Source organism: Acetobacterium tundrae (assembly GCF_008086615.1).
Taxonomy (GTDB): domain Bacteria; phylum Bacillota; class Clostridia; order Eubacteriales; family Eubacteriaceae; genus Acetobacterium; species Acetobacterium tundrae.
Genome location: NZ_RXYB01000003.1, coordinates 230,686 through 288,356, shown reverse-complemented (window position 1 = coordinate 288,356; position 57,671 = coordinate 230,686). Strand labels below are relative to the sequence as shown.

Here is a 57,671-nt window from a genome sequence, read left to right as displayed (position 1 = left end):
CCCAGCAAAAAAAGTTGTAAAATAGTAGGTTCCCTTCTCAACTATTTTTTCTCCTTTGTCTGTTAGCTTGAGATCAACAATCCTTTTATCCTTTGAATTTGTACTGCGATCAATATATCCCTTACTGCTTAAACCTTTAACCAATTCAGTAACAGTAGGTGATGTTACTGACATTCGATTACTGATTTCTGATATACTGGTAATATAATTAACATCACAAGAAATATCTTTGAGACATAACAAAACACGTATTTCGCTTTGTTTTAATCCCAATAATGGTTGCTTTTTTCGTTCAGCTCTAGACAAGTTTTCAAATACAGCTATTAGTTTTTTTATTTCAATATATGGCGATGATAATAGTCCCGCCAAGATTACGAAAAAGTGGTGTGGTTGCGGTAACCACACCAAGCTGTGAGGCTGGGGCTGAATTTTGTGCTGCTGTTGTGAAGACAGTCATCCTAAAACCAAGACCTGCTCCGAAAATAATCAGGCTCACCGCAGCCATGGTTACGCTGCCCATATTAGCCATCACAATCATGCTGGCACTCATAATACCTAAACCCACTACGGCGAATAATCTGTAATTGCATGATTTTGATAACCAGCTTCCAACTAGTGTACTGAAGATAATCATCATAATTGACATGGGAATATTAAATAAACCGGATGTCGTTGCTGATAAGCCTTGTACCCTTTGAATGTAGAATGGCATATAGGACATTGCTCCCATCAACGCGATCATAACAACCGTTTTTTTTTACTTGTTAATTGATTCATAAAATAAGGTTCCTCTTTCTTTTTGTCAAAATTGTTGGCAACCAAATTAATTAGATTACCAACCTAACGAGTTATAGCCTAAACCGAGTCGTCAACACCTATTAAGAAATATTTAATTTAAAATTGAATCACAATGGGAGGGGCTATCGTGTTTTCGCGAAGGGAATCTGCATAATAAAACGTCTGGGATCAGTGAAAAAGTCGAAAATATTAGTTTGTACAAATCGTTTAAAAGATTTTTCATACCCAGATTGCTTACCGACTGTCCCCACGTGCAGCGGTTCAAACCAAAGGTCAAGTAACCTCGGGGATGTCGAACGAAAAGCCCCCCCGTCTAGATAAGACAAACTACTTTGATTAAAATGGGATTTCGGGTATAATTATCCCCAAAAGCACAAGTTACTCTGTGGATTCGAAGAATAGGAGCATAACAATTGAAAAAGCTGATTTTAGTAACATCACCGCCAGCAAGTGGAAAAACCTATGTCGCAAAGAAACTTGCAGAGGCATTAAGTCAGGTGGTTTACCTGGATAAGGATACACTCATACCCCTTTCAAAACAGATTTTTATCGTAGCTGGGGAAGAATATAACCGGAGTTCTGATTTTTTTGAGAAAAATATTCGTGATTATGAATACGAAACAATTGTCGCTCTTGCTTTAGAAGCCCTGGATTACGACAATACGGTATTGATTAATGCGCCATTCACAAAAGAAGTAAGGGATATCAATTATATCCGTGAATTGAAAGCAAAACTAATAAAAAAGAAGGCATCTTTAGTTGTTGTCTGGGTAGAAACGGCAATAGAAGTGACCCGCCAAAGAATGATTGCAAGAAATTCTGAACGGGATACCTGGAAACTTTCCCATTGGGAGGACTATCTCGCAGAGAGCAATTTCGATATTCCCACTGCCTTGGACAATCCGCATGTAAAAGATGATTTGCTTATTTTTAAAAACTCAACGGATGAAGAATTTAAAAAATCGTTAAATGAGATTTTATCAATACTTGAATAGAAATAAGGTCGTTTGATGATCGAATAAAGTAAAGGCGGTTTTAAGTGAAACAGAAAATTGCAGCATCCATTTCTCTGATTATCGCGCATTTTTGATTATGCCAATAAACCTAATTATCGGCATAAGTGTTCTGTTTTTTTCTGGACTTATTGGCTGGTCAAGAGTTGAATTAAAAAGACATACGCCAAAAGAAGTCTACACGGGAGCCATCATCGGATTTACGATTGGACTGTTAATGATCGTGACTGAAGGAGCTATTTAGTCTCAATCAAATACTTCAGCTTTATGTCCGCATATCAAATGAAAATTGAGAAGGAAGGCAAGTATGGAAAATTACACAAACAAAGAATTGAAAGAAGCACTTGTGGAAGTAACATCAACGATTAAGGAATGAACAAAGGCAGACCAGACAGTGAAGATTTAAGGAAAGCAGAGGAATTTGCGTTGAGTTTAGAATAAGTATTGATCATAAAAAGGCAAAAAAGGTGATGAAAGATTACCTGGAAACTGTTATCGAAAAAGCGAAAATAAATACCACCACTCAAACTGGCAGCTATTGCAGTCAATATAAAAAGAATAGCGGCCACCATGACCGCTAAATCTTCCTGTTTCTGTGAACGATTTGTCGAATTTAGAATTAATTTCTTTTTCTGAAAATAATTCACTCGAATTTTGAGAACTCAGCTAAAAAAACATGTTTTTTTCACTGGGGCCAGGCCTCGGATGGCGTAATAGGATTAGGCGAGGGGTGTTGTTTAGTGAGCGCGGATTGTTGAAAAGATTTAACTACTCAATATAAACCCAATTTCGATACAAAGAATTTGACTATTTAAAGAAATGCCAACGATTTTACCCTTCATTTTCATCAATAATGTTTTTACGATATAAAGTCCTAAACCGGTGCCACTGCTTTTTCTGGATTTATCCGCGGTATAAAAGCGGTCAAACAAATGATCAATATCATCTTGGGATAGATTCGGCGCAGGATTACGGATTGACAGGATTGCGTAGGCATCTTCTTTTGTCAAAACAATGTCGGCTTTTTCCTTGGCATAAAGTATTGTATTGTTAAGCAAGTTCTGCACAATCCGGGTACAGGCAACGTGATCGCCGGATATCCAAATTGGATAATCAGGAAGGTTTACCTGAAGACTAATTCCGTGCTTCTGAAACAGCTCGTATTGTCCCACTAAAACATCGGTTACCAATATATTTAGGTCGAATTTTTCTTCATTAAGCAGCGTTTCATTAACATCCAATACAGACAGTTCGTAAAGACTGTTTATCATAGCTTTTAACGCATGCGCTTTGTCATCCACAGTTTTTAGATAATCTTCACGCTTTTCCACTGGACATTCAGGATTCCGAGACAATTGCAAATAGCCTAAAATAGAGGTCAATGGAGTTCGTAAGTCATGACTGAGGTTTGCAATGGAATCTTTTAGTTGAAGATCATTGCGCCGCACTTCAATTCGGAGACTTTTTTGCAGATTTAAATTGCGATTGATGGCGGCGGCAAGTTTGTTTAAATCGTTGTCAATCAATGAAACCGTAACTTTTTTCTCGGTACTGCCGCTTGTGCGATCATGCAGTTGTGTTGTGATCTTGCGAAGCTGCTGTTTGATGCGAAAAAGGCGGACGCCGAACATAACCGTTGCGATACATACCGTAATTAAAATCCAAATCATTCAACCACCGCCTTCTTTTATAACATCTTATTTTAGTTCACATCTGCGGAATACGCAATAACCACCACCTAAAAATACCGTTGCCCAGCCGACCGCCACAGCTATTGCCGCTAACCCTTCCCTTAAAGTCAGGTAAGGTCTCAGTACATGTCGGATCAAATAGGCCGGATGAAAAAGCAAGGCAACCCCGGGTGTATTCGTATAAGCAGTTCCAGGTACTAGATTGGCTGTCTGCAATAACCCTGCCATGAACCAGCAAATAATCAACAGAAAGAGTGCAGAAACGGCTATTGACTTTGCGGTATCTCGGAATAACATCACAAAAAAAATGCAAATTGAAATAAGCGAAAAATTCAGCAGTAAAAGCATTGCAATTGTTCGTATAAAATACGGGATAGATTGAGTGGAAGGCAATGGAAGGGAGAAGGAACAGCGTATGCAGCCAAGCAGCAGCGCCAATAGAATTGCCAAGTTTGGCACGATAAAGCCTACAATGCACCGACTTGTATAAATAGCTGCCCGGCTGTGTCCAGCGGAAATCTCGTGATCAATGACTCGGTTGGAAAACTGCTGACCAAAAAGCATCGCTGTAAATGCACCGGTAATAATCAAAAATGGTAAGATGCCATCCGCTGCTGTAGTCATAAAGATCCCCTGTATGTTATGCGGAATATCCGGTACCATGGGATCGTATCCCAAGTAATCAGGACCAAACATAATGAGTCCAAAGGCACATGGAATAATCAAGGTTAGCCAAAAAATCAAATTGTGCCGCAGTTCATACCATTCATATTTTAATAAATTGCTCATTTCTCTCCTCCTCAACGCAGTTCCGCCTGGCGGAATACTAATGCAGATATCACAAATAAAACAGCGCTCCAAATGCTTCCCAACAGCATTCCATATACAGGGTGAACGGTGCCGTTTGTAACGAGAGCCAACATACCAATAGGCAGAAAGTGTGCATATTGAATGGCGTATTTACCATTTAGCAGCATAATCATAATAAAAAACAGAATTATTGGAATACCAATAGTTCGGCCAACGTCCCGGAAACAGACCGCCGCAAGCATAGATATCATACCAATGGCGCAGTTGAGTAACACGAATGCTATAAACACAAAAAGTAGATAAAATTCCATTCCAGCAGTAAAAGGGATACCCCAGCCATTTTTTAACGTGCAGTATATAATACCCAGCAGCGGAAATATCAGAATAAGACCATTTAATGCTAATAAAAAAACAATGGTTTTAGCCAAAAGTACCTGTATACGACTTCTTCCCGCCGTTATCTCATGATATAAGGTGCCATCTTCAAAATCTCTACCGACAAACAGTCCACCGTAAATACTTGCCATCATAATTGTTATCACTTCTTTTTGCATAATATTTTTCAAAAAAGAGTAACCCGACAGACTGAATTGCTGACCGCCGGATAAGATAATCAAATTGACAAGCACGATGACGGCCAGCAGTATCCAGTAAATCTTATCGCGGACGAGTTTATACCATTCAACATGTAAAAGCTTACCCATATTTAGTCGCCCTCAATTCTGTGCAGAAAATAATCTTCAAGACTGTCTCCGGCAAGGCTGAGACCGGTTACCAAAAGTCCTGCTTGTGAAAGCACACGTGCCACATCTTCCATGTTGTCCAGATTGTCATACAATCGTATGACGCCATCCGGCATAACCTGAAAGTGCGTAGTATGTAATGCGCTTTCCAACACAGTTGTTGTTTTAGTAGTATCATTTGTTTTTATGGCGATATGCCGTTTGCATTTTTCATCCAGTTCTTGTTGTGTTAATTCCTCCAGTACATGGCCCTGATGCAATAGGATATATTGTGTTGCCGTTTGATACAGTTCACTGAGAACATGACTGGAAACAAGCAACGTGATCCCACGCTCCCGATTCAGCCGTTTCATCAGTTCCCGTATTTCAACAATACCGGATGGATCAAGGCCGTTAATCGGTTCGTCTAAGATTAAAAATTCCGGATCATTCAACAAAGCCATCGCAATGCCAAGTCGCTGACGCATTCCAAGGGAAAAATGGCGCACGGCCTTTTTCCCGGTATCTGTCAAGCCAACCAGTTTCAATGTTTCCTGGATACATTCCTTGTCCGGAATTCCGCGTTGAATGCGCTGAGCCTCCAAATTCTGTTGAGCCGTCATGTTTTTATAAAGTGCGGGCGTTTCCACCATACACCCAATACGGGCACGCTGTTTCTGCAATTCCTTTGCTCCGGATTTTCCAAACAGTGTCATTTTCCCATCGGTGGGAAAGGAAAGACCGGTGATCAATCGAATCATTGTGGTTTTCCCCGCACCGTTTTCACCAATAAAACCATAAATTTCACCACGTCGCAGAGTTAGATTTACGCAATCAAGTGCCATGGTTCCTTTATACTTTTTTGTAAGATCTTTTGCTTCAAATATAGATTCTTCCATTAATTTCATCTCCTTTATATTCTATTATAAAATGCAATTCGTAATTATTTCTAAGGAGAATCATAAGAGTTTCTAAAGAAATTGCCTGTTCCCATGGATCACGAAAACAGGCAATTTTATTTAGATTCGATCAGTTTGTATCCGATTCCCCAAACCGTTTCGATAAACTCCTGGTCGGGGCAGACAGATTTCAGTTTGCGTCTTAGATTACTAATGTGGGTATTAATTGCGTTGTCATCATAGCTATATGGTTCATCCCACACACTCGTAAACAGGTTGGCTTTCGTGAATAGTTTCTGGGGATTTTCCATGAGCAATCTGAGAATTTTCATTTCCGTTCCAGTCAGAGAAATTGGCTTTCCAGATAGGTTACATACATTCGTTTCCGTATCAAAAACCAAAGGACCCACGGTAAGGTGTGAAGAGCTAAAACCTTGACTGCGTCGCAAATTGCTTTCGACTCTTGCCAACACCTCATTGTTGTCGAACGGTTTTGTAATGTAATCGTCCGCGCCGGTTCGGAGCATATCGACCTTTACCGTCATTTCATCCTTGGCAGAGATGATAATAACCGGCACCTTGGAGAATCGACGAAGGTTTGCGAGTAATTCTTCACCCGGAATTTCAGGAAGCATTAAATCCAGCAGCACCATATCAAAGCTTCTATTTTTCAGCGTTTCATAAGCGGGTTTGCCAGAATATTCAGATACACAGTGATACTGATTTTCACTTAGAATATTACACAATAGACGATTGATTTCATTATCATCTTCGATCACTAAAATATCCGTCATGTTATTACCTCCCAGCTTTTTTTAATGATACAATTCTCTAACAAACGGCAGTTCCTTTTGTTGAGTCAATTCATTATAATCCTATTGCTCTTTTTTTTCCAGTAGACGTTTGATGGTCACACTGACATGTTGCCTTGTTTTTCAGAGACTTATGTGCGCGTGGTCAAGATGCTTTTTCAAAGTGTCAGTGGCGGCGATAAAAAAAGGGCGCATCGGCTCTTGAATTTATATGTTGAACAGGGTGAATCTTTTATATTTTTGCGTTTCGGACAATTTGAAGAATCCATGGTATAATCGTCTTAATATTGAAAGAGGTGTGCGCAATTATGAATAAGATGCAAATAATTATGGAAACAAGATTCTTAGATATAGCAAGGGCAATAGAAGAGTATACTGAGTCCGGAAACAAAGATGTTTTTATTTGCAATGTTGATAAAAAAAATGAGATAGATAGGGATCTTAGAATAATATGCGCAGGAATCCTTGGACTAAAAAATGTAATAATCAATAGAAGTGGCAATAATTCTTGGTACGCTGAAGCTATTTATGAAAATCAAGAAGGTGTAATGATTAAAAAGGTTGGATTCTTGGATAAAGAAAATTTTAAAATAGTTGAAGAAGGATCAGGTCCTTCAGTAGTAAATTATACTAAGAATCTAACAGTTAAAGAAAATAAAAAGATCTATGAATTATTAACAACGTTGCCATTAAAGAGAACGAGAAAATTAAAACGTTTGAAAGAAGACTATGAAAAAAATAAAAATCAAATATAAATTGGCAAGCTGTTATAAAATGAAACAGAACATATAATCCAAAGCTAAACAATCAAATCCTTTGTCAGAGTTAGTCAAAGGATTATAAAAAGATGAAAATGATTAATATTTAAAAGTGGACACAGAGTATGTAACATAAAAAACACCCGTGAGTTAAAATCATGGGTGTTTTAAAATTATGGAACACAAGGGGGCAGGTGTAATCATTGCGGATTTTCATTTAAACTCCTTGTCATTTTGGAATAAAGGTTTTAACATATTGTAACATGTTAATGACAAATGTGTTTCGCTGAATTTTAAGGGTCGTTAAGGGAGGTTGTGCCAAACCCTTTCTAGATAGATATCATAAAAGTCCCGTCCCCACTGTGTAGGGAACTAAGTGCATACGAAAAAAGATGTTTTCATTTAAGGCGTTGAAATGCAAATAAAAATAAATTATAATCATTTTAAGGCAAAAAGTAAGGAGTGATTATTCGGAAAACAGAGCAGGAAGAAAAATAAAGGTTGGAGTGGTCAAGCAGAATACTCGGGTTTTATTCCGGCAATCAACCTGTAACTTTTTTAAGACGTTAGGGTATCGAATTCACCTGATTAAGATTGAAAAGTCGTGTCATTAAACGAAGGAGAGGAACAATAGATGGACACAGTTGAGCGTTTTATCAAAGCACAGGAAGAAAACTATGAGCAGGCACTAACAGAAATTAAAAATGGCCGCAAGCGCAGCCATTGGATGTGGTATATTTTTCCCCAGCTTAAAGGGTTGGGCAGGAGTGAAACCGCCAGGTATTATGGAATAGCGAATTGGCAGGAAGCCAAGGCGTATATGGTGCATCCTGTTCTGGGTTCGCGTTTGCTGGCGATTTCCGGGGAATTGTTGAAACTTGAGTCGAGTGACGCCAATGCGATATTTGGCCGACCTGATGGTTTGAAATTGAAATCGTCAATGTCCCTGTTTTATCTGGTCGATGGTAATCCGACATTTAAGGCGGTGCTGGATAAATTTTTTGGTGGTGAGATGGATGAAGTCACCGCCGATCAATTAGATAAAGGAGAGATAACCGATGAAGCTGAATGATTTTGAGAAGTATATCGACGAAACGATCTTGGATCGGGGATACGATTATTATGATGAGGGAAGAATCAGCGAAATTATCAAACAGGGAGATCAGGACTATCTTTTTACCGTAGCGGGAACCGAAGTCTATCAGGTGACTATCAAACTTGATGATCAGGGCGAAATTACGCAAACGGGTTGTGATTGCCCCTATGATTTTGGGCCAATCTGCAAACATCAGGTGGCGGCATTTTATGTGCTGTTTGATATTGTCAGCAACAAAAAAAATCAATGGCCAGAGATCGAAACAGCAAACAAACAGCCAGCGCTTAAAGGTGTACTGGATACCCTCACAAAAGAACAACTGACCCAAATTATCATCGGGATGGCGGATAAGGATGAAACGCTGAAAAACACCCTGATGATGAGATATTCAAAGGGAAATCCGCAACAGGAACTACAAAAATGCAAAAGGTTGATGGAATCGATTGTCAGAAAGTACCAGGGCCGAAGTGGCTATATTGAATATCAGGAAGCTGATGAATTTGCTGCTGAAATGGAAGAATTGCTGGAAGCGGCAAACGATACCGAAGATTGCTGCCTATCAATGGATATTGCATCGATGCTGTTGATTGAGGCGGTTGAAGCGTTTCAATACGCCGATGATTCAGATGGCAGCATCGGTCAATTAGTCTCAGCGGGCATCGACACCATCGGAACAATTGTTACTGATTATGCAGATCTTGACATTGAATTAAAAGGAGAAATGCTTGAGAAGTTACTCAAACTATCTGATGAGAGCGGTTTTGATGGGTGGGAGGATTTCAGAATCGATCTGCTTCAAATCGGGATCAAATTTGCCGATGTTGAAAGCCTGAGAAACAAGCTACAGCAGAAGATTGAAGCGACGATCGGTAAGCTCTCTGATGATCCATATAAGCAATACACGGTTGAAGCATTGCTGCGGATCGAGTTGGAAATAAAAAGTCGGTATGGTACGAAAGCTGAGGTCGATGAATTTATCAGACAGAATCTTAATTATTCATCATTTAGAGAAGCGCTGATTGATAAATGCATTAAAGAAAAAGATTTCCAGCGTGTGATTGAGCTGGCTTTGGAAGGCGAAAAAAAGGATCAGGACCATGCTGGTTTAGTCGTCCGATGGAAAAAGATCAGATATACGGCTTATAAGCAGCTCTCCCATAAGAAAGAACAGCAACAGCTGGCTAAAGAACTGTTTTTGGACGGAAATTTTGAGTATTATCAGGAACTAAAAGCATTAAATACCGGGAATGAAACCGCACTTTATCAGAGTTTAAAGCAGGAATTAAAAGCGCTCAAAAACTGGCGTGGCCGAGAGTTGTATCGAACGCTGATTGTCGATGCTAAAGATTTGGATGCGATCATGGACTTCGTCAGAGAAAATCCCCAAAGTATTGAAACCTATGCCGGGATGCTTAAGGAAAAGTTTAAAGATGAAGTCATTGAAATTTATCAAGCTTATATCAAAGGAGCCGCCGGAGCTGCCCGAAACAGACGCGACTATCAGGGCGTTTGCAGAATCATCAAGCAGTACAATAAGATTGCTGGTAAAAAAAATCAGGACACGATCATTCAGGAGCTGGTTGCTTTTTATAAAAAAAAGCCAGCCTTTGTCGATGAACTGAGTAAAGTTGGACGATAATGCAGTAAAGTAAAGGCTTTGATTAGGTTGCTGGAATCAAAGTTAAAATGAATGCTTAGTGGCCAAATTTTATAAGTGCATAGGTAAAGGAGAAATTTGAGTTAATTAAATAACTAAATAACTAAATAACTAAAATAGCAAGAGAAAGGATATAAATAATGAAAATATGTATATTGTCAGGTAATCCTAAAAAAGATGGGTTATGTCAGTCGGTAATTGATGCGGCAAAGCTGGGTGCCACCGATGGCGGCGCCGAGGTAGATGAAATAAAATTGTGCGATTTCAAACTAATCCGCTGCCAAGTCTGCGGTGACGGTTGGGGTCCCTGTCGCGATGAAAATTTCTGTAAGTTTGGTAAGGATGGTTTTGATGAAATTGTCGCTCGGATCGAATCAAGTGATGCGATCATTTTTGCTTCACCGGTCTATTGGGGCGAAACCTCCGAAACCTTCAAAAGCTTTATTGATCGACTTCGACGATGCGAATTTAATGGACAAAAAGTATTGCGTAATAAGCAAGTTTTAATGATTGCTTCAGCCGGGGGAACCGGAAATGGGCTGTTGACCAGTCTTGAACAGATGGATCGCTTCTGCCGTCATACCGGTATGGTTATTTTTGACTATATTGGCGTGAATCGCTGGAATAATGATTATAAAAAGGTAACTGCGAAAGCCGCTGCTTATGCAATGGCAAGTGGCAGAAAAACAGAGAAATAAATGAAAAGCGTCCTATTGGTAATAGATTATCAGAAAGATTTTGTAGATGGAAGCCTAGGCTTTCCCCAGTCGGTTAGTCTTGAGGATTCGATTGCACAAAAAATATTGGCGTATCGGTCAAATGGACAGGAAATTGTGTTTACCTATGATACGCATACGGCAGACTATTTGAACACCCAGGAAGGAAGAAATTTACCAGTTGTTCATTGCATCAAAGGAACAGCAGGGTGGCAGCTTTATGGAAAGGTGGCTGAGCTTCGGCGAGATAGCGATACCTGCATTGAAAAGATCGCATTTGGATCGATGGAGCTTGCCAATTATCTGGCTGCGAACCAGTATGACCAGATTGAGTTGGTGGGTGTTGTTTCAAATATTTGTCTGATCTCGGATGCTGTGCTGGCAAAGGCGGCTTTGCCGGAAGCGGAAATTATTGTTGATGCTAGTTGCGTCGCCAGCAATGAAAAACGTCTTAACGAGGCGGCATTGGATGTGATGGCAAGCATGCAGATCCGAATTATCAATCGAATATAAAGCGGGCAAGAACAAAAATCTCCGTGGCACGGACCTTTCCTGTTAAAACCTTTCATATTTGGTTTTTCGGCTGTCGTATATGACACGGTATTATGCAAGATCTACGACATATTCTAAGCGATTTCGGCCATTATCTTTAGCCATATAGAGGGCTTGGTCGGCATGTTTATAGGCATACATAAAATCACCATGATTCTCCAGCAAGGTCGCTCCAAGGCTAACGGTAATGTGGATTTGATAATTCTTGATATAAAAGGGTGTTTTGGCAATACACTGTCGGATTTGTTCGCCAATTTCGATGCTTTTTGACAGTGACATACCAGGCAGAAGAATAATGAATTCCTCGCCGCCCCATCTGGCAGCATCGCCTTGGGAGCCGACTTCATTTTTAAGAATCTGTGCCAATTGCTTCAAGATCTGGTCACCGACCAGATGTCCGTATTGATCATTAACCCGTTTGAAAAAATCGATATCCAATAATAGAATACAGCTTTCCTTGCCTGGCAACTGGTTTTTCTCCAGTTCTATATCTACATACTGAAGCCATTTCCAGCGATTTATTAAACCCGTCAAATTGTCGTAATAGGCGATCTCTTCCAATTTATGCTGTTGTTCGGTAATTTTTCGTTGTTGTAGAATGGCACTCCGTTCCGAATGCCAGTATAACAGGGCGATACACAAGCCGATGGCAACAAAGGTGAGACCATTTAATTGATTGGTTGCCAAAATGGCAGGCTCTATTTGAAAAATTGCCATTAAAACAAAAAAAGCAACCAATGCAATAGAATATTGAATAATTGCTGCAGTAGGCCTTTTGATGATAAACAACGCCAATACGGTACAAACCACTAAAAAAGGGTTGATATTGGTGGTGACATACTGATCGACTGACACCAGTGAAAGCAAATCCGTATTGAAAAAACTATCCGGGGTGTGCTTGATAATGATTGGTTCACCAGGAAAGGGAGCTACTTGCGGATTGATTTTGACACCCTCAGTGGCGGCGATAAAAAAGGCGCATCGGCCCTTAGATTTACATGTTGAACATGAAAGATGGGGTGATCTTTTTTTCTAAAATAGGCTAAAACATTTTTGGCATTGAGCACAGTTTTGACTGAATGTTTATTTCAAAATTCCATGTAAAAACATTTGATGGAGGGCATTAATTTCTTCATGATAGCTTTCCGGAGGAAGATCGATGGTGTTAACCGCAGAAATATATTTAAGGATTAGCGGCGTCGGAAGAGCAGGGTCAATGTAGCCTTCGCTTTTTCCAGCTTCGATAAAGCGAAGATATAGATCGTTTAATAATTCGCTAATGCCATCGGATAGAAGTTTTATAAAGCTTTTATCGGCCAGGGCAGATTCAGTGAGATAGGTAGTGAGCGAAGCATTGATATCTGCTGTGCATAGTGAAAGTGCGGTATTTAGCTTATCAAGATAAGGCAGATCGGTTGCAAGGAGTGCGGAGGCCTTGTCGATGATATCTTGGATAATAGCTTTTGCGCATTCAATGACAAGTGCATCTTTGCTGCCGAAGTAATTGTAAATCGACACCTGGGATACGTGAGCAATAGCGGCAATTTCTTTAATACTTGAATTTGCAAATCCTTTTTCCTGAAATAGTTCCTTGGCAGCTGAAATAATAGCTGCCTTTTTTTTGTTTGTTCTGGTTTCGTATTTATTTGGATAGGGCTCCATCGTTAAAACTCCTTTTTGTTATTCTTAATATTATTATAGAACATGTTTTGAAATATAAATAGATTTATTTCAAATAATATTGACAACATAAGTTTGATGATATATCATTGTTTTGAAATCAATACTAAAATATTTCAAAACATAGGAGCGGACATATGAAAAGTGTAATTTATTATTTTAGTGGAACCGGAAATAATTTGGCAATTGCCAAACAGCTTGCCAAAGAATTAGGAGAAACCACGGTATTGCCAATGAGTGATTTGATGCAGAACAAGATGATTTCGGATGAATATGAGTGGGTAGGATTTACGGCACCAAGTTATTTTTCACATGTTCCACCTTATGTAGAAGAATGTATGAAGGATGTTAGCTACAATGAAAAACAAAAAGTTTTTTTGATTGCCGGATGTGGAGGAAACCGAGGACTTGCGATTCAAGACATGCGAAAACAGGTATATAACAGCAAAAAAGAAGTCGATTTGGAATACATGGTAATGCTTTCGGGGAGCTATATTCTTTCTTATGGTTCATTTCCAATGTGGTACCAGAAATTTTTCATAAAGCAATCATATAAAAAAATTCATAAAATGGCACTGGATATTAAAAATGGTCGGAAAAGAAAACCGCTCGGAAAGGGAATTTTCTACAAAACAAAATATGAAGCAGCGGTGCAGCACTCAATCGCAAATTATGCGATGATCGGAAAACAGTTTAAGGTAAGCGATAAATGTAGTGCTTGTGAGGCTTGTTTAAAGATCTGCCCGGTAGGGAACATTTCGTTGACGGATGGGAAAATAACCTTTGGAGATCATTGTAATCAATGTATGGGGTGTATTCAGTGGTGTCAGAATCAGGCCATTGATTATCAAGGAAAAGCAGCGAAGCGAAAAAGGTATCATCATTTAGATGTTAAGAGACAGGAACTCTTTCAAAGATAACAAAGGATATAGCGTATTGATGATGGGGCCGCTATGCTGCTTAAAAATATTGACTTCTACATAAATAGTTTATAGAATTGTGCAGAAATAGGAAATATTTGTGCAGAAAGGATTTTAATAATGACTGTTAATTTAAATGAATACTTTAAAAAACAAAAAAAATTTAGTGGAAATGTATTGTTATCAAAAAATAATGAAATTATATTTAATGAATCATATGGATATTCAAATAAGGAAAAAGGAATAAAAAATACACCTCAAACAAAATTCATGATTGGCTCAATGACAAAGGCAATAACGGCATTATGTATTATGCAGTTATCAGAAAAAGGGATGCTTTCAACACAACACAATATTGACGATTATCTTCCAGACGTCTACAAGGGTCATGGAATTACAATTCATCATCTGCTAACGCATACTTCTGGGATACCTAACTACTTAATGCTAAAAAAACAAATAAAATGGGGAGCACGTCATACCCCCCAAGAAATACTACAAATTGTAAAAGGTTATAATTTGAAATTCCCTGTTGGTGAAAAATGGTCGTATAGTAATACTAATTATCTTATTCTTGGTTTGATAATTGAAATGGTTTCGGGAATGAATTATCACCAATATGTTAAAAATTATATATTTATTCCTGCTAAAATGACTCATTCAGGTTTTATTGATGAAGAACAAAAAAATGTCGCCAATAATTATATTAACGGTGAAAAAGGGTTCTATATGGATCCAACAATGTTCTTTGCTTGTGGTGATATTGTAACAACTGTTGGTGATTTTTATTTGCTTGATCGAGCCATTCAGGATGGTAAACTATTGAAAACTCAACTACTAAAGAAAATGCAAAAACCTCACTATGACGGCAAATATGTAAAATATGGCTATGGATTGTGTGTAAAAAACCATTTTGATTGTAAAAGCATCTGCCATGGTGGGTCAATGCCAAATGGTTACACTTCTCATTTTGAGAAATATATTGATGACGATATTACCATTGTTGTATTAAGCAATGATTTAGTAAAATACCAATTCTTGTCAATGAGCGGGGCTGGTGGTACCTATATAAGTAGAGAGATGGCTTCATTAATTTATGGTAAAAAGTTAGGTGCTTTAAAGAAGATATTCTAAAAGAGATTATTAATATAGGTAGTACCTGCACATCTTTTATAACATGTGAATTAAGGGAAGCTTAGAATGACTTCCCTTAAAAATTATCATATTATCAACACTGTTATTAAACATAGCCTAATTAAAATAAGCGGCTAAAAAAATGGCGACGGAATTTAAAAGCGTTGTTTTACACAAGTCTCACCTGACTCTTAATCAGGAGGTCCAAAGAAAACCATGAATCAAAAAACCCAGGTTTAAAAACCTGGTTTTTTTGATAATAAATTTGTATACTACGTAGGCTGTATTATCATATACTCAAGGGTGCTTTGAAATTATAGAACACAACGGTGCCGGTTCTTGTATCGCAAAATTAAGAATCAGACTTGACAAAATCTGAAGTATTCTTTACATCAGCAAAGGTGTTTTGCAAGGCAGCCATAAAAGTAGCGTGGACCATTTCAGCAGGAATTAGGGTATTTTTCCAAAGTAAATCTCTGGTGGTACAGGCGTCGCTCAATAATTCAATTTCAAAGCCCAGTCTTTTGGCCGAACGAACCGTTGTGTCAACGCACATATGACTCATCATGCCACAGATCACCAACTTTTTTATATCCAATTCCCTTAGTCGTGGAAGCAAATCGGTATTGAAAAAACTATCCGGGGTGTGTTTGATGACGATTGTTTCATCAGGAAAGGGAGACACCTGCGGATTGATCTTGACACCCTCAGTGGCGGCGATAAAAAAAGGCGCATCGTCCCTTAAATTCACATGTTGCACATGAAAGATAGGGAGATCTTTTTTTCTAAAATAGGCTAAAACATTTTTGGCATTTAGAGCAGTTTTGTCTGGATCGTTTAGCTCAAAACGCCCACCGCTAAAATAATCATTTTGGATATCAATTAATATGAGTGCTTTTTTCATTTCATAAACCTCCTGTTTTTTTAAAGTATAATTCAGATTGAACTGGAGGTAAATTACCCACTTTTTTGTGGGTATCAGTAAAACAAATCAGGTCAATTATTTCAGATAGCCGATATTCTTTTGATCTAAGATATCGGTCAGCTGGTGTTCAACCATATACTCAATTCCAATTTCCTGCATAATTTCAACTGCTTTGAGGATTCGTTTGCCCCGCTCGGTCAGATAATAATCAACATGAAGCGGATAGCCCTGAGCGTTTTCTTTGTCGACAAGGCCAAAATGGCGAAGCTCATTTAATTGTTGCAAGAGCATCTTTTGACTGATGCCTTCGATACTTTTCTCCAGTTGAGAAAGAGAAACAGAACCGGATCTCATTTGAAAAATGATAATTGTCTTCCATTTGCCTTTGATAATGTCATGGACAATCTCAAGGGGGCAGGTGTAATCATTGCGGATTTTCATTTAAACTCCTTGTCATTTTGAAATAAAGGTTTTAACTCATTGTACCATGTTAATTCCCAAGGTGTTTCTGTTACGCAAAATTTTAGAGGCTTTTGCAGGGGCATGAAATCATCAGAAACGTCCCGTGAAAATTTCCTATTTTCATATTTAAGAAATAAAGATTTCTGAATGTTTATTTCAAAATTCCATGTAAAAACATTTGATGGAGGGCATTAATTTCTTCATGATAGCTTTCCGGTGAAAGATCGATGGTGTTAACCGCAGAAATATATTTAAGGATTAGTGGCGTCGGAAGAGCAGGGTCAATGTAGCCTTCTCTTTTTCCAGCTTCGATAAAGTGAAGATATAGATCGTTTAGTAATTCGCTAACGCCATCGGATAGAAGTTTTATAAAGCTCTTATCGGCCAGGGCAGATGCAGTAAGGTAGGTGGTGAGCGAAGCATTGATATCTGTTGCGCATAGTGAAAGTGCGGTATTTAGCTTATCAAGATAAGGCTGATCGGTAGCAAGGAGTGCGGAGGCTTTGTCGATGCTATCTTGGATAATAGATTTTGCGCATTCAATGACAAGCGCATCTTTGCTGCCGAAGTATCGGATGAATATGAGTGGGTAGGATTTTCGGCACCAAGTTATTTTTCACATGTTCCACCTTATGTAGAAGAATGTATGAAGGATGTTAGCTACAATGAAAAACAAAAAGTTTTTTTGATTGCAGGATGTGGAGGAAACCGAGGACTTGCGATTCAAGACATGCGAAAACATGTACATAACAGCAAAAAAGAAGTCGATTTGGAATACATGGTAATGCTTTCGGGGAGCTATATTCTTTCTTATGGTTCATTTCCAATGTGGTACCAGAAATTTTTCATCAAGCAATCATATAAAAAAATTCATAAAATGGCACTGGATATTAAAAATGGTCGGAAAAGAAAACCGCTCGGAAAGGGGATTTTCTACAAAACAAAATACGAAGCAGCCGTGCAGCACTCAATCGCAAATTATGCGATGATCGGAAAACAGTTTAAGGTAAGCAATAAATGTAGTGCTTGTGAGGCTTGTATAAAGATCTGCCCGGTAGGGAACATTTCGTTGACGGATGGGAAAATAACCTTTGGAGATCATTGTAATCAATGTATGGGGTGTATTCAGTGGTGTCAAAATCATGCTATAGATTATCAAGGAAAAGCAGCGAAGCGAAAAAGGTATCATCATTTAGATGTTAAGAGACAGGAACTTTTTCAAAGATAACAAAGGATATAGCATATTGATGATGGGGCCGCTATTCTGCTTAAAAATATTGACTTCTACATAAATAGTCGATAAAATTGTGCAGACAGCAGTACATCAACAGTTGAAGTAACGTTGTCATCTTTATTAAAAGAAGGTTATATCGTTAAACTTGGAGCTGGTAAAAATACGGCATATATCCGGAATACAAAGAGGAGGCGTTCTTAATGGAAGAAAAATTGATTGCACCCTGTGGGATGAACTGCAGTTTGTGTGTCAGCTACCAGTCACAGAAGTATGATTTGAAAAAGCAGGGATTGAATCGAAAATACTGTCCCGGCTGTATTCCGAGAGATGAAAACTGCACCCATATGGGCGACCAGTGTGAACAGTTGAAAAACGGAAGTGTCCGTTTTTGTTATGAGTGTGAAACCTTTCCCTGCAAACGGTTAAAAACATTGGACAAGCGCTATCGAACTAAATATCATATGAGCATGATTGAAAATCTGAAATCCATCGAGAAAAATGGAATGGACAGCTTCCTCAAAACAGAAGCGGAAAAATGGGCATGTTCTCAATGCAGCAAGCCAATCTGTTGTCATAATGGTCTTTGTCTGAAGTGTAATTTTGAGATCCTCCGGCAGAATAAAAAATACCGCTGGAATGAGGAATAATGCCATTAACAGTATAGCATTAAACAGGGGGCACGCTTCAAAATTTGTGTCAAAGACAAGTATCCGGCAGAATGGGGTTAGTTTATGTTTGAAAATGAATTGGTCAGCAAAGCCATTGATTATATCGTAGAAAATTTAAATGAGAAAATTTCCATCGAAGATGTCGCCGATTATTGTCATCTTTCCAAGTATTATTTTAGCAGAGTTTTCAAAGCCGAAACAGGTGAAAGCGTTTACGCCTTTATCAAGCGTTTAAAAATGGAACAAAGCGCCATCGAAATGAAGCTTGGCAAAGAAAAAACCATTACCGATATTGGTGTAACCTATGGGTACAGTTCATCAAATTACAGTTCGGCCTTTAAAAAACACCATCATATTTCGCCGCCGGCTGAATTTCGCAAAACGGTGAATACCAACTGCGCTTCCCATCCGTTTATTCTGGATAAGTTGGCAGAATTTCAATCATTTGAAGAATACAATCAGCAGATTCAAATAACAGAATTGGATGATTTTGTGGTGATCTATGAACGGTATCTGGGAAATTACCTTGACCTAGGCAAGAACTTTTGCGAATTCACGGAAAAATATAAAAATTACTTAAAAGAAGACACCCTTTTGATTGAACGGTTCTTTGATGATCCCTCCATTACAAATGTTAGCCAATGCCTATATGACATCTGCATGACGGTTGACGAGAACTGTCTGCTTGAAAATGTAATGACGATTCAGGGCGGTAAATTTGCCGTTTACCGCTTTGATGGGTTGATCCCGGATATTTATGAAGCGCTTCAGGGCATCTTTAATATTTGGCTGCCAAATAGCCGTTATGAAATGGATGAACGCTATGGACTCGATATTTACCGCCGGATGGACAGGGATAACCAGCATGTCATTATTGATTTATGCATTCCTATTAAATAGAATGAAAATAAATAGAGCAAGAATTCAGAAGTATTAAAACTGACTTTCCTATATCATGAAAACTATTATCGGGATAGAGTTCGATCCGATCTCGATCGATAAATCAGAAAATGGAGGATTTTATAATGTTTGATATTAGAAAAATTCAGGAGCAAGTCATTTATGTGGCAGTTAAAGAAGAGAGCAATGAAGAAACGGCAAGAGTAATCGTCAATGGACCGGATGGACAAGGGCAGTTTGAGGACAATCCGACCTGGGTAAAAGCGACAATGAAGCGACTGGAAAAAGAGTTTGATCAATCGACTATTCGTCAGCTGAGACGGAATTGTCAGTGCGGTTACGGTATGGATCAGAAATTGGTGCTTGTTAAAGAGCTGGTAGAGGCATCTTCGAGCCTGGAAGAATTCGGCAATCTGGACAAAGCAAAAGCTGCAGGACTGTTTTGTGACAATGGCGAACTCTATCTCCAATTTGATTTTTGCGCATGTCCAATGCTTGAAGGTGTAGATCGGTTGGAGACCGATACCTGGTGTCAATGCACAACTGGTTACAGCAAGGTTCTTTTCGAAAAAGCGTTTGTATGCCCAGTAGCGGTAGAGTTGTTAAAAAGTATCAAAATGGGTGATGACAAATGCCTGATGAAAATCATCCCACAAGGAACGATTTGGAAATAAGTTAAAACGAAAAATTTGAATGCCTCAATATTGATCCATTCCGCAGAAATCGGATGGGTCAAGGACACCTTTCCCACAATTAATTATCTGCCATTCAGTGGAACCGTCTCCGAGTTACCCTTTTCTACTGCTGCCCTAGCATAGCACAAGGGGACGGTTCGGGACCAGTGAAAAAGACATGTTTTGGAGCTGATTTCTGAAAATATGAGTGAATTATTTTTAGAAACCAAAATTTATTCTAAATATAACGATTTTTTTAATAAAACAAGAAAAATCAGCGGTCATGATGGCCGCTATTCTTTTTATATTAACTGCAATGGCTGCCAGTTTCGATTGTTTGGACATCGAAACCAGACCGTAGCCTTTTGCCCGGCCCAGTCCATGGGATCGTTTGAGCTCAGCATTTTTCCCTTCGATGCTGGCTCTTTTTTTGTACTTCTCTTTAAATTCATCGGTTTTCTGACTTTGGGAGATTTCGTAGAATTCCAAGGTATTGATCCCAATATTCAGAATTTTACGGACCGATTTTTTTGCGCATTCATCATGTTTAGGGCAACTCTTGCAGATTTTTACGTCGAAGTAATAATTATATCCTTCCTGAAAACCACTTTTACAGTCTTTGCGTTTCCGTTTGTAGTATCTTCGGCTAACCGTCTGATTTCCCTGGCTACAGAACCATTGATCAGAATCTTTGTTATAAGAGAATTCACTTTCATCAATCCGATAGGCAGAACCGCTGACGGGAATATAAGCTTCTGCCTCGAGTTCTTTAATTCTGTCAAGAATGGATTTTCTGAAGTATGCCTTGTCTCCGTAAAATTCGTTTATCGTTAAACCACTTGCTTGAGTGTCTTTAAGCAAGGCTTCAATCATCGTCCCATCTACATAGGCACCCGTTCCGGTTCGAACTGCCGTGATCAAGCGTTCATCGGTGGTCATGATGAATTCAACCTTGTAACCAAAGAAGTTGGAGGTTTTGCTTTTTCGTCCAACCCGGGCGTCTTCATCGATTAAAGATCGGATGTTAGTTTGATTGATGAATTTGGGATCATCCAGAATTTCTTTTGCTTTTACAATCATCTGATTTCTTTATAGGCTGGTTCTTCTGGGAGGTTTTCAACTGCTTTACCTGTTTCTTTCTCACAGATGGTGATGATGTTTCTGGCTAGGTGTTTCATCAATCGTTCCGGTGTTTTTTTGATGGTGTTGGCTTCCACATGGGTGGCATCAATACTAACCCCTTCATCTTTGATAATCCCCTTTTTCACACATTGTCTTACAATTTCGATGATGATTTCATCCAGGGTCTCTTCACCTAGCCGTTGGGTTCTGAATTTGGACAACAGACTTTTTTCCGGCAATGGATCTTCCGGGTTGATGTCCAGAAAATAAAGATGGGCCAGATTGAGAGTCGCTTCTTCAATCAACTTTTCATCAGAGAGATTGTAGATATGCTGCAGAAACAGCAGTTTGCACATCAGTTCCGGTTCTTTCGCCGGACGGCCAAAGTTTTTGCAGTAGGTATCTTCCAGCAGATCATTGATAAAACTGAAATCGACCGCTTTTTTAACCTGTTTAAGGATATGATTTTCCGGGATTTTGTTGTATAATAGACAATGGAATGATGATTGTTTTGATTCAAATCGAAGCATGATTTCCCCCCTGTTTGGTTGTTTTTGTTCGCACTTAAATTATACCATGCAGGGTTATTTTTTTACTCTGTTTTAATCAAAAACACACTGGATGTTTCAATTTCATCCTATAAATATTACACCATTTCTAATTCGTGGTTTCCATTTTTTTCAACGATCTATACAAACTAATATTTTCTACTTTTTCACTGGTCCCGAACCGTCCCCTTGTGCTGTCCAAAGGGCACAACACGCGTCTTCGAATCGATAACAAATCAAACCCAACAAACGGGGCCTAAATTGAAAAGGCCCCGTTTGTTGGAAAATAAAAATCGGAGATGAGATAAAGTGAACGATAAATTAAGAACTGCTGAATTGATTAAAGAATTAGGGGATAAGCCGTTTGCAAGTAATCAACTTTACCAATTCTATTTAGAAGAAGAGCCGGATTTGAAAGAAACGACCTTTAGGTGGCGAGTTTATCATTTAAAAAAGGAACGAATAATTCAGAGTTTAAAAAGAGGTTTATACACAACTACAAGAAAAAGTGATTTCTCACCCCCTATTGACAAGAAAATGAAGAATCTGTACAAGAAGATTAAAGTGCAATTTCCATATAGTGAAGTGAACATGTGGGATACAAGCTGGTTAAATAATTATATGGTTCACCAACCCATTACCAGCAACATTATTATTGAAGTCGATAAGAATGCAGTATCATCTGTGTTTGCTTTTTTACAGGAATCCATGAAGAACGTATTTGTAAATCCTGACAATCACGAGATGGAAACATATATGATACCGGGACAACGGAATATTATTATCAAGAATTTGGTGGTAGAATCACCAGTCGAAATAAGAGAAGGGATCAGCATACCCAGAATTGAAAAAATTATGGTTGATCTATTTGTAGAAGATCAATTATACGTGACTTATCAAGGTGGAGAATTAAAGAATATTTATGAAGCATTTTTTGAAACCTTTAGCATTAATCAGTCTAAACTGAACCGCTATGCAACGAAAAGAAAGGTAAAAGGGAGGTTTTTAAAATTTCTAAAGGAAGAAACGAATATCGATCAGAAAGAGATTTACATTTGAGGTGACTAAATGATCCATAACAATACATTTACTGAAGAATGGATTCAGAAAATCAGCAATGATTACAAACGTGGTAGCAAGAAAGCAGATCCCACATTAATTGAAAAAGTGACAAAAGCACTGCACCTTCTCGAAAATTTATCGCAAACGGATTTAGTGTTTATCTTTAAAGGCGGAACCGCCTTATTGTTACTTCTGGATGAAATGCATCGCTTTTCCATTGACATTGATATCATCATTGAGAAAAACAAGAATGATGTCGATCTGGATGCAATTTTGAGCAAGGTCGTCGAGGCGAGTTATGTATTTGATCGATTTGAAGAAAACAAGAGAAAAGGGAGTAATGATGTACCCAAAGCCCATTATAAGATCTTCTACAAATCGGCATTGGATGGTTCAGACAGTTATGTTCTGTTGGATGTGTTATTTGAAAAGAGCCATTATGCTGAAATTATTGAGAAAGACATTAATTGTAAATTCATTGATTATGAAGAACCCAGCAGATTGGTCAAGATCCCCAATATTGATTGTATTCTGGGCGATAAATTAACAGCATATGCTCCCAACACAACGGGCATTCCTTACGGAAAAAACAAGGAACTAGAAATTATTAAACAGCTGTTTGATGTGGCCAACTTATTTGATAGAATGGAAAACATAAAAGTAGTAGGTGATACATTTAAAATGATGGTCCAGCAATAGTTGATGTACAGAGAAATGGAGGATTACACTTATTTTGATGTGCTTGACGATATTTTTCTGACCTCGAAAATCATTGGAGAACGTGGGCGTATTGAGAAGGAAACATTTGATTTATTGCAGACAGGCATTAAAAGGATAAAGAATTATATTTTTTCGATAAATTACATTGCGGATAGAGCGGTGAATAGCGCTTCTAAAGCGGCTTATCTATCGTTGCTGATCAAGTATGGGATATCTGATATTGAACGTTTTGATAAGACGATTGATTTAAGGACGTTGGAGATTAAAAATCCGGAATATAAAAAATTCAAAACAATAATGAGGTTTGATCCAGAAGCGTATTTTTATTGGTACAAAAGCTTTGAAATTCTCGAAAAAGAAGAATTTTCCAAACAGCCTATTTTCATGTCAAATGAAAATTGAGAAGGAGCATTGTTATAGAGAATTACACCAATGAAGAATTAACCGCAGTGCTTCGGGAAGTAGCTTCAACGATTAGCAAATGTGAAAAAATGCAAGGTGAATTTGCTGAAGGAACCGCCCAGTGTTCACTGCTTATAAATAGAATCAAAGCAATGGTTATTTCAAAGCTATTGATAGAAAGTGAACTATCCCAAAAGGAACAAAGAATTATGGAACAGTACACAAAAGAAGAATTAATAGAAGCACTTAGGCCAGTCGCTTCAGTTATTAGTAAATGTGAAAAAGCACAGGGAAAATTTGCAGAGGGAACCGCTCATCATAAACATCTTGAAAATTTAATCAAAGTAATGAATCTTTCTAAAGGTTTGATAGAGGAGCAGCTTACTTTGATGGAATAAATGTCGGTTTGTCATAAATATAAATGGACAAAATAAGAAAACAGCCCCTTAGTGTAGCATGTATATGACTCTTTTTTTATTCTTACTGCTCTATTTTAATTGTCAATTTGATATCGATGTCGTATAATTAAAATAATAGACGTTTATTGATGGGCGATTCGCTATGAATTTTATGCAGAAAAAAATATAAATAATTTAATTGGCACTGGTCTACGTTTACTTGGCATTTTTTAATTTTGAGGGTGCCGGTCATAATTAAAAAAGTGTATAACTGTGGGCGATTGGTTGGTGAATAACCTACTTCATGGCCAGTTTCTGACAGTTCGCAATACTATATGGCATACTGTTGGGAGCGGCCACAGCAATTATGGCGGTGGCAATGACTATAAATAATTTTAAAAAAGCGATCAAAATAGAGCATATATGAAGTATGTTTTAAGCTAATAGAATCGTATGAAATTAATAAACTTTACAATATTATAGAGAAAGTAGTAATTTTGTCGGGATCTTTAAAGGGCGAAGAATTGGTAAAAGTAGCGACAAATAAATTAATGAATATTTCAACCGATTTAGTTTTGAAAATTTAATGTGACCAATGAATTTTCTGAGTATTAATAGAAGACCGATCGCACTAATGGGATACTGTCAATTTATCATAAACACAAATTGGTAATATGTAAAAAAAAACTTTAGATAGCGGGGATATGCCGAACGAAATGGTTGCTTATCTTAGTAATGATTTTGTTTATACTATACTTAACATATAAAAAAAACAATGATTGTAGGCGGATAAAAAATTAATGATTCGATTAAAAAAAGAATATAAGAAAACTTTGGCTGGATACAAATTTGTGGATTTGTTTTGCGGAATCGGTGGATTTCACGCAGCACTAAAAGCGTTTGGAGCAGAATGTGTATTTGCTTCCGATATCAATCTAGAAGCACAAAAGATATATAAAGCTAACTTTAGAATTGAACCTAAAGGAGATATTAGAGATATGAGGGAGGCGAATATTCCAAAGCATGATATTTTATGTGCAGGATTTCCCTGCCAAGCATTTAGCATTTCCGGTTCGCAAGAAGGCTTTAATAATGCAAAATCCGGAAGGTTATTCTATGAAATAATCCGAATAGCGGAATATCATAAATCGAAGCTGATACTGTTGGAGAATGTTGCAAATATTGAATTTCATGATGATGGTAAAACAATTGATATAATTATTAGTGAATTACACAAAATAGGATATAGTGCTTATAAACAATTATTAAATGCTGCTGATTACAACGTTCCACAATGCAGAAAGAGATTATATATTGTAGCTTTTCGAGAAGATATGAAAATTTGCGAATTTCGATTTCCGGAGCGTATAAAATTAAAACGTAATGTTGAAGCGATATTAGAAGCTGAAAACTCGGAGTCTGCTCGTAAAAGCATTATTAACAGAGAGTATCATATTCGAGATAGTTTTGAGGTAATAGAAAAAGAGTACAAAAAACCATGTATACGAATTGGTGAGATTGGACTCGGGCGTCAAGGCGAGCGAATTTATAGCATCAAGGGTTGTGCCACTACGCTTTCTGCATCAGGTGGGGGGGTAGGTGGAAGAACGGGTATTTATTTAATAAACAACCAAATCAGAAAACTAACCCCTCGAGAATGTGCTAGATTAATGGGGTTTCCTGATAAATTTGTGATTGCAGAAGCACCAAATCAAGCATATCAGCAGTTTGGAAATAGCGTAGTTGTAGATGTTTTGCAACACATTATTATAGAAGTCATAAAAACGTTATTAAAGGAGTCGTATTATGAAAAATAGCATACCATTTTCGTTAAACTATAACGCATTGAAGATGTTTGGGAGGCAACTCTATTCTAATGCCTGGGCGGCAATTTCCGAGTTAGTTGCAAATGGTTTTGACGCCGAAGCGTCCAAAGTATATCTATATATTAATATGATTGATAAAGAGCACTCGACTATTGAACTTTTAGATAATGGCTCGGGCATGGATGAACGAGAGTTACGTAACAAATATGTAATTATTGGTAGAAATCGCAGGTTAAGTAATCCAAAGGATACGGCTACCGGGCGTAAAGGCATTGGGAAATTGGCTGCGTTATATTTATCAGACAATTATAATATTATTGCAAAAAAGGATAGTGATATTACAGCTTGGGCAGTTGATATTTCCAACATGGATGATCTTAGCATTCCTAGCTTGGAGGAGATTGATACGATGTCGATTAAGGTGACGTGTGCGGACATATGGAACGGAACAGAGTTTGAAAACGGAACTCTAATCCAACTACTAGATGTAAACTTGCGTAGACTTGGTGATGCGGCAATAGACGCTCTAGAGCATAAATTGTCAAATTATTTCCTTTTTGATTCGATGGAAAAAAAACTAAAAGTTTGCATTATTAAAAAAGCTACAGATGAATTGGTTTTTAAAGATGTTTATAAAAGTATCGCATTTGATAATATGTCACATATTTACTGTTCCGAAGATACTTACATTGATTCTACTAAAGATAGTTTCGAGGTGAATTATAATAACAAATTAAGTACAAATAAAACGCAATTATTTAAGAGAAAAAAACAGAATTTCCCAGCGGAAGTTACCAATCGCGGACTAAAAGAAAAAGTTTCTATTAAAGGGATTAAAGAATTTTATGGAAAAGAAAAAGAGTATGTACTTACAGGGTGGATAGGGATTCACTCATCAATCGATAGTCAAACTTCAAAAAAGAATGATAAGCGATATATCAAAAACCAGTTTTATAATCCCAATCAAATTAGAGTATATGTTAGAAATAAACTGGCTAATGAAAATATTTTAGGAAAACTAGATTTAGTTGGAACGTATGCTAACTATTTAGAAGGTGAAGTTTCATTTGAAATTTTAGATGATGATGATTTTGATGATATTGCAACATCTAACAGACAAGAGTTTTCAATAATTGATGAACGAGTAACGCTGTTGATTAGTTTATTAAGAGGTATTGCTAGTCAATTAGTAGCTCGTAGGCAAGAATTAGCCGATAAAGTCAATGAAATAAAAAATGCAGAAGATGAGCAGATAAGAGCAAAAGAAAAATCAACTTTTGAACAAGAACTACACGATGATTTAATATCGGCAAGTGTCCCGGTTGATATCGCCAATGATGTTTCTCCAATAATAGCTAACAAATTGAAAGGGCAATACGAACTAAAAACCTCTTATAAATTATTTATTTCCCATGCAAAAAAAGACAGAATGTTTACTGATTTTATTTCTCACTATTTGCAGCACAGAGGTTTTAAATGGACTGATGATTATACTACAACTGATATTTTTTATTCATCCGATGGTCTGGATATTACCGGATTAACTCCGCTATCTAACATGATAAGGGAAATGATACTCAATCATAATACTGATATTCTTTTTTTCACCTCGCAAAACTTTTTAAAAAGCCAGTTTTGCTTATTTGAAGGCGGTGCAGCATGGGCTACGCGTGCCATCGTTGATTACAGTATAATTTCTGTTGATTATGGGTGTATTCCCGTTTTCCTCACAAATGGAAAGCCAGAATTTGCATTTGATATTAAAGACAGGTCTTCTTTTGAATTAAATGAACAAAACTATAATAATATTTTGAAAATCCTGAACCGCCTTATTAGGCATCTGAATAACAATAGGCGGTTGTATGAAGAACAAGAAGTTGAGGAAATTGTTGAAGCGTCTTTTAAGGATAAAGTGCAGATGAAAAAAGAGGGGAAAAATTTGAGAGATTATATGGATAATGATGTGTATGAATATTGGAATACTTACATTATGGATATGATAGATAACTATATTATAGAACAACAATTATAGTAGACCGAACAAGTAAAACCAAGGAAATCCCAACCTACGCATGCTGTTTTTTCCTGACTCTTAATCAGGTGGAGCGACTGGGATGAAAAATAAACCCAGGTTTTTGAAGCCTGGGTTTTCAATATTTGTGTCATACGACCAAAATCTATCTCAATCGAACTTGCCTGAAATCGCATGATACCGTAATAAATGGGGCTAGCCTACTTACTTGCTTCCTCAACCGCCACCGCCACTGAAACAGTTGCGCCAACCATGGGGTTATTACCCATTCCAATCAGACCCATCATTTCGACATGAGCAGGAACGGAGGAAGAACCGGCAAACTGCGCATCGGAGTGCATCCGGCCCATCGTGTCGGTCATCCCGTAGGAAGCAGGACCTGATCCCATATTGTCAGGATGCAGAGTACGACCGGTACCGCCACCGGAGGCCACCGAGAAGAATTTCTTGCCCTGCTCCAGGGCTTCTTTCTTATAAGTACCGGCAACAGGATGTTGGAAACGGGTCGGGTTGGTGGAGTTTCCGGTGATAGAAACATTCACGCCTTCATGATGCATGATGGCAACGCCTTCCTGAACATCGTTACAGCCATAACAGTTAACAGCGGCACGTTCGCCAACCGAATAAGGTGTTTTTTCAACGATGTTGAGTTTTCCGGTTTTAAAATCATAATCGGTTTTGACATAGGTAAAACCGTTGACTCTGGAAATAATCAAAGCGGCGTCTTTTCCCAAACCGTTTAGGATAACCCGGAGTGGTTTCACTCGAACCTTGTTGGCCGACCGGGCGATGCCGATGGCACCTTCAGCGGCAGCAAAGGATTCATGCCCGGCGACGAAAGCAAAACATTCCGTGTCTTCTCTTAAGAGCATCGCGCCGAGATTGCCGTGACCTAAACCAACCTTGCGTTGTTCGGCAACGGAGCCGGGAATACAGAAAGCCTGTAAGCCTTCTCCGATGACTTCTGATGCATCCGCAGCATTGGTAATGCCACGTTTAATCGCTAGGGCAGCACCCAGTGTATAAGCCCAGCAGGCGTTATCAAAACAGATCGGTTGGATGTCTCTGACAATCTTTGCAACATCAATCCCTTTTTCATCACAAATAGCTTTTGCTTCTTCTAAAGATGCAATGCCATTGGCAGCCAAAACTTCTTCAATTTTAGCGATTCTTCTTTCATAACTTTCAAATAATGCCATGTGATTTCCTCCTATTCTTTTCTTGGATCGATGTATTTTACAGCATCGTCAAATTGTCCATATTTACCAGAGGCTTTTTCCAAAGCTTCAGCAGGTTCAACGCCTTTATTGATGCTTTCCATCATTTTCCCAAGGTGAACGAAGGAGTAACCAATAATCTCATCATTCTTATTTAAGGCCAGCTTCTGGATGTAACCTTCAGCAATTTCAAGGTAGCGCGGTCCTTTGGCAAGAGTACCGTAGGTGGTGCCAACCTGGCTTCTTAAGCCTTTGCCCAAATCTTCAAGACCGGCTCCAATTGGGAGGCCGCCTTCGGAGAATGCCGTTTGGGTACGGCCATATACGATTTGCAGAAACAATTCCCGCATGGCGGTGTTGATTGCATCGCAAACAAGGTCGGTGTTAAGTGCTTCTAAAATAGTTTTACCCGGCATGATTTCAGCGGCCATTGAAGCGGAATGAGTCATTCCCGAACAGCCGATTGTTTCAATCAGACATTCCTGGATAATGCCATCTTTTACGTTGAGGGTTAACTTACAGGCACCTTGTTGAGGAGCACACCAGCCAACACCATGGGTTAAACCGGAGATATCGGTGACTTCTTTCGATTGAATCCACTTACCCTCCTCTGGGATTGGTGCAGAACCGTGGTTTGCATTATTGCCAACGGTACACATTCTTTTAATTTCTTGAGAATATTCCATTCATTAATCTCCCTTCAAAAAATTACTCGATTTATTATAAACATAGAATAACAAAAAAAACAGGTAAATTTTTGATATTTATGAAAATTAAAGAAAAATACCCGTATTGGACAAAAAGTTTAATTGAAGATTAGGATGAATCGATGTAAAATAGAGCATAAACCTAAAATAGGTTAATTTTAGCTTGAAGTTATCGTAATGAATAATTAAATAAAATGAACCAATGGAGATCAGACAATTGTCGGATCGACTAGGAAGGGATGAAAAAAATGGAATTAAAAAATAAACTGAGCTTTGGTGCTAAGCGGGTGGAATATCTGATGGAAGAGTATTTCGATCGTGAGAAAACCCTTGGCTATTGCAAGGAATGTCCCAATTTTTCTAAGTATTGGTCTTGTCCCACTTACACCTTTGACGAAGCGATCTTTTTAAAACAGTTTAAATATATGCATATTATCGGAAGGCAGTTTGAAGTTCCCCGAGATGATATCCGGAATATCCGTGATCCTCAGGAGATTAATGATTACTGTACCGAAAAGCTGGAAGCCATAAAAGTGATGACCTGGAAAACGCTTTTAGAAATCGAGGACGAAGTGGAAGGTGCCTTAGGGCTGGTTTCCGGTAATTGTCCTATTTGTGAAATTCAAAAGATGCCTTGTGCCAGAAAATCACATCAGCCATGCCGAAATCCTAATCTAATGCGGTATTCATTAGAGTCACTGGGGTTTAATGTTGCGTCGCTGGTAAAATATGAAGTGGGAATGACTCTGGAGTGGCCGGCGAACAGCCGTTTGCCAAAGGTCCTGACGTCTGTTTCGGCTATTTTATGCAATGAAGAAATCCCCAAGGAAGTGTTAAAAAAATATTTCCCGGATAAAAAGAAAAGCTGGGTCAAAAATAATTCAACTCAACCGGATACGAACTTTCATGTATCGGAAACTATTAAATCGTCTGAAACAATCCATGGCAATATAGAAGAGGTTCGGGCCAGCTCAAAAATTATTGATGATGAGATTCCGGCCTACCGTCCACAAAAAAGTTGGGTTGGGTATAAAGCGGAACGAAATCCGGAAGATCTGCCGGCAAAAATGGGAGCGACCGTGACGGTTCAGGAAGAAGAACCCTCAGAGCCGGAAAAAACGTCTAAAGAATTGGCAGCGAAAGAGGTTCTTGAAGAAGATACCGCTCCTGACATTAAAGAAGAAAATAGTGTCGAAGAAGTCGTCCCGGAAGAACCTGCTGAATCAAAACCAGCGCCGGAGATTGCAGAAGAAGATGAGTCAAATTATAAATGGCTGGGCTTTAAGGCTGATCTGGATGATGATGAAATAGTCAAACGACCAATTCCGAAAATGAGTGAGTTGGTTTTTGAAGGGGAAGAAGAAACGGAACCTGAGATTGGGGTTCCGGTCGAGGAAGATCCGGTACCGGCAGAAGAAGTAATCGAATCAGTCCAGGATAGTAAAAGCATTCCTGATGATGAAGAACTGAGGAATGAAGATGCTGTCGATGCTGTCGAAGCTGTCGAAGTTGAAGTTGCAGAAGAAATAAGTGAGCCCTCGGAAAATCTGGCGGATGCCAGCGAAGAAGAGGATGATTCAAAATATAAATGGCTCGGGTTCAAAGCACCATTAGATGATGAGGAAGAACCAATTAAAACCAAGTCAACCTTATCAAAATTAAATATTCCCGAATAAATTAATAGTTTTAGTGCGAATGGGATCTTGTGATCCCATTCTGTTTTCAAACAATTAGAATAGAAGGAGAAAAAATATGTATTATTCAGCAGATGTTGGTGTTATTGGCGGTTCAGGTCTTTATGAATTAAGTACAGATGTGAAAAAAATTGAAATTGATACCCCTTACGGGAAACCATCGGATGATATAAGCCTTGTAAAAGCAGGCGCAAAAACCATTGCGTTTTTACCACGTCATGGTAAAGATCATATCCTCAATCCTTCAGAAATCAATTATCGGGCAAATATTTATGCATTGAAAAGCCTTGGGGTAAAAGCGATTATTTCGCCCTGCTGCGTTGGCAGCCTGAAATTTGAAATTAAGCCCGGCGATTTTGTGGTAACCGATCAGTTTATCAATCTCACATCGGGTCGAAAAGATACATTTTTCGAAAAACCGAAGGTTAATCATCTTAGCTCGGCCCATCCCTATGACCATAAACTGCGAGTTCTGGCAATGGAAACAGCCAAAGAATGTGGAATTACTGCTCACTTTGGGGGAACAGTCGTGGTCATCAATGGCCCTCGTTTTTCAACGATGGCTGAAAGCCGGATGTTCACTATAATGGGAGCCGATGTGGTCAACATGACCCAATATCCGGAAGGCTATCTTTGTCTGGAACAGGAAATTCCAGTGGTTAATATTGCTTTGGTAACTGATTATGATGCCGGCTTAGAAGACCATCCGGATATTAAGCCGGTAACTAATGATGATGTCATCCAGGTTCTCAATGAGAATTCTGAAAAAGTGAAGATGCTGATCTTTAAGCTTGTCGAAAAATTAGAGGTATAGGTTTGAAGCCAGTTTATTATGAAGAGGGAAAGTTAAAACTCATCGATCAGACCAAGCTTCCCACCGAGCTGATTATTCGTTCCTACACCGATTATCGGGAGATTGCAAAAGCAATCGTGGTGATGATTGTACGGGGGGCACCAGCCATTGGCGTGACCGCAGGCTATGGCGTTTATTTTGGGGCTTTAGAATATGTAAATGAAACAAAAGAAGTTTTTTATGATAAAATGAAAGAAGTTTGTGCCTTGCTGGCGGCAACCCGTCCAACGGCTGTTAATTTATTTTGGGCGATTAAACGGATGGAAAGCGTGCTGCAAACTAATTGCGAAAAAGAATGTTCCCTGATTGTGGAACTTTTAAAAAAAGAAGCAGATGATATCTGCGCTGAAGACATCCAGATGTGTCGGGACATGGGAAAATATGGGGCGGAACTCATTCATACCGGGGATACCATCCTCACTCATTGCAATGCCGGAGCATTGGCTACTGCTGATTATGGGACGGCGCTGGGTGTGATCCGGGCGGCTCATGAAGCAGGCAAAAACATTTCGGTTTATGCCGACGAAACAAGACCGCTTTTACAGGGCGCCCGGCTGACCGCTTATGAACTTCATGCGGAAGGAATTCCGGTAACGCTCATTACGGACAACATGGCCGGCTGGATGATGAAACAGGGAAAAATTGATGGTGTAATTGTTGGCGCGGATCGGATTGCCTCCAATGGCGATGTGGCTAATAAAATCGGAACCTATTCGGTATCGGTTCTGGCTAAAGCCCATGGCATTCCCATGTATGTGGCGGCGCCCACCTCAACCATTGATTTTGCCATGAAATCCGGTGATGAGATTGTGATCGAAGAACGGGATTGCCGAGAAATCAGTCATATCTGTGGAATTCAGGTGGCACCAGATGGTGTGGCAATGGAAAACCCGGCGTTTGATGTTACCCCGCATCAAAATGTGACGGCTATTATTACTGAAAAGGGTGTGGTGTATCCGCCCTACGATATCAATATTCCAAAGTTAAGTGGTGAAAAATGAAAGTAAATATATTATTTCCTGTTCTGGATGAAGAACGGCGACTGGAAAAAGGGATTTTAAAAACCCTGGTTTTCCTAAAGAAGAACAAATTGTTTGATTATCAATTAACCATCATTGATAACGGCTCAACTGATGCCACTGAAGAAATCAGCAAGCGCCTTTGTGAGACACACAAAGAGGTGCGCTATTTAAAAACACCTGAAAAGGGTGTCGGGGTAGCCGTTCGAACCGGAGTGGCGGACAACACCTGTGAAATTGTCGGGTATATGGACATTGATTTGTCCACCAAAATCGATCATCTCAAAGAGGTGCAAGAGATTTTTGAAAACCAGCCTGAGGTGCAGATCATAAAGGGCTCCCGGCTGATGAAAGACTCCACCGTTGTCGGGCGAAAAGCGTCACGGGAATTTACCTCCCAGGGACTGAACACCCTGCTCCACATTGTTTTCAAGAATCACTTTAGCGATGCTCTCTGCGGTTTTGATTTCTATCGGAAAGAAACCATCGAGCAACTAATCGCCGATTCCAGTCAGGATAATGGCTGGTTTTATACGGTCGAGCTATTGCTTCGGGCAGAACGAAAGGGCCTTGAAGTTCATGATATTCCGGTTATTTGGAAGGATGATTATGATACTAAAGTTAAAGTTATAAAAACTGTGGTATCCTATCTTAAACAAATTCATTTGATAAAATCAGAATTTATAAGGGAAGATCGGAAGACTTCCAAATCATGACAGAAGTGGAGACAAAGATGAAGGTACCGGCAAATAATCTATTAAGACACTATAATGAACACCAGGACGAGTACGAAGCGAAGGCTTTGGAAATACTCAGAAGCGGAAACTATGTTCTGGGTAATGAAGTGGAAACATTTGAAAATAATTTTGCAAAATATATTGGCACAAACTACTGCGTAGGGCTGGGAAATGGTCTGGATGCGCTCTGGCTTTCTTTCCGTATTTTAGGCGTGGGTCCCGGGGATGAAGTCATCGTTCAGGGCAACACCTATATCGCCAGTGTGATGGGGATTACGATTAACGGAGCGACCCCGGTTTTTGTTGAACCGGATGAATTTTATTCTATCGATGCCGATAAAATTGAAGAAAAAATAACCGCTAAGACGAAAGCCGTTTTAGTGGTGCATCTTTACGGAGAGTGCTGTGAAATGGATAAAATTGTTGCGCTTACAAAAAAACACAGCCTCTATCTGGTGGAGGATTGTGCCCAAAGCCACGGCGCCACTTTTAAAGGGCAAACCACCGGTTCTTTTGGAGATATCGGTTGTTTTAGCTTTTATCCGTCTAAAAACCTGGGCGGTTTCGGAGATGGCGGCGCGATTACCACCAACAGTGAAGAGCTGAATAAAGCCTTTAGAATGTATCGTTTCTACGGCAGCGAAAAACGTTATTATAATAAAGTGGTTGGGACCAACTCGCGGTTGGATGAGCTCCAGGCGGGCCTGCTCAATGTTAAATTGAACTATTTAGAGGCCTTAAATGAAGACCGACGTCGGGTTTGTAATAGCTACCTGGAGCACATCAAGAACCCGGTGATTCAACTGCCGAAACGAAGAAAAGATTCAGAAACCGTCTGGCATCAATTTGTCATTACCACCCCCTATCGGGATGAGTTCAAGGCCTACCTGGAGGAAAAGGGAATCGGCAGCATCATCCATTATCCCATTCCCCCTCATTTGTCCGAAGCCTATGCGTATTTGAAGATCGGGACGGGCAGTTTGCCGATAACCGAAAAGCTGGCGAATGAGGTGCTTTCTCTGCCTTTGTTTTATGGCATGACAAAAGCAGAAATGGATACCGTCATTCAGGCAATCAATGCCTTTGTCCCAAAGACCTTGGAGAAATAAGATGACCTGGGACAAAATAATTATTGGCGCCGGTCTCTACGGTCTCTATGCGGCGAAAGCCTGCGGCGAGCGTGGCGAGCGGGTTTTGGTTTTGGAATGGGAAGAAGCGCCTTTTAAACGAGCCACCTATATTAATCAGGCTCGGGTACACATGGGCTACCACTATCCCCGATCCTATGCAACCGCCATTAAATCGGCTCATTATTTTAATCGTTTTGTCAAGGATTATGATTTTTGTATTCATAGCGAATTTGAGCAAGTTTATGCGACCAGTGACAGCTTCAGCTGGACTAATCGGGAACAATTTACGCAATTTTGCGAGGCGGCTGAAATTCCCTGTGAAGAATTATATCCTGAAAAATATTTTAAAAAAGGTCTCTGTGATGGCGCTTTTGCAACCAGGGAATACACTTATGATGCCGCGATTCTGGGGCAGTTTTTTATGGATTCGCTGGAAAAATGCAGCAACGTTGAAATAAAATACGGCGTCCGAATTAAGGAGATTGTTAAACAGAGCGATGTTTATGAAATCATTCTTGAAAATGGAGATACGGTGCAAACCGGTTTTCTTCTTAATGCCACCTATGGTTCAATGAATCAGATATTAAATTTGGCTGGTTTTGAACCGTTTAAAATAAAGTATGAGCTTTGTGAAATTATTCTATGCAAACCCTTGAATAAGCTTTTGAATGTGGGGATTACGGTGATGGATGGTCCGTTTTTTTCGATTATGCCCTTTGGAAAAACAGGACAGCATTCCTTAACAGCGGTAACTTTTACGCCCCATGTATCTTCCTTTGACAGTCTGCCGGTTTTTCATTGCCAGCAGCGAAGCGGCGGTTATTGCACCCCTCAACAACTGGGAAATTGCAATGATTGCCCGGCCAAACCGGAATCAGCCTGGCCGTACATGTCCAGTATGGCCAGAAAGTATTTAAGGGAAGATTACGGTTTTGCCTATACCGGGTCGCTGTTTTCCATGAAACCCATTCTCAAAGCTTCAGAGGTGGACGATTCCCGGCCGACGGTGATCCGAAAGGTCAGTGAAAAGCCAACCTTTGTTTCCGTTTTATCCGGGAAAATTAATACGGTTTATGATTTGGATGAGGTATTAAAAAATGATTGAAACCCAAATGAATAGTGTTGAGATAAACGATAAAGAAAAAAACTTCGTTTCGGCGGTCATCTATGTCTATAATGATGAAGAACGGATTCAAGAATTTTTACTTAAGATTAATTCGGTCTTAAGTAAAAATTTTGAAAACTATCAAATTATTTGCGTAAACGACGCATCCGACGATAAAAGCTTTGAGGTGATCAGAGCGGTTGCCAAAACCATTACCGGAACGGTCATCAATGTGATTAAAATGAGCTTTTATCAGGGCGTCGAGCTTTCAATGAACGCGGGAATCGATATTTCCATTGGCGACTTTGTTTTTGAATTTGATAATATGGTGATGGATTACGACCTCAATTTAATCATGGAAGTCTATTATCAATCCCTAACCGGTTTTGATATTGTGAATGCGGCGCCAAAAAAATGCGAACGGAAAACGTCCCGCTTGTTCTATAAAGTATTTAATCGTTATTCCCATAGTCCCCATCCGCTGCGGACAGAAAATTTTCGGGTGCTGTCCAGAAGAGCGATTAATCGGGTGCATTCCATGAGCAAAACCATTCCTTACCGCAAGGCGGTTTACGCCAACTGTGGGTTAAAAATCGACACCATTGAGTATGACAATGATTTGTCCTGTACCAAAGCTTATAATAAGGAAACAAAGCATCAACGGAAAGAAATGGCAGCGGATTCCTTGATTTTATTTACAAATGTTGCCTATAAAATGTCCCTTTGGGCGGCTGTTTTTATGATGGCGGCAACCTTTGTCATTGGCATTTATACTCTGGTCAGCTATGTAACCGACCAGGTGATTTCCGGTTACACGTCCATGATGCTCGTCCTTGTATTCGGCTTCTTCGGGGTCTTTGCTATTTTTGCAGTCGTGATAAAATATTTATCGATGCTGATTGATCTGGTCTTCAGCAAACAGAAATACACCATTGAATCCGTTGAAACCATGAGTGAATAAAGAAACAACCTTTTATGAAACGGAGTAGTTATGAAATATAGTATGTTTTCCTGGTTTGGTTATTTTATGAAATTTGAAGAACGAATTAAAATTATTGCCGATGCCGGTTTTGATGAAGCGATGATTTCCTGGGAGGATGAATTTGAACCCTGGGCATTAAAAAAAGAAGCTTTTCCTGAGATTGTCAGAAGCAGCGGATTGGGGATCACGAATATTCATGCGCCTTTTATCGGTTACAATGACATTTGGGAAGCCACCCGTCTGGAAATACAACCGAAGCTCGAGGTGTTCAAGGATTATATTCGCGATTGCAAGCGCTTTGATATTCCGGCAATGGTGATGCATACCAATGATCTCGATGACTTCAAGCCGGATCTGGATAAGGGCAAAGCTTTTTTCTCTGAACTGGCAGACACGGCCGAGAAATACGGGGTAGATTTAGCTGTTGAAAATGTATCCCGGCAATATCTGTTGGATTATCTGCTGGGAGAAATTGATGCCCCTCATTTTGGCATGTGCTACGATAGCTCTCATGATTTTCTGGAAATCGAAAACTCCGGCCGAATTCTCAAAAAATACAAATACCGGATTAAAGCCCTGCATTTATCCGATAATGATTTTCAGGAAGATCGCCATTGGATTCCCCGAGAGGGAAATATCCCACTGGATGAAGTCATGCAGGAGCTTCTTTCGGTGCCGACGATTGAAACCATTTCCTATGAAGTCATTGCCAATGAATTATGGCGGGAGCGGGAACCGATTGAGTTTGCCGGTGCCGTGTTGAAAAGTTTAACCATTAATGAACAAAACGAATTAGCAACAGCGGGCGTGACGCTGAAATAATCAATTGAAATGTTGTCTGATTTATGATACACTGCGACTAATAAAATAGAGAAGTAATGAGGAAAGGGGTGAGACTCCCCTACAGCCCCCGCTACTGTAATTGTTGACAATATTCTTGTAAACCACTGTCGAAAGATGGGAAGGAAGAATGGCGAAGGAAGCAAAAGTCAGGACACTCATTGATCATTGAATTTCTTCGGTGGGAAGAACAATATTAAACCTTTTGTTTAGTATCCAGCATCCCCAGGAAGCTGGATTTATTTTTTGCAAAAAAATGCAGAAAAAATAGGAATGGAAAAGGAAAAGAGGAAAAAATGAAAAAGAAAAAAATGAAAAGCATTTTGGCTATTTTGGTTGCTTTAACACTGGTTGCAACTTTTACCGGTTGTCAGCAGAGCAGCACGACTAAGACGGCTACGGGTGTTCAAACAAAAAGCGGTTCGACAACCTATCCATTAACCATAACGGATGATTCAGGAACAGCGATAACCATTGATAAAGAGCCGCAAAAGATTGTGTCCTTGTCGCCATCCGATACGGAAATCATCTTTGCGATTGGCGAAGGCAGCAAGCTTGTCGGACGAACCGATTACTGTGATTATCCGGAAGAGGCTTCGGCCGTAACCAGTATTGGAAGTTTCAGTTCGCCGAATCTTGAAAAAATCATTGAACTGGCACCGGATATTGTCATGTCTTCAGATTTTGTATCGGATGAGATGAGCCAGCAACTAAAGGCCATCGGAGCGCAGGTTATTGTTGTTAATCCCACCAGCATCGATGGGGTGATGAATAATATTGTTATGGCCGGAGAAATAAGCAATGCCAACGATAAGGCCAAAGAAGTTGTAGAAGGAATGGAAAAACAACGCCAGGAATTAATCGCCAAGGCGGCAACCATAAAAGAACCAAAATCGGTCTTCATCGATATTGGAAAATTTTACACAGCCGGCCCGGGATCCATGCTGGATTCGATGTTGACGGATCTTAATGCTAAGAACATTGCGGCCGATGCGACAAGCCAATGGGCGCAACTGAGCACCGAAGCAATCATCGCCGATAATCCGGATGTGTATATTTCTCTTTATACAAAACCGGATGTGATAAAGGCAACGCCGGGCTTTGATAAAATCAATGCCATTGCCAATAATAACATTGTTTATTTTGAATATTTAACGCCGGAAAGCGATATGGTTCAGCGACCGGGTCCGCGTATTATTGAAGGAATGGCTTTACTGGCACAGAGCATCTATCCAGATGTATTTAGTAAATAATCACTTCAGGGGCGAATGCTGTTCGCCCCTGAGTTTTCTCATCAATTAGGAGTAAATTCAGGGGTGAACAGACAAAAATGAAATTAAATTGGAGACACAATGAAAAGCAAGCTTAAAAAACATGCCATGCTGATATCGATAATTATTTGCATGATTATTATTTATCTATGTACCTTAATGGGCGTTACGTCTATCTCTTTTGTGGAGGCAAACAAGATTTTGCTGAATCAGATTTTTCATATTGATCTTGGTATGGAAAACATCAGTGTCGGGGCCATCGCCATTATCTGGAATGTCCGCTTACCGAGGATTATTCTGGCCTTTGTAACGGGTGGCGCGTTAGCACTTTGCGGCGCGGCTTATCAGGGGATTTTCAAAAATCCCATGGCGGATCCCTATATCTTAGGGGTCTCATCGGGAGCTGCATTAGGGGCTACCATCGGCATTATCCTGAAGTTTTCAAGCAGCTTTCTGGGTCTTAATGGAATAGCCATTTTAGCCTTTATCGGTTCATTCTCAACCATCTTGATTGTCTATAATATTTCCCGGGTGGGGCGTAAAGTGCCGGTGGCAACCCTATTGCTCAGCGGGATTGCGATTGGACAAACCTTGAGCGCATTAATATCTTTATTTATGATTTTCAATCAGGATGAAATGTCGCAGATTATATTTTGGACCATGGGGAGCTTAAATGGCAAGGGCTGGAATCAGGTCATTGCGGTGTTGCCTTATGTGATTTTAGGCTGTGTTATTATGCTAACGTCGGTGCGAGAGTTGGATATCATGCTTCTCGGAGAAGATACGGCCAATCAGCTGGGAGTGGATACCGAGAGATTAAAAAAGAAGATCTTGTTTTCCTCCTCGCTGATAACAGCAGCAGTCGTGTCGGTTACCGGAATCATCGGTTTTGTAGGATTGGTTGTCCCTCATATTGTCAGAATGGTGACCGGGCCGAAACATCGTGTTTTAGTTCCTTTTTCACTATTGTTCGGTGGCGTTTTCCTGATTTTGTGCGATACGCTGGCCCGGACGGTAACAGCTCAGGAAATTCCGGTAGGAATTATTACGGCGGCTTTTGGTGGACCTTTCTTTGTTTATCTCTTGAGAAAAAGAAAAAAGGGCGGTGTCTAAGATGCAACGTTTAATGCCAAAAATTATGCTGAATTTCAAGGATGTTGTCGCTGCCTATGGCGAAATAAATGTGCTGCAGGGTTTTAATGCCACGATTTGTCAGGGAGAATTTGTGGGGCTGATCGGCCCTAATGGAACTGGAAAATCGACCTTGCTAAAATGTTTGACGGGGCTATTGCCGTTAAAATCAGGCGAGATTATGCTTGAAGAAAAAAACAATGCCAATTATTCACAACGAGAGCGGGCGCAGCTGGTGGCCGTGGTGCCGCAATCCTTTGACATTGACTATGATTTTACGGTCGAAGATATTGTGCTGATGGGCAGAAACCCCTACCTGAGCTACCGAGTTAAGGAAAGCCGGAAAGATTATGATATGGTCACAGAAGCGATGCGGGTGACCAAGACATTATCATTCCGGAAACGCTATTATAATAATTTGAGCGGCGGCGAAAAACAACGGGTCATTATTGCCCGGGCAATCGCTCAGGATCCGGATATCATTTTTCTTGATGAACCCACATCAGCCCTGGATATTCACCATCAAATCGAAGTGATGGAGTTGATCCGCAACCTCAATTTAAAAAAATCCATGACCGTGGTGGCGGCGTTGCATGACATCAATCTAGCCTCCCGGTATTGCAATCGTCTGATTTTGATGAAAAATGGCCAGGTTGTCGTGGATGGAACGCCTAAAGAAGTGATCACCGAAGATAATTTGAAAAAAGTTTATGATATGAAAATGTTTATTCAGGAGAATAAGCTTTTTGAAAAACCGGAAGTGATTCCTCTTCGGGTCATTAAAGAAACAGAAACCTATCACAGCCTTCGCATTCACGTGATTTGTGGTGGAAATAAGGCCTCTCAGGTTTTGGAAGAGCTCGAAGCGATGGGCCACCATGTGACCGCGGGAGTGGTCAATCAGGGCAGTGATGATTGGACGATATGCGATGTCCTCGGCATTCCCATGGTTGAGGAAAGTCCGTTTACATCAATTAGTTTGGAAAAGCAGGAAGAAAATCTGGCCTTAATGGCAGATTGTGATTTTATTCTCATTTCGGATCTGCCTTTTGGACATGGGAATATCAACAATCTTAGCGGCTTGGAAAATCTTAGTGGCAGTATCTATTTTCACAAAAACTGTCGCAATAATGATTTTACTGAGGGCAAATTATCAAAACGTCTTTCGGATATCAAATCAAAGAAGCAGCTGGTGGAAATTGATGATCATCAGGAATTTTTAGAAATGATTAAAAAATTAACCCTCATCGAAAACCATGAAGCTTAATATCGAGGATAAAAATAAAATCCGTGTCATTCGGGAGAAGGAGATCATGATGGATTATTTTATGCTGGCAGGTGCCAGCAGTAATGTTGGAAAAACAACGGTTACGATGGGAATAATGGCTGCCTTTAAAAAGAGAGGCCTTAATGTAAAGCCGTTTAAAACCGGGCCGGACTATATTGACCCCATGTTTCATAGCTTTGTCACCGGGGCGCGGTCCATAAATTTGGATACCTGGATGTTGGATGAAGACACCATTCGAGGACTGTTTTACCGCCGCCTTGAAGAAGCGAATGATCTTGGAATAATTGAAGGGGTGATGGGGCTGTATGACGGACATAGCCTGGAATCGGATGTCGGCAGCAGTGCCTACCTGGCTAAAGCGGTGGATGCTCCGACAATTCTCATCATTGATGGTCGGGGCATGTCAAAGAGTGCTGCGGCATTGGTAAAAGGATATATCGATTTTGATCCCGAGACAAAGATTGCCGGGGTAATTATTAATCGAATATCCTCAAATTCTCATTACCAGTTACTTAAGGAAATGATTGAAGCCTATAATGATGTGACCTGCCTGGGATATTTCCCTGACAATCCGGATATTGTAATGGACAGTCGTCACTTAGGTTTGGTTCCGGTTGAAGAGATCCCGGATTTTAGAGAAAAAGTTGATAAAGCCGGTGAACTGGCGGAAGCCCATATTGATTTGGACAAATTGCTGGAACTCAGTCATCACGCCGATATTACCAATCATTATATCGATCCATTTAGCGCCTGGGATAAGAAATATCAGGGGCTGCGTATCGGTGTTCCGAAAGATCGGGCCTTTAATTTCTATTACGAAGACAATTTCCAGGCCCTTGAAAATGCTGGGATTGAGATCGTTCCCTTTAGCCCGTTGAATGACAAAGCGCTGCCGGAAAACCTCGATGGGCTTTACATTGGCGGGGGTTTCCCGGAAGTATTTGGGGCTGAGCTGGCAGAAAATAAAACAATGCTCACCGATATTAAAAAACAATTGGAAGCCGGACTTCCCTGTTATGCGGAGTGCGGGGGACTGATGTATCTTACAAAATCCATGACCCTCAATAATGGCGAAACAAATGAAGGTGTCGGTTTTATTGATGGTGAATCCCATATGACAAAACACCTGCAGCGATTTGGTTATGTGAATATCTGTGCTTTCTTAGGGGAAAAGCCCATTGAAATACGCGGACATGAATTTCATCACAGTGAGGTAACCATATCGGAAGAAATTCCAACGGCCTATGTGATCACAAAAAATAGCCGAACCTGGACGTGCGGCTATCGATTAAAAAATATGCTGGCCGGCTATCCGCATATTCACTTTTACAGCAATCCTTCATTCTTGAAGGCTCTGCTGACATCGGCACTCGACCACAAAGAGGGACGAGAATGAGGCGGGTTAAGGTAAAAACACCGGGAACCTGCGGAGAATTTATTCAAGGCTGGTTCGATGATAATCCCTGTCTGGTATCTTGTCCTATTGACCGTTATTCAAACATTACCATTGAAGAAGGCCCGGGTAATCTGAATTTGTTAAAGCCGAAAACCGTTAAACTGATTGAAGAAGTGTTTCGCCTTTATGCAATTCCCAATGAGGAAAAAGAAAAGCTGCATATAACAATGGATACTGAAATACCTCTGGAAAAAGGGATGGCCAGCAGCACCGCGGATATAGCCGGAATGGCGGCCGGGCTTTCAGAATACTTTGGCTTGGGGCTGACCCCGAAAGAAATCGGAGCGCTTTGTGCCGTGATTGAGCCATCGGATAATTTAATGTTTTCTGAACTGAATCTTTTTAATCATATTAATGGAGTGGTCTTAAAGAATTTCGACGGTTGTGTGGAAGCGGATTTGATAATCGTTGATTTCCATGGGGGCATCGATACGATGTCCTTCAATGAAACCCAGGATGATTATTCAGATAAAGATTTAGAAACTTTTTCGGAAATTGTAAACCTATTTGAAAAAGGGGTTAGAACGAAAAGTTTAAAAGATATCGGAGCAGCATGTACCAAAAGTGCCTTTCTCAATCAGAAAAGACTGAAAAAACAATACTTGGAGGAAATAACCACACTTTCAAAAAAGTTTGGCGGATTGGGAACCGTGATCGGCCACAGTGGAACGGTCATCGGGGTCATGTACAAGAAAGAAAACTTTCAGGAAGTTGAATTTATAAAAGCTTTAAAAACACATATTCCGGAAACGGCTTACGCGGAACTATATTTTAATCACTTGATTCCGGGTGGAATAACAGTATCCCAGGAAGAAATTTAAATTAGAAAATGAATAATATTAGAAGGAGAGAAAATATGGCTTATATTAATAACCCCCAAGAAATCGAAGAACGCAGTTTTGAAATTATTACCCAGGAATTAGGGGAGAAGGTTTTTCCTGAAGCGATTGCCCCAATGGTAAAACGGATCATCCACACTACCGCCGATTTTGAATATGCTGATTTGCTGGAAATTCTTAATAATGGTTATGAAAGCGGCATGGAAGCGTTGAAACAGGGGAAGAAAATTTATGCGGATACCCGGATGATTCAGGTAGCTGTTAATAAGAAAGCATTGGCAGATCATGGGATCAAGATTGTCAATTACGTCCATGATCCGGATGTCGCGATTGAAGCCAAAGAACGCGGCGTGACCCGTTCCACGGTTGGAATGGAAAAAGCATTTAAAGATGACAGTATCGGTATTTTTGCGATCGGAAACGCGCCAACAGCCTTGTATACCCTTATTGAAAAAGTGAAGGCGGGGGAAGTAAAACCAGATCTGATTATCGGAGCGCCGATTGGCTTCGTTGGAGCGGCAGAATCGAAAGTGGCCCTGGATCAAATTGACAGTCCGATTATTCGGATTAACGGAAGAAAGGGCGGAAGCCCGGTGGTGGCAGCCATTCTTAATGCGATGTTGTATCAACTGGGAAGGGAATGGTAGGGAAATGACAGCAGAAAAAAAAGGAATATTTTACGGTATCGGTGTCGGTCCGGGAGATCCGGATTTAATCACCGTTAAAGCCGCCCGAATTTTGGATGCCTGTGATGTGGTGATCACCCCGACTAAAAAGATGGGAAAAACCAGCATTGCCTTTGAAATTGTGAAAAGTCATATTTCTGACCTTTCAAAGGTTTTGGACATGAATTTCCCGATGATTTCGCTCAGTCAAGAACGAGAAGTTTTGGCAAAACAATGGAAAGAAAATGCCGATGAGATTGAACTGCTTTTAAATGAAGGCAAGAATGTGGCTTTTATTACCTTGGGAGACCCCATGGTATTTAGTACCTATTCTTATGTCATGGAGTTTTTATTAAAGCGGGATATTGAAGTGGTTACCCTGTCCGGCGTCCCATCATTTTGTAATTTAGCGGCGCAGCTTAACATTCCGTTAACGCAGGGAGAAGAATCCCTGGGGATCGTGGCGATGACCCAGCCGATTGAAGAAATCCGAGCTATTTTAGATGCCCATCAAAATATTGTGGTAATGAAAATTTCCGCCAATAATGTTTTAATGGCTGAGGAATTGGAAGCCCGGGGTCTGGAAAAGTCCTTTGTGCTGGTGTCAAACATCGGGATGGAAAATCAACAGATCATCCGAGACATTGACGTACTTAAAGGAAAGATTCCGTATTTATCAACCTTGTTAGTAAAAAAGAATTATCCCCTTCAATAATTGAGGCCAGCAGATGTTAAATAAAACGATTGAAAAAAACGGAAAAGAACTGCGCTATGGTTATACCACCGGATCATGTGCCACGGCGGCAACAAAAGCGGCCCTTCTGATGTACTTAAACCAAAAAAAAGTGGCGACCGTTAAGATCGATACCCCTAAGGGATGGCCACTTGAGCTAATTCTTCACGATCAGGTTTTTTCTGAAAAAGAAGCTTCCTGCTCGGTCGTGAAAGATTCAGGTGATGATCCGGATGTTACCAATGGCGTTAAGGTTTTTTCGAGAATAATACCTTCAAATAAAGACGGCATCCAGTTCGTCGCCGGAATCGGGGTGGGGACGGTAACCTCGGTGGGGCTCAGTATCCCATTGGGAGAACCGGCAATCAATCCGGTTCCCCGGGAAATGATAAGCCGGGCCATAGCGACTGTCTTGGCAGCGAATGACCAGAGCCCGGCAGTGGATTTGCCGCGAGGCTGGGTTGTCGAAATATCCATTCCCCAGGGAGTGGAGCTGGCCAAACGGACCTTTAATCCTAAACTGGGGATTGAAGGGGGATTATCGGTGCTGGGCACCTCCGGGATTGTGGAACCCATGAGCGAGGATGCCCTGAAGGCATCGTTAAAGCTTGAACTCAATGTTCTCAAGGCAAGAGGGTATAAAGAAATCATTTTTGTCCCGGGTAATTATGGAAAAGATTTTTCGGAGACCCTGGGACTTAATCAGGAGGTGCTCATCAAAACCAGTAATTTCATCGGATTCATGCTCGATGAAGCGGAACGAATGGGATTTGAGAAGATTCTGTTGGTCGGGCATTTGGGAAAACTGGTGAAGGTTGCCGGCGGAATTTTCAATACCCACAGCAGTGTGGCAGATGGCCGGATGGAAATACTCGCCGCTCATTGCGGTTTGTTGGGAGCTTCTCAAACAACGATGGAAAAAATCATGGCCTGTAAAACAACCGATGAAGCAACCGATATTATTTTAGAAGAAAACCTGCCGGACTATTTTAATCATCTGGCAGAGGCTGTCAAGAGGAGGGCCATGGATCGGGTTTACAAAACCATCGACATTGAGGTGATCCTGTTTTCTAAAATCCATGGCCGATTGGGCCAAAGTAAAGATGCGGAGAAAATGAGGGAACGATTATGTATCCATTAAAAGTTATTGGATTGGGGCCGGGACATCCGGATTATATATTGCCGATTGCTAAAAAAGAAATTGAAGCTGCTGAGGTTATTCTCTGCGGGGTCCGACATGCTGAAAGCTTTGATCCCACCGGGAAAAAAATGCTCTATATCGGAAAAGGCACGTCGTTAAGCGAATTGATGCAGGAGGTTGCAAAGGTCTACCGAACTCGCAAAACAGCCTTGGTGGTGTCGGGAGATACCGGGTTTTACAGCCTTTTATCCTATGCGAAAAAAGTAATTCCGGAAAAAGACATTGTCTGTATTCCCGGAATCAGTTCCCTGCAATATCTTTTTGGAAAACTGGGAGAAACATGGGAAGATGCCAGGCTTATGAGTCTTCATGGCCGAGACCAGGATTTATTTGCAGCGGTCACTGAAAATAAGAAGCTGGGAATACTGACAGATAAAAATAACAACACCGCCTTTATAGCAAAAACCCTGGAATCAGCGGGGCTGAAAGACAGCATTATTTATGTGGGGGAAGAGTTATCCTATCCTAATGAAAAAGTTACCAGGCTGACCATTGAAGAAGCCCTGACTTTTAAGGAGAAAGGAATGGCGGTGGTGGTGATTATCAATGAGTAAGATAGCAGGATACAAAGACGAAGCTTATATTCGGGGAAAAGCCCCGATGACCAAAAGAGAAATTCGCGTGTTGACGATTTCATTATTGGGCATTGAACCGGGGAATGTCGTGGTGGATATTGGTGCCGGTACCGGCGGCTTAACCATGGAAGCGGCTTATGCAGCAGCATCGGGAAGGGTTTATGCGGTCGAAGCAAAGGAAACGGCACTGGAACTGGTGCAAAAAAATAAAGAACATTTTAAAGCCGACAATGTGATGATTGTTCCCGGCAAAGCGCCGCAAGTTTTGGCTGCAATAACAGAGCCGGTGGATCGGGTCATCATTGGCGGTTCCGGCGGCAATATGGAAGGCCTGTTCAAATGGTGCAAGGAAAAGATCCGATCCGGCGGACGGGTGGTTGCCAATTTTGTGACGCTTGAAAATGCGGCGCAGGCGACCACACTGATGAACCGGTATTTTGATAATGTGGAACTCATTCAGGTTGGAATCAGTCGGGGAGAAGGCCTTGGGGGACTGACGATGCTGAAGGCTTCCAATCCTATTTTCATTATTACCGGCGACGTGGCAGTAAAAGAATCATAGGAGTAAATAATTTGCAGGATTTTTATTGACAACTAGAAGCACTTATTATATAATAACCACAATTAAATAGTGAACTTGTCCTATATTCAAGGGAAAAAGGTGTAAATCCTTTGCTGTAATCGCAGCTGTAATGCATGATGACCGTCTCATAACCACTGTTAAGTCTTTAACGGGAAGGGTAGATGGAAAATTGATTGTTGAGCCAGAAGACCTGTTTGTAGTGATTTCTTATTAAAACCTCCGATTTAGAGGACTGTAAGAGCATTATATTTAAGTTTTAAGTATGATTCTTTTATCCTTCTCCTTTGGAGAAGGATTTTTTTAATTGTTTTTCTCCTAGGCAATAGAAAATAATAGAATCTCTTCGAATAAAAGGACATCTCCAAGTCAGTATTTAATTTCCTTCTTTTTCGGGGATGGTGTGTGACATCCCCGAATTTTAATTGCTTTCATTAATTTATATTTTTGATAGATGTTTTTATTCCTTCGCTCAAATTTTTCTGGCCAAAAATTTGAGCACCATCAAAAAAAGCGTATCCAAACAGGATAGGCTTTTTTTAATGCTGACAATTTATTGTACGCGAGATTAAAAAAAGAATTTGTAGAAAGCTTTCTAAATGTTATACTTTTATAAAAGTATAACATTTAGAAGTAGATTGGGGAGGTAAGGATGAGAATTCATTATTTGCAGCATGTACCCTTTGAAAATCCCAGCAGGATTTTGGAATGGGCAGAAAAAAATAAAGGCATAGTAACCGCTACCCACTTGTATAATGACGAGAAACTGCCCGATGTTTCTGAATTTGACTGGCTGGTCGTAATGGGCGGCCCGATGAATATTTATGAAGATCAAAAATACCCCTGGCTGGCCAGAGAAAAGCACTTGATAAAAGAAGCCATAGCGATGGAAAAGGTGGTGATCGGCTTGTGCCTGGGCAGTCAACTGATTGCCGATGTTATTGGCGGAAAGGTCGTTAAAAACAAAGAAAAAGAAATTGGCTGGTTTCCCATTGTTTTTACGGCGGAAGCCCGAAAAGCCACTTTGTTTTCATTTTTCCCGGACAATCCGGTAGTATTCCATTGGCATGGCGATACCTTTGCCGATTTGCCGCAAGAGGCAGTTATTATTGCAGAAAGCAAGGCCTGTCAAAATCAGGGCTTCGTTTATAAAAAGAGAGTTTTCGGTTTTCAGTTCCATTTAGAAAATACCTCGTCTATTATTGAAGCGCTTATTGAAAATTGCGGAGATGAAATGACCAAGGGCAGCTATGTCCAGTTACCGGAAGAAGTTCGATCTCAGGAAAAATATATTTCTCAGGACAATCAATGGATGGATCAATTTCTTGATCAGGTCAAAATAATGGCTGAGGAAGGCAGCATCTAACTGTTTGTATTTTGTCTAGTTTCGGGACAATAAGCGAGGATTTAAATAAATTTCAATTGCAAATAAAGAAAACCAGAATATGAAAAGTTGGGGTGCTGTTATGTATAAAATTCTAATCGTCGAAGACGACGCTATTATTGCCAATTCTATCAAAAAATGCCTGGAAAACTGGGGCTACGATGTGGAGCTGGTTGAAGATTTCAATGGAATCATCGACCAGTTTGTCCGATTTTCACCGCAGCTTGTCCTGATGGATATTGCTCTGCCGCTGTTTAACGGCTATCACTGGTGTACTGAAATAAGAAAGCTGTCCAAAGTGCCGATCATCTTTATTTCATCGAACAGCGACAATATGAATATCGTCATGGCCATGAATATGGGGGGAGATGACTTTATCGCCAAGCCTTTTGATGTGAATGTCTTGGTGGCCAAGGTTCAGGCCATTCTGCGGCGGGCCTATTCTTTTCAGGGCGAGGCCGATTTATTGGAGTACCGGGGAGCTATTTTAAATCTTTCAGATGCCAGCCTGATATTTCAGGAACAAAAGGTGGAGCTGACAAAGAATGATTTCCGGATCCTGAAGATTCTGCTGGAAAACAAAGGAAAAGTGGTTTCCCGGGATCAGATGATGACCCGCTTATGGGATGACAACTGCTTTGTGGATGATAATACGTTAACCGTGAACATTGCCCGGCTAAGAAAAAAGCTGGATGAGGCTGGGCTGACTGAATTTATCACAACGAAAAAGGGCAGCGGTTATCTGGTGGAGGATTGAGATGGAAGATTCATTGGGATCAGTTATTGTTTCTTATTTAAAAGCACGGATTAGGGTGATTTTAGCTTTTGTGCTGTTTATCTTTATTTTTGCAATTGTCTATTTTTTATACCAGATTAACCTGGAACCGCTTGTTTACAGCATTCAATTGATAGGAGCGCTGGCTCTTGTTTTGGGGGTGTGGGATTTCAGCAGTTATTATAAAAAACTGCATCGCATGAGAGAATTCAGAGAAGCCATTTTAGTGGAAATGAAGCCATTGCCCAAACCGAAAGACGAAATTGAAGAAGTATATCAAAAAGCTATCAGGGTCCTGGTGGACAGCCGGTTTGAGCTGATCGTTCAGGCTAAAAACAATCAGAAAGAACTGAATGACTATTATACTTTGTGGGCCCATCAGATTAAGACACCAATTTCAGCAATGGATTTGCTACTGCAGACCCAGGCGGAAAAAGCCAGTCCCCCGGCTGAACTGCGACAGGAATTGTTTAAAATCAAGGAATATGTCGAAATGGTTCTTCAGTATCTGAGGCTGGAAAGCATGTCATCAGATCTGATTTTAAAGGAATATGATTTGCTTGCCCTGATTCAGGGAAGTGTCAAAAAATACAGTATTATTTTTATCAATAAGCGGATATCTCTGGAATTGGAAGAAATTGATTGTACGGTGCTTACCGATAAAAAGTGGTTGACGCTGGTTCTTGAACAGATTATTTCCAATGCCTTAAAATATACACCCAAAGGGAAAATATCGATCTACATGAATAAAGATAAAGAGAAAACGCTGGTAATCGAGGACACCGGGGTGGGCATTCATCCTGAAGATATCAATCGGATTTTTGATCGAGGCTTCACGGGGTACAATGGACGAATGGATCAGAAATCGACGGGAATTGGCTTGTATCTCACCAAATCGGTTTTGGATAAGCTGGCTCACACGATCTCGGTGGAATCCCAATTGGGAGTTGGAACAAAAATAGAAATTGATTTATCCAGAAAAAATATCGAATTATTTTAATCTTACAAAACTGTAAGATTAAAACGGGAAATGTAAGCCAGAATTATGGTGGGGCATTTCCCTTTTTATTATACTGAGTATAGTAAAAAGAAGGAGGCCAACAATGAGTCTTTTAGAAGTAAAAAGTTTGCAAAAAATTTATACCACCCGTTTTGGTGGAAATCAGGTTCAGGCTTTGAGTAATGTCAGCTTTTCGGTGGAAAATGGCGAATATCTGGCAATTATGGGAGAATCGGGTTCGGGGAAAACAACCCTTTTGAATATTCTGGCGTCTCTCGACAAGCCTACCGGGGGTGAAGTCTTTCTCGATGGAAATAATATCGTAAAAATCAAGGACAGTGAAATCTCAGCTTTTCGTCGGGACAATTTAGGCTTTGTTTTTCAGGATTTTAATTTGCTGGATACTTTTTCTATTCAGGATAATATATTTCTGCCCTTAGTTCTATCTCAAAAGCCCTATGAAGAAATGAATAAACGCCTCAAACCGCTTTCAAAAAAACTGGGGATTGATGAAATCCTTGCCAAATACCCTTATGAGATTTCCGGCGGTCAAAAACAACGAACAGCGGTGGCAAGGGCTCTGATAACCAACCCAAAGCTGATCCTGGCGGATGAACCCACCGGTGCATTGGATTCAAAGGCGGCAATGAATCTCTTGAAGATTTTTTCAGAAATCAATGAGGCCGGCCAGACGATTTTAATGGTAACCCACAGTATTGCCGCGGCAAGTCATGCTAAACGGGTACTTTTTATTAAAGACGGAGAAATCTACAACCAGATTTATCGGGGATCCATGAATAATGATGAGATGTATCAAAAGATTTCCATGACCCTCACGGTGCTGGCAACAGGGGGTGTGAAGGGTGAATAAAATATTTTACCCCAAATTGGCCCTTACCAATCTGAAAAAAAATGCGGATACTTACGTACCCTATATTCTAACCTGCATCGGTTCGATTATCGCTTTTTATACCATGATTTCCTTCTATGGAAACAAAGGGCTGGATGAGATGCCGGGTTCGATAAATCTAAAGACAATCCTATTTTTGGGAACGATTGTGATTGGTATCTTTTCAACGATTTTTCTGTTTTACACCAACAGCTTTTTAATTAAGCGGCGAAAAAAGGAATTGGGACTGTACAGTATACTGGGTATGGAAAAGAAACACATCGCCCGGGTTTTGTTTTATGAAACAGTTGTAGTGACGATAGTCAGCCTTACGCTGGGATTATTGGGAGGGATCTTAATTGGGAAACTATTATATTTACTACTGCTAAAATTGCTTCATTTTACAACGCCCATTCAATTTTATATTGATGGACGGGGACTGCTTATTACGGCTGGAATTTTTCTGGCCATCTTTTTTCTGACCCTGTTAACTAATTTTCTTCAGGTTAAAATGGCTAATCCCATCAATCTTCTGAAAGGGGGAGAACAAGGGGAAAAAGAACCGAAATCCTCATGGATTGTGACACTTTTCGGGATCATCTCGCTGGGCATTGGTTATGGAATCGCCTTGACGGTAAAATCTCCTATTGAAGCTATTTTATTGTTCTTTGTAGCTGTGATTTTTGTAATTATTGGAACCTATGCACTTTTTACGTCTGGCAGCATTGCCTTGCTAAAAGTTCTAAAAAAGAATAAAAGCTTCTATTATCAATCCCGTAATTTTATTTCCGTTTCCGGGATGATTTACCGAATGAAGCAAAACGCAGTGGGCTTGGCCAATATCTGTATTTTGTCCACCATGGTGTTGGTGACGATTTCTACCACGGTATCTTTGTATGTTGGTCAGGAAAATATGATGCGGGATCAATATCATTTTGATATGCTCTTTGTTGGTGAAAATACCGGAAATGATGAAGCTTTGGTAGATGAGTCGATCCAGAAAACAGCGGAGCAGACGGGTGTCAATCCGATTGACCAGATCAATCTTCGACTTGGAAATTTGACCGCTTTTTTAGAAGGCGATCACTTTATGCCTGATCTCGTCGCTAAAGAAGACAAGGATACCAATTATTACACCACAAAAACTGATGTATGGTTGATTCCGTTAGAGGACTATAATAAAATGAGTGACACGGCTACGGCTTTAAACGAAAATGAAGTGATGATCTTTTCGGTAGGCGATAATTACAATCAGAAAACCATGACTTTTGGCGACCGTAGTTTTTCGGTAAAAGAGAATCTCCAGACATTTCCGCTGAATAATAAGAAAACTGAACTGGTTGGAAAAACCTGTTATATTATTGTAAAAGACGAAGGGGTTATCGCGGATATTCAAAATAATCTGTATCCTGATAATACTAGTAAGTCCTTATTATTTGGAAAATTCTTTAATCTGGAAGGAAATGATGAAACGAAACTCGCTTTTTCGGAAAATGTTTTTCAACAAGTTGAAGGAATTAACCCGGATATCGATAAGGCAAGTTACTATGTCTCGCTAACGGAATGGTACTCCATTTTTGGCGGCTTCTTATTCCTCGGTGTTTTTCTGGGAACATTGTTTATGATGGCCACGGTACTGATTATTTATTTCAAACAGATTTCCGAAGGCTATGAGGATCGGGATCGCTTTGAAATCATGCAGAAGGTGGGAATGGATAAAGCCGAGGTTAAAAAAACAATTGGAAAGCAGATTCTGATGGTGTTTTTCCTGCCTCTGGCGGGAGCAACCATTCATGTTGCCTTTGCCTTCCGGGTGATGGCAAAAATGCTGGCAGCCTTCAGGCTCACCGATACCGGACTGATTTTAATTTGCACGATTGTAGTGACATTAATCTACGCGTTAATCTATGCTCTGGTATATTGGTGGACCGCAAAAGCTTATTATAAGCTGGTAAAATAGAGATGTGAATGGACGCGAATATGAATTTAATTACCGTTTGGAGGTCTTGTGTTTTGATTGTTTAAGATGTTTCCGCTTCCTCTTGATGACAAACGAGGCAATCAAGGCCACCGGAAAAAGCAGAACACTAAAGATGTACCATTTTAAAAAATTGCGGCCTTTTTCATAAGCTTTAATAGCTGGATAGGTCGAAAAAAGGCCTAAAAGCATCAAGCCGCAGGTTCCGAATAGACCGATCGCCACATAGATATTGCTTTCTATTATTATCATTTTCCTGCTCCTTAAAGTAATTCGCCATAGCGTTTTCGATACATGGTTTTAAGAAAGGTTGCAAGCATCATATAGCATAAGATCATTCCGAAAAGACAGGGGAAATAAATGAGTGGCATGCCGGACATACGCAGGGATTCTCCGAATGGCGAATAGGGAATAATGGTTCCGATTATGATGGCAAGAGTGGTGGTAAATAAAACTGGCCATGAGGCCCGACTTTGGATAAATGGAATTTTAGGGGTGCGAATCATATGAATAACAAGGGTTTGTGACCAAAGGCTTTCCACAAACCAACCAGCATTAAAGAGCGAAGCAAACAGAATGTTATCAACACCGGGTGCTCCATAGGCACCACCGGCAACAGCCGGGCAGATAATAAAGAACATAATAATAAAGGTTATCACATCAAACACTGAACTGGTTGGTCCGATCCAGATCATGAATTTTCCGATCGATGAAGCATCCCACTTTCGAGGTTTCTTCAGATAATCTTTATCCATGTTATCCCAAGGAATTGAAATGCAGGAGATATCATAGATGAGATTTAATAAAATGATCTGCACCGGCAGCATCGGTAAGAAAGGTAAAAACGCACTTGCAGCAACAACCGAAAACATATTACCGAAATTTGAGCTGGCGGTCATTTTAATATATTTGATGATATTGCCAAATGTTTTTCGACCTTCAATAATCCCATCTTTCAGGACCATCAAATCTTTTTCAAGAAGAATGATATCAGCCGATTCCTTGGCAACATCAACCGCCGTATCCACTGAAATTCCGACATCAGATTCACGCATCGCAGCGGCATCGTTGATGCCGTCACCCATAAAACCGACAACGTGGCCGTTTTTTCGGAGAATTCGAACAATCCTGGTTTTTTGCTGGGGCGATAGTTTGGCAAAGACACTGGTGGATTCCACTTCTTTAGCAAGTAATTCATCATCCATTTGATCAATATTCGAACCGAGGAGTAGATTTTCAGCTTTCAAACCTACTTTTTTGCAGATACACTGGGTCACCGCATCATTATCACCGGTCAGTACTTTGACAGTAACACCATATTTTTTTAGCGCCTTGATCGCTGCGCGAGTGGTTTCTTTGGGGGGGTCCAGAAAAGCAAGGTAACCCATCAGGACCATATCGGTTTCGTCTTTTACAGAAAAAACACTTTCAACCGAGGGGTTGTTTTTCTGGGCAACGGCAATCACACGCATCCCCGACTTGTTTAATTTTTTAACGGTCTTAAGGATTTTATGGCGAATTAAATCGGTGATCGGCTCCACATTACCTTTATATTCAGCGTGGGAAGAAATGGCTAGCATTTCTTCAACGGCACCTTTTGTAATGAGCTGGGTTTTGTCGAGTTCATCCCTAATTACGACACTCATCCTGCGGCGATTGAAATCAAACGGGATTTCATCTACCTTGACGTATTTTTGTTTAAGTGATTGATAGGGTTCTTGATCAGCACGGTCTAAAATGGCGACATCCATGAGATTTTTAAGTCCGGTTTGATAAAAACTATTTAGAAAAGCATGGCGCAGGACGCGTTCATCTTCGTTACCATGAATATCAAGATGATATTCCAAAACAACCTTATCTTGTGTTAATGTTCCCGTTTTATCGGTACATAATATATCCATGGCGCCAAAGTTCTGAATGGAATTAAGATTTTTGACCACGGTCTTTTTCTTTGCCAGGGCAACGGCACCTTTGGCGAGATTGGTGGTGACAATCATCGGCAGCATCTCGGGTGTTAGTCCAACCGCAACAGAAAGTGCAAACATAAAGGCTTCAAGCCAGTCGCCCTTGGTAAAACCGTTCAGGAAGAAAACAATCGGGAGCATAAACATCATAAAACGAATCAGCACCCAGGAGACGGAATTAATACCTTTATCAAAGCTGGTGACAACTTTTTTTCCGGTAATCGATTTGGCCATTGAGCCAAAACAGGTATAGTCACCGGTTGCCAGCACAATACAGGTTGCCGAGCCACTAACAACATTTGTGCCCATAAAGGCGAGATTTGCCAATTCCAGGGGGTTATCCACCGATGCTCCTGGGGTGACACATTTTTCAACCGGCTCACTTTCACCGGTGAGTGCGGACTGGCTGATAAATAAATCTTTAGAGGCAATGATTCGAACATCCGCGGGGATCATATCACCGGCGGCTAAATAAACAATATCGCCAGGGACAATTTCAGAGAGTCTAATTTCTTTTTTACCTTCGCCCTTACGTTCAACAGCTGCCGTTGTATAAACCAATGCCTTGAGCTTTTCAGCGGCCTGATTTGAACGTGTCTCCTGAATAAACCGCAGCAGTCCGCTGATGGTTACCATTAAGGTAATAACAATAACCGTTCGATAGTTTCGATCTTCAGGTGAAACTAAAATGACGTCGGTAAAGATTGATATCAGGGCAAGGACAAAAAGAACAATGGTAAAGGGATTGACAAAAGCACCAATCAGTCTTGATAGCAGGGATTCTTGTTTTTCCTGAGAAATTTCATTGCTGCCGTATTGATCTCTCAATATTTCAGCAGCATCTTCGCTGTAGCCACAAATAGAGGCCTTCATTTCGTTTAAAAGAGTCGCTTCATCCATGCGACTTGCTTGAATCAGTTTTTCTGTTATTGGGGAAACAGAATTTATCACCGTTTGATTTATTTTCTTTTTCATTGTCTTACCTCCCAGTAAAGTTTATTTGGGCCATAACTGTTTAAAGTTTTAGGAGTAAAGACATAAAACAAAAGCGTATTCGTATCGTGTGGGGTTAGCAAGAAGAACAGATGGAGAAATAGTTGCTGTTCTGATAGTCCTCGATACTTTGCCGTTCAGGTTCTATGCCGCTACTATGATCTGAATCCATTCTTTTCACCACCTTTTACTTTCAATTTAATTAGGATCTATTACGGTTATTCAAAAAATAAAAAATCCCTTACCACAATAAATCGGCAAGAGATAAAAATTCGCACAAAAAATATGCAAGAAACTATATCCGTTCAAGCTTTAGCATCGCAGGGCAGTGAAATTGCATTAGATTATGCCTTGAATCGACATAAACTGCTAACCTTCTCATAGTGTCTCCACTATTCCGCGGTAGCAACCCGTATCCCTGCGGTAGCCTCACC

The 57,671-nt window shown here is 40.1% G+C and carries 56 protein-coding genes, 2 pseudogenes and 3 riboswitches (2 of these 61 only partly in view); of the genes and pseudogenes, 42 read left to right on the top strand and 16 right to left on the bottom strand.

Annotated elements, in window-relative coordinates:
• On the bottom strand, nt 1–273 hold the 5' portion of the coding sequence (locus FZC40_RS04285) for a MarR family winged helix-turn-helix transcriptional regulator (RefSeq protein WP_243135750.1). It extends 66 nt beyond the left edge of the window; the window shows 273 of its 339 coding nt (coding positions 1–273); its start codon is at nt 271–273; its stop codon lies off the left edge, out of view.
• A gap of 67 nt (nt 274–340) precedes the next feature.
• A pseudogene (locus FZC40_RS04280) lies at nt 341–733 on the bottom strand (MFS transporter); the annotation flags it as partial.
• 478 nt (nt 734–1,211) lie between these two features.
• Here FZC40_RS04280 and FZC40_RS04275 point away from each other — a divergent pair.
• Together FZC40_RS04275 and FZC40_RS17035 are read left to right on the top strand one after the other, a co-directional pair.
• Nucleotides 1,212–1,793: a P-loop nucleotide/nucleoside kinase family protein gene (locus FZC40_RS04275; protein ID WP_148602667.1), complete on the top strand. Its 582-nt coding sequence runs from the start codon at nt 1,212–1,214 to the stop codon at nt 1,791–1,793.
• 97 nt (nt 1,794–1,890) lie between these two features.
• On the top strand, nt 1,891–2,055 hold the full coding sequence (locus FZC40_RS17035) for a phosphatase PAP2 family protein (protein ID WP_186843645.1): 165 nt from the start codon (nt 1,891–1,893) through the stop codon (nt 2,053–2,055).
• 520 nt (nt 2,056–2,575) lie between these two features.
• On the opposite strand, the gene FZC40_RS04270 is transcribed toward FZC40_RS17035, so the two are convergent.
• From FZC40_RS04270 to FZC40_RS04250, 5 genes are all read right to left on the bottom strand, one after another.
• Complete coding sequence (locus tag FZC40_RS04270; protein WP_148602666.1) at nt 2,576–3,481, bottom strand: sensor histidine kinase; 906 nt, start codon at nt 3,479–3,481, stop codon at nt 2,576–2,578.
• Between the two features lie 27 nt (nt 3,482–3,508).
• Nucleotides 3,509–4,291: an ABC-2 family transporter permease gene (locus FZC40_RS04265; RefSeq protein WP_148602665.1), complete on the bottom strand. Its 783-nt coding sequence runs from the start codon at nt 4,289–4,291 to the stop codon at nt 3,509–3,511.
• Nucleotides 4,292–4,302: 11 nt separating this feature from the next.
• A complete protein-coding gene (locus tag FZC40_RS04260; protein WP_148602664.1) occupies nt 4,303–5,016 on the bottom strand; it encodes an ABC transporter permease in 714 nt (237 codons plus the stop codon).
• Between the two features lie 2 nt (nt 5,017–5,018).
• Nucleotides 5,019–5,933: an ABC transporter ATP-binding protein gene (locus FZC40_RS04255; protein ID WP_148602663.1), complete on the bottom strand. Its 915-nt coding sequence runs from the start codon at nt 5,931–5,933 to the stop codon at nt 5,019–5,021.
• A 116-nt stretch (nt 5,934–6,049) separates the two neighbouring features.
• Nucleotides 6,050–6,727, bottom strand: coding sequence for a response regulator transcription factor (locus FZC40_RS04250; protein ID WP_148602662.1), 678 nt, complete (start codon nt 6,725–6,727; stop codon nt 6,050–6,052).
• 326 nt (nt 6,728–7,053) lie between these two features.
• Here FZC40_RS04250 and FZC40_RS04245 point away from each other — a divergent pair, with 326 nt between their 5' ends.
• The 5 genes from FZC40_RS04245 to FZC40_RS04225 all read left to right on the top strand — a co-directional run bounded on the left by FZC40_RS04245 (nt 7,054) and on the right by FZC40_RS04225 (nt 11,485).
• Nucleotides 7,054–7,500: a hypothetical protein gene (locus FZC40_RS04245; RefSeq protein ID WP_148602661.1), complete on the top strand. Its 447-nt coding sequence runs from the start codon at nt 7,054–7,056 to the stop codon at nt 7,498–7,500.
• A 637-nt stretch (nt 7,501–8,137) separates the two neighbouring features.
• Nucleotides 8,138–8,575, top strand: a complete 438-nt coding sequence (locus FZC40_RS04240; RefSeq protein ID WP_148602660.1) for a DUF1810 domain-containing protein — start codon at nt 8,138–8,140, stop codon at nt 8,573–8,575.
• Entirely contained in the window at nt 8,562–10,238 is a 1,677-nt protein-coding gene (locus tag FZC40_RS04235; protein ID WP_148602659.1) for an SWIM zinc finger family protein, read from the top strand. The genes FZC40_RS04240 and FZC40_RS04235 overlap by 14 nt, the downstream gene beginning before the upstream one ends.
• 158 nt (nt 10,239–10,396) lie before the next feature.
• A complete protein-coding gene (locus FZC40_RS04230; protein ID WP_148602658.1) occupies nt 10,397–10,954 on the top strand; it encodes a flavodoxin family protein in 558 nt (185 codons plus the stop codon).
• Nucleotides 10,955–11,485 (top strand): cysteine hydrolase family protein, encoded by a 531-nt coding sequence (locus FZC40_RS04225; RefSeq protein WP_148602657.1) that lies wholly within the window; start codon nt 10,955–10,957, stop codon nt 11,483–11,485.
• 90 nt (nt 11,486–11,575) lie between these two features.
• Here the strand turns inward: FZC40_RS04225 and FZC40_RS04220 are convergent, their stop codons facing one another.
• On the bottom strand, nt 11,576–12,379 hold the full coding sequence (locus FZC40_RS04220; RefSeq protein WP_148602656.1) for a GGDEF domain-containing protein: 804 nt from the start codon (nt 12,377–12,379) through the stop codon (nt 11,576–11,578).
• Nucleotides 12,380–12,607: 228 nt separating this feature from the next.
• Nucleotides 12,608–13,186 carry a TetR/AcrR family transcriptional regulator gene (locus FZC40_RS04215; RefSeq protein ID WP_148602655.1) on the bottom strand — a complete coding sequence of 193 codons (579 nt, stop codon included), beginning with the start codon at nt 13,184–13,186 and terminating at the stop codon, nt 12,608–12,610.
• A 155-nt stretch (nt 13,187–13,341) separates the two neighbouring features.
• Here FZC40_RS04215 and FZC40_RS04210 point away from each other — a divergent pair, with 155 nt between their 5' ends.
• Together FZC40_RS04210 and FZC40_RS04205 are read left to right on the top strand one after the other, a co-directional pair.
• Nucleotides 13,342–14,124 (top strand): EFR1 family ferrodoxin, encoded by a 783-nt coding sequence (locus FZC40_RS04210; protein ID WP_148602654.1) that lies wholly within the window; start codon nt 13,342–13,344, stop codon nt 14,122–14,124.
• 120 nt (nt 14,125–14,244) lie between these two features.
• On the top strand, nt 14,245–15,258 hold the full coding sequence (locus FZC40_RS04205) for a serine hydrolase domain-containing protein (protein WP_207724218.1): 1,014 nt from the start codon (nt 14,245–14,247) through the stop codon (nt 15,256–15,258).
• Nucleotides 15,259–15,610: 352 nt separating this feature from the next.
• Here FZC40_RS04205 and FZC40_RS04200 read toward each other — a convergent pair whose 3' ends face one another.
• Nucleotides 15,611–16,162: a cysteine hydrolase family protein gene (locus tag FZC40_RS04200; protein ID WP_148602652.1), complete on the bottom strand. Its 552-nt coding sequence runs from the start codon at nt 16,160–16,162 to the stop codon at nt 15,611–15,613.
• A 96-nt stretch (nt 16,163–16,258) separates the two neighbouring features.
• Nucleotides 16,259–16,624, bottom strand: a complete 366-nt coding sequence (locus FZC40_RS04195; protein ID WP_148602651.1) for a winged helix-turn-helix transcriptional regulator — start codon at nt 16,622–16,624, stop codon at nt 16,259–16,261.
• A gap of 538 nt (nt 16,625–17,162) precedes the next feature.
• Between FZC40_RS04195 and FZC40_RS04190 the strand changes: the two genes are divergently transcribed.
• The 4 genes from FZC40_RS04190 (at nt 17,163) to FZC40_RS04175 (ending at nt 20,121) form a co-directional block, all read left to right on the top strand.
• Nucleotides 17,163–17,873: an EFR1 family ferrodoxin gene (locus FZC40_RS04190; protein ID WP_148602650.1), complete on the top strand. Its 711-nt coding sequence runs from the start codon at nt 17,163–17,165 to the stop codon at nt 17,871–17,873.
• Nucleotides 17,874–18,079: 206 nt separating this feature from the next.
• Nucleotides 18,080–18,526, top strand: coding sequence for a DUF3795 domain-containing protein (locus tag FZC40_RS04185; protein ID WP_148602649.1), 447 nt, complete (start codon nt 18,080–18,082; stop codon nt 18,524–18,526).
• An 84-nt stretch (nt 18,527–18,610) separates the two neighbouring features.
• Nucleotides 18,611–19,447, top strand: a complete 837-nt coding sequence (locus FZC40_RS04180) for an AraC family transcriptional regulator (RefSeq protein WP_148602648.1) — start codon at nt 18,611–18,613, stop codon at nt 19,445–19,447.
• Between the two features lie 125 nt (nt 19,448–19,572).
• Complete coding sequence (locus FZC40_RS04175; protein ID WP_148602647.1) at nt 19,573–20,121, top strand: DUF6144 family protein; 549 nt, start codon at nt 19,573–19,575, stop codon at nt 20,119–20,121.
• A 219-nt stretch (nt 20,122–20,340) separates the two neighbouring features.
• Here FZC40_RS04175 and FZC40_RS04170 read toward each other — a convergent pair.
• Nucleotides 20,341–21,773, bottom strand: a pseudogene (locus tag FZC40_RS04170) (IS1182 family transposase).
• Nucleotides 21,774–22,100: 327 nt separating this feature from the next.
• On the opposite strand from FZC40_RS04170, the gene FZC40_RS04165 reads away from it, so the two are divergent.
• From FZC40_RS04165 to FZC40_RS04140, 6 genes are all read left to right on the top strand, one after another.
• Nucleotides 22,101–22,850 (top strand): DUF6577 family protein, encoded by a 750-nt coding sequence (locus tag FZC40_RS04165; protein ID WP_148602646.1) that lies wholly within the window; start codon nt 22,101–22,103, stop codon nt 22,848–22,850.
• Nucleotides 22,851–22,859: 9 nt separating this feature from the next.
• Entirely contained in the window at nt 22,860–23,552 is a 693-nt protein-coding gene (locus FZC40_RS04160) for a nucleotidyl transferase AbiEii/AbiGii toxin family protein (RefSeq protein ID WP_148602645.1), read from the top strand.
• A gap of 3 nt (nt 23,553–23,555) precedes the next feature.
• On the top strand, nt 23,556–23,975 hold the full coding sequence (locus FZC40_RS04155; RefSeq protein WP_148602644.1) for a hypothetical protein: 420 nt from the start codon (nt 23,556–23,558) through the stop codon (nt 23,973–23,975).
• Between the two features lie 14 nt (nt 23,976–23,989).
• Nucleotides 23,990–24,373, top strand: coding sequence for a hypothetical protein (locus FZC40_RS04150; protein WP_148602696.1), 384 nt, complete (start codon nt 23,990–23,992; stop codon nt 24,371–24,373).
• 800 nt (nt 24,374–25,173) lie between these two features.
• Complete coding sequence (locus FZC40_RS04145; protein WP_148602643.1) at nt 25,174–26,190, top strand: DNA cytosine methyltransferase; 1,017 nt, start codon at nt 25,174–25,176, stop codon at nt 26,188–26,190.
• On the top strand, nt 26,180–28,231 hold the full coding sequence (locus FZC40_RS04140) for an ATP-binding protein (RefSeq protein WP_148602642.1): 2,052 nt from the start codon (nt 26,180–26,182) through the stop codon (nt 28,229–28,231). Before FZC40_RS04145 ends, FZC40_RS04140 begins: the two co-directional genes overlap by 11 nt.
• A 200-nt stretch (nt 28,232–28,431) precedes the next feature.
• Here FZC40_RS04140 and FZC40_RS04135 read toward each other — a convergent pair whose 3' ends face one another.
• Both FZC40_RS04135 and FZC40_RS04130 read right to left on the bottom strand, forming a co-directional pair.
• Complete coding sequence (locus FZC40_RS04135) at nt 28,432–29,430, bottom strand: GGGtGRT protein (RefSeq protein ID WP_148602641.1); 999 nt, start codon at nt 29,428–29,430, stop codon at nt 28,432–28,434.
• Between the two features lie 11 nt (nt 29,431–29,441).
• Nucleotides 29,442–30,134 (bottom strand): iron-sulfur cluster assembly scaffold protein, encoded by a 693-nt coding sequence (locus FZC40_RS04130; protein ID WP_148602640.1) that lies wholly within the window; start codon nt 30,132–30,134, stop codon nt 29,442–29,444.
• Between the two features lie 269 nt (nt 30,135–30,403).
• Between FZC40_RS04130 and FZC40_RS04125 the strand changes: the two genes are divergently transcribed.
• The 23 genes from FZC40_RS04125 to FZC40_RS04015 all read left to right on the top strand — a co-directional run bounded on the left by FZC40_RS04125 (nt 30,404) and on the right by FZC40_RS04015 (nt 54,262).
• Nucleotides 30,404–31,831 (top strand): DUF2284 domain-containing protein, encoded by a 1,428-nt coding sequence (locus tag FZC40_RS04125; RefSeq protein ID WP_186843644.1) that lies wholly within the window; start codon nt 30,404–30,406, stop codon nt 31,829–31,831.
• Nucleotides 31,832–31,907: 76 nt separating this feature from the next.
• A complete protein-coding gene (locus tag FZC40_RS04120; protein WP_148602638.1) occupies nt 31,908–32,663 on the top strand; it encodes an MTAP family purine nucleoside phosphorylase in 756 nt (251 codons plus the stop codon).
• Between the two features lie 2 nt (nt 32,664–32,665).
• Nucleotides 32,666–33,703 (top strand): S-methyl-5-thioribose-1-phosphate isomerase, encoded by a 1,038-nt coding sequence (mtnA, locus tag FZC40_RS04115; RefSeq protein ID WP_148602637.1) that lies wholly within the window; start codon nt 32,666–32,668, stop codon nt 33,701–33,703.
• Nucleotides 33,700–34,437, top strand: coding sequence for a glycosyltransferase (locus FZC40_RS04110; RefSeq protein ID WP_148602636.1), 738 nt, complete (start codon nt 33,700–33,702; stop codon nt 34,435–34,437). Before mtnA ends, FZC40_RS04110 begins: the two co-directional genes overlap by 4 nt.
• Nucleotides 34,438–34,454: 17 nt before the next feature.
• Nucleotides 34,455–35,567, top strand: a complete 1,113-nt coding sequence (locus FZC40_RS04105; RefSeq protein ID WP_148602635.1) for a DegT/DnrJ/EryC1/StrS family aminotransferase — start codon at nt 34,455–34,457, stop codon at nt 35,565–35,567.
• A gap of 1 nt (nt 35,568) precedes the next feature.
• Nucleotides 35,569–36,693: an FAD-dependent oxidoreductase gene (locus FZC40_RS04100; protein WP_148602634.1), complete on the top strand. Its 1,125-nt coding sequence runs from the start codon at nt 35,569–35,571 to the stop codon at nt 36,691–36,693.
• Nucleotides 36,686–37,654 (top strand): glycosyltransferase, encoded by a 969-nt coding sequence (locus FZC40_RS04095; protein ID WP_148602633.1) that lies wholly within the window; start codon nt 36,686–36,688, stop codon nt 37,652–37,654. The genes FZC40_RS04100 and FZC40_RS04095 overlap by 8 nt, the downstream gene beginning before the upstream one ends.
• A gap of 30 nt (nt 37,655–37,684) precedes the next feature.
• Nucleotides 37,685–38,497: a sugar phosphate isomerase/epimerase family protein gene (locus FZC40_RS04090; protein WP_243135748.1), complete on the top strand. Its 813-nt coding sequence runs from the start codon at nt 37,685–37,687 to the stop codon at nt 38,495–38,497.
• A gap of 4 nt (nt 38,498–38,501) precedes the next feature.
• Nucleotides 38,502–38,695, top strand: a riboswitch (cobalamin riboswitch).
• Between the two features lie 116 nt (nt 38,696–38,811).
• Nucleotides 38,812–39,768 carry an ABC transporter substrate-binding protein gene (locus tag FZC40_RS04085; protein WP_243135747.1) on the top strand — a complete coding sequence of 319 codons (957 nt, stop codon included), beginning with the start codon at nt 38,812–38,814 and terminating at the stop codon, nt 39,766–39,768.
• Between the two features lie 99 nt (nt 39,769–39,867).
• Nucleotides 39,868–40,899 carry a FecCD family ABC transporter permease gene (locus tag FZC40_RS04080; RefSeq protein WP_148602632.1) on the top strand — a complete coding sequence of 344 codons (1,032 nt, stop codon included), beginning with the start codon at nt 39,868–39,870 and terminating at the stop codon, nt 40,897–40,899.
• Between the two features lies 1 nt (nt 40,900).
• Nucleotides 40,901–42,184, top strand: coding sequence for a heme ABC transporter ATP-binding protein (locus tag FZC40_RS04075; protein WP_148602631.1), 1,284 nt, complete (start codon nt 40,901–40,903; stop codon nt 42,182–42,184).
• A gap of 46 nt (nt 42,185–42,230) precedes the next feature.
• The gene (locus FZC40_RS04070) at nt 42,231–43,601 is read left to right on the top strand and encodes a cobyrinic acid a,c-diamide synthase CobB (protein WP_243135746.1); all 1,371 of its coding nucleotides are present in this window, start codon (nt 42,231–42,233) and stop codon (nt 43,599–43,601) included.
• Entirely contained in the window at nt 43,598–44,482 is an 885-nt protein-coding gene (locus FZC40_RS04065; protein WP_148602630.1) for a GHMP family kinase ATP-binding protein, read from the top strand. The genes FZC40_RS04070 and FZC40_RS04065 overlap by 4 nt, the downstream gene beginning before the upstream one ends.
• Nucleotides 44,483–44,517: 35 nt before the next feature.
• Nucleotides 44,518–45,147: a precorrin-8X methylmutase gene (locus FZC40_RS04060; protein WP_148602629.1), complete on the top strand. Its 630-nt coding sequence runs from the start codon at nt 44,518–44,520 to the stop codon at nt 45,145–45,147.
• 4 nt (nt 45,148–45,151) lie between these two features.
• Complete coding sequence (cobI, locus tag FZC40_RS04055) at nt 45,152–45,880, top strand: precorrin-2 C(20)-methyltransferase (protein WP_148602692.1); 729 nt, start codon at nt 45,152–45,154, stop codon at nt 45,878–45,880.
• Nucleotides 45,881–45,893: 13 nt separating this feature from the next.
• Nucleotides 45,894–47,039: a cobalt-precorrin-5B (C(1))-methyltransferase CbiD gene (gene cbiD, locus FZC40_RS04050; protein ID WP_148602628.1), complete on the top strand. Its 1,146-nt coding sequence runs from the start codon at nt 45,894–45,896 to the stop codon at nt 47,037–47,039.
• Complete coding sequence (cbiE, locus tag FZC40_RS04045) at nt 47,027–47,653, top strand: precorrin-6y C5,15-methyltransferase (decarboxylating) subunit CbiE (protein ID WP_148602627.1); 627 nt, start codon at nt 47,027–47,029, stop codon at nt 47,651–47,653. Before cbiD ends, cbiE begins: the two co-directional genes overlap by 13 nt.
• Entirely contained in the window at nt 47,646–48,236 is a 591-nt protein-coding gene (gene cbiT / locus FZC40_RS04040) for a precorrin-6Y C5,15-methyltransferase (decarboxylating) subunit CbiT (protein WP_148602626.1), read from the top strand. The genes cbiE and cbiT overlap by 8 nt, the downstream gene beginning before the upstream one ends.
• A 43-nt stretch (nt 48,237–48,279) precedes the next feature.
• Nucleotides 48,280–48,469: riboswitch (cobalamin riboswitch) on the top strand.
• 437 nt (nt 48,470–48,906) lie between these two features.
• Entirely contained in the window at nt 48,907–49,620 is a 714-nt protein-coding gene (locus tag FZC40_RS04035; RefSeq protein WP_148602625.1) for a type 1 glutamine amidotransferase, read from the top strand.
• 100 nt (nt 49,621–49,720) lie between these two features.
• Nucleotides 49,721–50,395: a response regulator transcription factor gene (locus FZC40_RS04030; RefSeq protein WP_148602624.1), complete on the top strand. Its 675-nt coding sequence runs from the start codon at nt 49,721–49,723 to the stop codon at nt 50,393–50,395.
• Between the two features lies 1 nt (nt 50,396).
• Nucleotides 50,397–51,413 carry a sensor histidine kinase gene (locus FZC40_RS04025; RefSeq protein ID WP_148602623.1) on the top strand — a complete coding sequence of 339 codons (1,017 nt, stop codon included), beginning with the start codon at nt 50,397–50,399 and terminating at the stop codon, nt 51,411–51,413.
• A 103-nt stretch (nt 51,414–51,516) separates the two neighbouring features.
• The gene (locus tag FZC40_RS04020) at nt 51,517–52,284 is read left to right on the top strand and encodes an ABC transporter ATP-binding protein (protein WP_148602622.1); all 768 of its coding nucleotides are present in this window, start codon (nt 51,517–51,519) and stop codon (nt 52,282–52,284) included.
• A complete protein-coding gene (locus tag FZC40_RS04015; RefSeq protein ID WP_148602621.1) occupies nt 52,277–54,262 on the top strand; it encodes an ABC transporter permease in 1,986 nt (661 codons plus the stop codon). Before FZC40_RS04020 ends, FZC40_RS04015 begins: the two co-directional genes overlap by 8 nt.
• A gap of 30 nt (nt 54,263–54,292) precedes the next feature.
• On the opposite strand, the gene FZC40_RS04010 is transcribed toward FZC40_RS04015, so the two are convergent.
• Together FZC40_RS04010 and mgtA are read right to left on the bottom strand one after the other, a co-directional pair.
• Entirely contained in the window at nt 54,293–54,532 is a 240-nt protein-coding gene (locus FZC40_RS04010; RefSeq protein WP_148602620.1) for a hypothetical protein, read from the bottom strand.
• An 11-nt stretch (nt 54,533–54,543) separates the two neighbouring features.
• Nucleotides 54,544–57,219 (bottom strand): magnesium-translocating P-type ATPase, encoded by a 2,676-nt coding sequence (gene mgtA / locus FZC40_RS04005; RefSeq protein ID WP_148602619.1) that lies wholly within the window; start codon nt 57,217–57,219, stop codon nt 54,544–54,546.
• 307 nt (nt 57,220–57,526) lie between these two features.
• Nucleotides 57,527–57,671: riboswitch (M-box (ykoK) riboswitch) on the bottom strand (it continues 14 nt past the right edge of the window).

Bases quoted from the DNA above. Each gene is read 5' to 3' on its own strand.
- FZC40_RS04185 (WP_148602649.1), top strand. From the start codon at position 18,080: ATGGAAGAAAAATTGATTGCACCCTGTGGGATGAACTGCAGTTTGTGT.
- FZC40_RS04260 (WP_148602664.1), bottom strand. From the start codon at position 5,016: ATGGGTAAGCTTTTACATGTTGAATGGTATAAACTCGTCCGCGATAAG.
- FZC40_RS04155 (WP_148602644.1), top strand. From the start codon at position 23,556: ATGTACAGAGAAATGGAGGATTACACTTATTTTGATGTGCTTGACGAT.
- mgtA (WP_148602619.1), bottom strand. From the start codon at position 57,219: ATGAAAAAGAAAATAAATCAAACGGTGATAAATTCTGTTTCCCCAATA.
- FZC40_RS04255 (WP_148602663.1), bottom strand. From the start codon at position 5,933: ATGGAAGAATCTATATTTGAAGCAAAAGATCTTACAAAAAAGTATAAA.
- FZC40_RS04225 (WP_148602657.1), top strand. From the start codon at position 10,955: ATGAAAAGCGTCCTATTGGTAATAGATTATCAGAAAGATTTTGTAGAT.
- FZC40_RS04120 (WP_148602638.1), top strand. From the start codon at position 31,908: ATGTATTATTCAGCAGATGTTGGTGTTATTGGCGGTTCAGGTCTTTAT.
- FZC40_RS04135 (WP_148602641.1), bottom strand. From the start codon at position 29,430: ATGGCATTATTTGAAAGTTATGAAAGAAGAATCGCTAAAATTGAAGAA.
- FZC40_RS04270 (WP_148602666.1), bottom strand. From the start codon at position 3,481: ATGATTTGGATTTTAATTACGGTATGTATCGCAACGGTTATGTTCGGC.
- FZC40_RS17035 (WP_186843645.1), top strand. From the start codon at position 1,891: ATGCCAATAAACCTAATTATCGGCATAAGTGTTCTGTTTTTTTCTGGA.
- FZC40_RS04075 (WP_148602631.1), top strand. From the start codon at position 40,901: ATGCAACGTTTAATGCCAAAAATTATGCTGAATTTCAAGGATGTTGTC.
- FZC40_RS04095 (WP_148602633.1), top strand. From the start codon at position 36,686: ATGATTGAAACCCAAATGAATAGTGTTGAGATAAACGATAAAGAAAAA.
- FZC40_RS04035 (WP_148602625.1), top strand. From the start codon at position 48,907: ATGAGAATTCATTATTTGCAGCATGTACCCTTTGAAAATCCCAGCAGG.
- FZC40_RS04010 (WP_148602620.1), bottom strand. From the start codon at position 54,532: ATGATAATAATAGAAAGCAATATCTATGTGGCGATCGGTCTATTCGGA.
- cbiE (WP_148602627.1), top strand. From the start codon at position 47,027: ATGTATCCATTAAAAGTTATTGGATTGGGGCCGGGACATCCGGATTAT.
- FZC40_RS04230 (WP_148602658.1), top strand. From the start codon at position 10,397: ATGAAAATATGTATATTGTCAGGTAATCCTAAAAAAGATGGGTTATGT.
- FZC40_RS04100 (WP_148602634.1), top strand. From the start codon at position 35,569: ATGACCTGGGACAAAATAATTATTGGCGCCGGTCTCTACGGTCTCTAT.
- FZC40_RS04180 (WP_148602648.1), top strand. From the start codon at position 18,611: ATGTTTGAAAATGAATTGGTCAGCAAAGCCATTGATTATATCGTAGAA.
- FZC40_RS04080 (WP_148602632.1), top strand. From the start codon at position 39,868: ATGAAAAGCAAGCTTAAAAAACATGCCATGCTGATATCGATAATTATT.
- FZC40_RS04105 (WP_148602635.1), top strand. From the start codon at position 34,455: ATGAAGGTACCGGCAAATAATCTATTAAGACACTATAATGAACACCAG.
- FZC40_RS04140 (WP_148602642.1), top strand. From the start codon at position 26,180: ATGAAAAATAGCATACCATTTTCGTTAAACTATAACGCATTGAAGATG.
- FZC40_RS04215 (WP_148602655.1), bottom strand. From the start codon at position 13,186: ATGGAGCCCTATCCAAATAAATACGAAACCAGAACAAACAAAAAAAAG.
- FZC40_RS04265 (WP_148602665.1), bottom strand. From the start codon at position 4,291: ATGAGCAATTTATTAAAATATGAATGGTATGAACTGCGGCACAATTTG.
- cobI (WP_148602692.1), top strand. From the start codon at position 45,152: ATGACAGCAGAAAAAAAAGGAATATTTTACGGTATCGGTGTCGGTCCG.
- FZC40_RS04130 (WP_148602640.1), bottom strand. From the start codon at position 30,134: ATGGAATATTCTCAAGAAATTAAAAGAATGTGTACCGTTGGCAATAAT.
- FZC40_RS04245 (WP_148602661.1), top strand. From the start codon at position 7,054: ATGAATAAGATGCAAATAATTATGGAAACAAGATTCTTAGATATAGCA.
- FZC40_RS04175 (WP_148602647.1), top strand. From the start codon at position 19,573: ATGTTTGATATTAGAAAAATTCAGGAGCAAGTCATTTATGTGGCAGTT.
- FZC40_RS04145 (WP_148602643.1), top strand. From the start codon at position 25,174: ATGATTCGATTAAAAAAAGAATATAAGAAAACTTTGGCTGGATACAAA.
- FZC40_RS04085 (WP_243135747.1), top strand. From the start codon at position 38,812: ATGAAAAAGAAAAAAATGAAAAGCATTTTGGCTATTTTGGTTGCTTTA.
- FZC40_RS04025 (WP_148602623.1), top strand. From the start codon at position 50,397: ATGGAAGATTCATTGGGATCAGTTATTGTTTCTTATTTAAAAGCACGG.
- FZC40_RS04235 (WP_148602659.1), top strand. From the start codon at position 8,562: ATGAAGCTGAATGATTTTGAGAAGTATATCGACGAAACGATCTTGGAT.
- FZC40_RS04070 (WP_243135746.1), top strand. From the start codon at position 42,231: ATGATGGATTATTTTATGCTGGCAGGTGCCAGCAGTAATGTTGGAAAA.
- FZC40_RS04240 (WP_148602660.1), top strand. From the start codon at position 8,138: ATGGACACAGTTGAGCGTTTTATCAAAGCACAGGAAGAAAACTATGAG.
- FZC40_RS04060 (WP_148602629.1), top strand. From the start codon at position 44,518: ATGGCTTATATTAATAACCCCCAAGAAATCGAAGAACGCAGTTTTGAA.
- FZC40_RS04205 (WP_207724218.1), top strand. From the start codon at position 14,245: ATGACTGTTAATTTAAATGAATACTTTAAAAAACAAAAAAAATTTAGT.
- FZC40_RS04065 (WP_148602630.1), top strand. From the start codon at position 43,598: ATGAGGCGGGTTAAGGTAAAAACACCGGGAACCTGCGGAGAATTTATT.
- FZC40_RS04200 (WP_148602652.1), bottom strand. From the start codon at position 16,162: ATGAAAAAAGCACTCATATTAATTGATATCCAAAATGATTATTTTAGC.
- FZC40_RS04030 (WP_148602624.1), top strand. From the start codon at position 49,721: ATGTATAAAATTCTAATCGTCGAAGACGACGCTATTATTGCCAATTCT.
- cbiT (WP_148602626.1), top strand. From the start codon at position 47,646: ATGAGTAAGATAGCAGGATACAAAGACGAAGCTTATATTCGGGGAAAA.
- FZC40_RS04125 (WP_186843644.1), top strand. From the start codon at position 30,404: ATGGAATTAAAAAATAAACTGAGCTTTGGTGCTAAGCGGGTGGAATAT.
- FZC40_RS04090 (WP_243135748.1), top strand. From the start codon at position 37,685: ATGAAATATAGTATGTTTTCCTGGTTTGGTTATTTTATGAAATTTGAA.
- FZC40_RS04160 (WP_148602645.1), top strand. From the start codon at position 22,860: ATGATCCATAACAATACATTTACTGAAGAATGGATTCAGAAAATCAGC.
- FZC40_RS04210 (WP_148602654.1), top strand. From the start codon at position 13,342: ATGAAAAGTGTAATTTATTATTTTAGTGGAACCGGAAATAATTTGGCA.
- cbiD (WP_148602628.1), top strand. From the start codon at position 45,894: ATGTTAAATAAAACGATTGAAAAAAACGGAAAAGAACTGCGCTATGGT.
- FZC40_RS04110 (WP_148602636.1), top strand. From the start codon at position 33,700: ATGAAAGTAAATATATTATTTCCTGTTCTGGATGAAGAACGGCGACTG.
- FZC40_RS04020 (WP_148602622.1), top strand. From the start codon at position 51,517: ATGAGTCTTTTAGAAGTAAAAAGTTTGCAAAAAATTTATACCACCCGT.
- FZC40_RS04250 (WP_148602662.1), bottom strand. From the start codon at position 6,727: ATGACGGATATTTTAGTGATCGAAGATGATAATGAAATCAATCGTCTA.
- FZC40_RS04195 (WP_148602651.1), bottom strand. From the start codon at position 16,624: ATGAAAATCCGCAATGATTACACCTGCCCCCTTGAGATTGTCCATGAC.